The organism is Hwanghaeella sp. 1Z406, assembly GCF_048892425.1.
Taxonomy (GTDB): Bacteria; Pseudomonadota; Alphaproteobacteria; order UBA8366; family Aestuariispiraceae; genus Pacificispira.
In genome coordinates this window covers 184216-241338 of the sequence record NZ_JBLZHU010000007.1, presented here as the reverse complement: position 1 = coordinate 241338, position 57123 = coordinate 184216, and the positions used below count along the sequence as shown (strand labels likewise).

Sequence of the window (57123 nt, the reverse complement as noted above, 5' to 3'; positions counted from 1 at the left end):
TCGACGACGACACGACCACGGATTTGACCCTTCAGAATGGCTGGGCCCAAATCAGGCAGGTCGCCTAGTTTCTTATCCACGACCATTGCGTCCAGCTTATCGAAGGGCAGGTCTGTGACGATGCGGTCCCAGGCGGCAAGGCGGTCGGCGGTTGGGCGCATGACACTGTCGATGCCCAACAGGTTTACACCGCGCAGCAGGAAGGGGATCACGGTTGTGGGCAGTTTCGGGCCGCCCGCCAGACCGACGGCAGCAACGGAACCACCATAGCAGATTTGCGTTAAGACCTTTGCTAGCATGCTGCCACCAACGGCATCGATGCAGCCAGACCACAATTCCTTTTCCAGTGGTTTTCCGGACGGTTCGGCAAGTTCTTCCCGAGCCACGATCTGGCTGGCGCCCAGGTCTTTCAGATAGTCCGATGTTTCAGGTCGTCCTGTCACGGCGGCTACTTCATAGCCCAGTTTCGCCAGAATCGCGGTGGCAACAGAGCCTACGCCACCCGCAGCCCCAGTGACCAGCACAGGCGCGCCGCCCGGTTTTAGGCCATGCGCTTCCAAGGCCAGAACGGACAGCATGGCGGTGAAACCGGCTGTGCCAACCGCCATGGCGCGTTTCGTCGATAAACCCTCGGGCAGGGGGACCAGCCAATCGGCCTTGACCCGCGCCTTTTGGGCATAACCGCCCCACCAGATTTCGCCCACGCGCCAGCCAGTCAGAACAACCTTGTCGCCCGGCTTGTACCGGGGGTCGTCTGATGATTCTACGGTGCCAGCGAAATCAATACCGGGCACATGGGGAAAGGTCCGAACCAGCCCACCTGTCCCGGTAATGCACAGACCATCCTTATAATTCACGGTGGAATAGTCGACCGCAACGGTGACATCCCCGTCTTCGGGCAACCGGTCTTCAGAAATGTCCTGAATCTGGGCGGAAACCGCGCCTTCCGGGTCTTTGTCGACGATCAGTGCTTTGAACATGGACTTCCTTTCAAACGATTTCGGCTTTTACAAGGGCAGCGATACAACCTGTGCATCGCGTGGACCGGATGGCGTGTCTACAACCAGCGCTGTTCCAGGTTCCCAATAGTCTTTTTCAATCATAGCAATTGCAACGGTGGTCTCAAGCCTTGGGGACCAGGCGCTGGAGGTTACCTGTCCGGCATGGTGGCCGTCAGCGGTCAGCACAGACCATGGTTCAATAGTAAAGGGTAAGTTTCTGGCATTGATCTTCAAGCCACGGATCATGCGCTGAGGGCCTTCCATGATCGTCCGGATCAGGGCGTCGCGGCCGATACAGCCAATGGCATCCACGGTCTGACAGAATTTCCCCAAACCGCATTCATGGGGCGTGTTCAGGCGGGTCATGTCATTGCCATAGGACAACAAGCCTCCCTCAATCCGTTCGATCAGGTTTGGCCCCCCGGCGCGAATACCGTGGGGTTTGCCGGCTTCTTCAATCGCATCCCACAGCGCTTCGCCATAGGCGGAATCCTGCAGATAGATTTCAAAGCCACCCTGTTTTGAATAACCGGATCTGGCGACGATATATTCCTGTCCATTCAGCAACATCGGTTCGAAGCGGAAGAATTTGATGCCGCGCACGCGCTCCCCAAATACAGCGGCAACGACATCTTCCGCTTTCGGGCCTTGCACCGCCAGGGGGGACACATCCGGTTCCGTGACTGCAACATCCATGCGGGTTCCGGCAGACAGGCCCTTCACCCACAGCAGCAAGTCGCTGTCGGCGATTGAAATCCAATAGCGGTCGTCGGCCAGCTTAAGGGTGACCGGGTCATTGATCATACCGCCGGTTTCATCAACCATCGGGGTGTAATAGCATTGCCCGATCTGCATGTTCGATAAATCGCGCGGTGTCAGCAATTGCAGCAGGCGTGCTGCATCCGGTCCGCGCACTTCGACCTGACGTTCGCAGGCGACATCCCAGATCTGCACCGACTCTCGCAAATGGAAGTAATCATCCTCCAGCGAGTTAAACACGGTGGGCAGCAGCATGTGATTGTAAACCGTATAGGCCTTAACCCCGGCCTGGGTGACACGGCGACTAAAAGGGGTGCTGCGGGTGCGGCGAGAAATGGAAAGAAAAGGAGCGGTCATGGGCGAAACTCCAAAGAGAATAATGACGGCATTTCAATGTTTCCCCTACACCTGTCTGGGGTTCAGCGAAACATCGAAAATACTCATGGAAAATCGAATGAATTTCATCTGAATGGGGGGATCGCAGCCCGCAGCAGCATCACTCAGCCGCTTTTGAGGTTTTTATGGAAACGAAGGGCAGCGTTACCCGGAAACATGCGCCATCTCCCGGTGTCTGAGGCAGCAATTCCAGGTCACCCTGCAGGCGTTGCATGATTTGCCAACTGATGGCCAGGCCCAGGCCCGTCCCGCTGCGGCCATCTTTGGATTCGCGCCATCCTCGGGAGAATTTCTTAAAGATACGCTCCCTGTCATCGGCGCGTATTCCTTCGCCATTGTCCTGGATATAGACACAATAGCGATCATCCTCCAGCGTCGTGCGAATGGTTATAACGGGCTTATCAGATGTGTTGTACTTGATCGCATTGGTAATCAGATTCAGATAGACTTGGCGCAGGCGGTCGGCTTCCGCTTTAACCTCAATACCCGCCGCGCGCGCTCCAAACTCTATCTTAGTGTCCGCCTGCGATGCCAGGCCATGACAGGTCGCCACGGCCCGTTCCAGGGTTTCTTCTGGATCAACCCGTTGCAGAATCCAGGGTACCTGTTCGCCCTCCAACCGTGCCAGGTCCAGGATTTCATCCAGCAATCGTGTCAGGCGCATGCTCTCTTCCAGAATGATGCCGGTAAAACGCTGGGTCTCCTCAATAGTCATATCTGGCGTTTCCAGCAGGATTTGTGCGAAGGAGCGAATGGAGGTCATGGGTGTGCGCAGTTCATGGCTGACCTGACTCAGGAAGTCATCTTTCTGCATATCCAGTTGTTTCAACCGCTCATTGGCGTCGCGCAATTGACGTGCGGTTTGCTGCAACTGGTGGGATTTGACTTCCAACTGTCGACTGTAGTCGATGACCTGCTGCGTTTCATCGACGATCTTCATCAATTCATCCAGGCTGATGGTTTCCCCTTTCACCACCTGGGAAATCATCGCCCGGGCCGTCGCCGCCCCGACACTGCCCGCCAGTTCCCGTTCCAGATGACCGATAAACTCATCATCGGCGCGCGGCAGATGGCCGGATACCCCCTGTTTCTTGGCAAAATCGCTGAACAGGCGATAGGCGGTATTGGTGCCCAGAATTCGCTGGGCCAGGACAAACAGATCGCTGCTGGCGGCATAGCGGCGGATGAAACGGGATTCATTGTCAGCCGGTGCGCGGAAAACATCGATGAACAGGGCGCCCTGTAGCCGTTCCAGCGGTTTTGGGTCAAAAATCACGGAGACGATCACAAACAGAAATGTGTTGATCGACAGGCTCCAGAACAGGGCATGGACCAGTGGGTCCATGTCGGTTAATCCGAACAACGCCTGAGGCTGTAGGAAGCCAATCCCCCATGGTCCGTTTTCAATGACGCTGAGCGGCATGACAAACTGGCCTTCAAAGCTTGGGAAAAACAGGGTGTACAACCACAGCATAAAACCTGCGGCCAGACCGGCGAATGCCCCTTTTGCGGATGCCTGCCGCCAATACAGACCGCCAATCAAACTGGGCAGGAATTGGGCGACCCCCAGAAAGGCGATCAGGCCTATGGATGCTAGGGCATCTGATTTCGCGCTCAGTCTGAAATAGATGAATCCCAGCAGCAAAACCAGACAGATGCTGGCTCGACGGCTGAACAGCAGCAGTTTTCGAATATCACCACTGGCCTTCATCTCAATCCAGGGCAGCCGCAGGGCAAGGGGCATAACGATGTGGTTTGATACCATTGTCGACAGCGCGATGCAGGCAACAATCACCATGGAGGTCGCCGATGAAAATCCGCCCAGAAATGCAATCAGTGCCAAAGTATGCTGATTCATCGCCATGGGCAGGGTCAGCACGAACATGTCCGGATTGGCGGTTTCCGGCAGAAATTTCAGCCCAGCAATAGCGATTGGCAGCACAAACAGACTGATCAGCATCAGGTAAAGCGGGAACATCCAGGATGCCGTGAACAAGTGACGTTCATCCGAATTTTCGACGACGGTGACCTGAAACTGGCGGGGCAGGCAGATCACGGCGGTTGCGGCCAAGAACGTCAGACTGACCCAGCGCGGACCGAAAACATCCTCAGTGTTCAGAAAGTCAGGTGGGGCCCAGGAGAAAACTTCCCCCGGTCCATCCGCCAGAGAAAACACAACAAACAGCCCGACCGCCAATAGGGCAAACAGCTTGACCAGTGCTTCCAGCGCAATAGCGGCGACCACCCCATGGTGACGTTCGTTTGCATCAATATTGCGGGTACCAAAGACAATAGTGAAGATCGCCATGCCAAATGCGATCCAGAAGGCCGTTGTGTAATCTGGATCGCCAAACACCGGATGGGCAAGATCGCTTATAACGGTGCCGCTGATTACCTGAAAACTATTGGTCACTGCCTTTAGCTGCAGCGCGATATACGGTGTTGTACCGATTACTGCGATCAAGGTGACCAGTACGGCCAGGCTTTCGCCCTTACCATAGCGGGATGACAACAGGTCAGCGATAGAGGTAATGCGATGGACGCGCCCGATGCGGACCAGCTTGCGTAACAGATACCAGAATCCAATAAAAACGATGGTCGGGCCAATATAGATTGTCGCAAATTCCAGCCCGCTTCTAACCGCCGATCCAACTGCGCCATAGAATGTCCAGGACGTGCAGTAGACTGAAATGGATAAGGTATAAATCAGCGGTGATTGGAACAGGGCCGAAGAACCGGTACGCGCCTTCTTATCGCCCCAGAATGCGACAAGGAACAACAGGATCACATATCCCAGCGATACCGCAAAGACGAGATTGCCCGACAGCATTACGGGGGAGAATCCTGTGGATCCATGACCAGGGGGTCATTGGTTTCGGGCGTGTTCAAACGCCGTGCATTCCAGGCCGTCAAGACGACAGCCAATGTCCATAGACCAAAAACATAAACGACGATTGCGGGAATGCCTGCCAAACCAGGCTCAGGTCCGAATAAATGGATCATCGGCTTCATGATCAGCAGGGTGAAAACAACAGGGATGATCATCGCAATGTCGCGGGATTTGCGAATGGCCGTTGCGGTTGCGGCCCCGGAAATGGGGACCCGTCGCTTGCGCGTCATGTCAATTCCCCTGAAGAGCTGGTCAATTTTTGCACGGTTTCAATTATATGCTGGTTAGAAAAGGGCTTGGTAACGAAGGCATTGGCCCCGATCTCTTCAGCCATGCGGCGATCCTGGCTTTGACCTTTCGCGGTCAGGATGATGATCGGGATATCCTTCACGGAGGCGTCGGATCGCACCGCTTTCAAAACTTCGAACCCATTCATTTTTGGCAGCATGACATCCAGAATGACGACATTCGGCTTTTCGGCGCGGATACTGGTTAGGGCGGCTTCGCCATCAGAGACGGATGTTACGTTGCAGCCCGACCGGATCAGAATGAAACTGAGGGATTCAACAATATTTGGTTCATCTTCCGCGACCAATACACGTGTCGTCACAGCCTACCCTCCCCAATAGCGACTTGCCGATTGTTTCGGCTTATTCAAAGAACGGTAACGCTGGACCGCAGGTTGCGCAATGATTACGACGGGCGGGCAGGCCCGAAAGGGGTGGCGGATTTACCTGGCTCCACCATTGGCGCTTGCTCTCGATAGGCGCAGGCGCGCCTTGTACATAATCGGCAACTGGGTCCCACTGGCACTTCCAGACCATCAGCGTTCAAATCCAGCCCGTCAGCATAGATCGTGCGATCCGCATACAGAATGTCACACGCAATCATCACGCTGACAAGATGGCGGGGGGCGTTGAACCGGCTTTGCGCCTTACCCTGGGCCCGGGCGATGAACAGAAACCGCTCCCCGTTCGGGAATTCAGCAATCTGACGGCAGACCGTACCCGGCGTCTGAAATGCATTGTAAACCGCCCATAAAGGGCAGGCATTTCCGTATCGGGGCAAGGGCAGGCGTGGCAGGGGCATGCGCTTGGTGATGAAACCCGCCGGGTCCGTGCGCATGAAGGCAAAGGGCACTCCTTCAGCACCCGGGCGCTGTAGCGAGACCAGGCGATGGCAGATCTGTTCATAGCTGGCGCCATATTTACGGGCCAGATATTCAATGTCATACCGCGCGCGTTCCGCATCTTCCAAAAAGATCTGATAGGGCATCAGCAGACAGGCCGCGCCATAAGACGCCAGAGCCCCCTGCGCACGGCTGCGGGCTTCATCGCTGCGCAGCAAAGGGGATGTTTCAACCAGCGTATCAAGCACCTTGCGCAAGGCAAAGCGACAGATCAGCCGGGCGATCTGCAACCGATAGCCCGCAGCCGGTGCACTGTCCTCAATATGGAAAACCTTTGTCGATTCGTTGAATTCGACATTGTTCCAAACCCGATCCCGATCCATTTGATCGCTGGTCACGAACTGGACGGCAATACCAAAGCGCCGTGTCAGGTAATCGATCATTTTTGAATCAACCGGGATCGCAAAGGCATCGATTTCCCGGCGCAAAGATTCTGCCGCCTGTTCGACTTCCGGAAAATGGTTGTTCCGATCCAAGATAAAATCGTCCACTTCCTCCAGTGGCGTCATGGCGGCTGTTTCGGTATCAGCGGTATCAAAGAACTGTGCAATGCCTTCTGCAATTCCGGAAAGATTGGTGCTTTCCATGGCTAACATTGACTGAAATCGCTGCCTCTCCTGATTATCCAGATCTGTGATCGTATCCAGGATTTCGGCGGTCGAGCGAATGGTCGTGATCTTGGTAAGCATTTTGTGGATAGCCTCGCCCAGGTACGGATCCTGGTTCAGGCGATCTGACAAGGCGGCAACGGTTTCGTTACGATTAATATAGGCACGATAAATCGCAACCATGGCCTTCGCCCATTCCGGGCTGCGGGCAACCAGATCCGCAGCAGAGCTTTCCGCCAGTTCAAATTCCCGCAGCAACGGGTCGGTTGCCAATTCTTGTATTTCCTGAACCAGGCGGCGTTCAGCCTCACCGTCCAACCATTCAATATCGACCTTTAGGTGTTCTGCCAGACCGTTCAACAGGCGTGTGGCGATGTTGCGTTTGTTGCGCTCGATCAGATTTAAATACGAGGCGGAGATCCCCAAACGCTGTGCCAATTCCGTTTGAGAGAGCCCAAGTTTTAATCGTCGGTCTCTAATTTTTAAACCGATTGCTGATTGCGCCATCGTTAATGTCCTCGCCCATGGGCTGAAACTAGGTGGGATAAAGTTACTTAATGATCAGCTAAATCGTTAGAAAGTTTCATTTTTGTGCGCTGCGGGGTAAAGTTTTGACAGTTCATAGGCTCAATTTTGTTTATCTTTTACAATAAAATCATTTTAAGTCAATGAGTTATTGAATTTTTGACAAAACTAATTTACAGATGTGCCTGCGTCGCGGAAATTCATCACCCATAACGGGGATGCGGCCGCACGTCGGCCGCTCTTGCGTTGATAAGGGGGCGGATGCGCAAACGAGATTTGAACAACAGGAGGAAACAGAACATGGGTGGTTTCATTAAACCGGTAAACCGTCGTACCCTGCTTAAGGGCTCGGCTGCTTTGGGGGCGGCTGCATTTGCCTCTCCTTACTTCTTCACCAAGGGTGCCAGCGCCTATGTGAATGACCCAACGAACAAGAGCAGTGTTGTGCTTGGTTTCAACGTGCCGCAAACGGGCGCGTATGCAGATGAAGGTGCGGATGAATTGCGCGCCTATCAGCTGGCAGTTGAGCACCTGAATGGTGAGGGTGATGGCGGCCTGATGAACACGATGAAGCCGCTGGCCCTGAAGGGTAACGGCGTGTTGGGCAAAAAGGTCGAATTCACCACAGGTGATACACAGACGAAGTCTGATGCGGCCCGCGCTTCTGCCAAGCGTATGATTGAAAAAGATGGCGCGTTGATGATTACCGGTGGGTCGTCTTCGGGTGTTGCTATCGCGGTTCAGTCCCTGTGCCAGGAAGCTGGCGTTATCTTCATGGCTGGCCTGACCCATTCGAATGACACGACGGGTAAAGATCGTCGTCGCAACGGGTTCCGCCATTTCTTTAACACCGAAATGACGGGTTCTGGCTTGGCGCCGGTGCTGAAAGCCAATTACGGCACCGATCGTAAAGCCTATCACCTGACGGCTGACTATACCTGGGGCTGGTCTCAGGAAGGATCGATCAAGAAGTACACCGAAGCCATGGGCTGGGAAACGGTAAATGCCGTTCGCACGCCACTGGGTGCTGGTGACTTCTCTCAGTACATCACGCCTGTTCTGAATTCCGGCGCCGATGTGCTGGTATTGAACCACTATGGCAAGGACATGGTGAACAGCTTGACTCAGGCGGTTCAGTTCGGTCTGCGTGACAAGATGGTCAATGGTAAGCAGTTCGAAGTCATTGTTCCGCTGTATTCCCGTCTAATGGCACAGGGTGCGGGCGAAGCCGTTAAAGGAATCTTCGGGTCCACCAACTGGCATTGGTCGCTGCAGGATGAAGGCTCCAAGGCTTTCGTGAAATCCTTTGGTGCGAAATATGGCTTCCCGCCGTCACAGGCAGCACATACCTGTTATGTTCAGGCGCTGCTGTATGCCGATGCGGCTGAGCGTGCAGGCACGTTCAACCCATGTGGCATTGTTGATGCGCTGGAAGGCTTTGAGTTCGACGGCATGGGCAACGGCCCAACGCTGTATCGCGCCGAAGATCACCAGTGCTTCAAGAAAGTGCTGGTCGTGAAGGGTAAAGAAAACCCATCCTCACAGTTTGACTTGCTGGAAGTCGTCCAGGAAGTCCCAACTGAGCAGGTCACGTATGATTCAAGCGAAGGTGAGTTTGCAGGGGACCTTGGTGCCTGCAACGCCGGCTAAAAGGATCATCTGATCCAGTTTCGGATAAGGCAGTCGTCCCGAAGGGGCGACTGCCGACCGAATCCAAGGGCTGTTCAGGTTTATATTCATTACTTTTGAAGAGGGGAGGGCGGTCGCCATGGATGCGATTCTCCTGCAGGTTCTAAACGGACTCGACAAGGGGGCGGCCTACGCATTGATTGCGTTGGGGCTGACCTTGATTTTCGGGACCTTGGGGGTCGTGAACTTTGCTCATGGCGCCTTGTTCATGTTGGGCGCGTTCTGCGCGGTCACGATCAACAAGGTGCTGACGCTCCAGAAGGTGGTTCTGTCCCAGACGGAAACCACGGCCTGGGGCACGCCGTTGGAGATACGCACACCTTTGGCGCAGGAATGGTTTGGCGATCTTGGTCTCACGATCATCGACTTTTCTGTCCCTATTTCGATAATTGCTGCAATTCCGGTCATGTTGCTGATCGGGGTGGTGATGGAGCGCGGGCTGATCCGTTACTTCTATAAGCGCCCGCATGCAGAGCAGATTTTGGTGACCTTTGGTCTTGCCATCGTTTTGCAGGAAATCATCAAGGCCTTCTTTGGTGCCAATCCAATTCAACAGAACGCGCCGGAAATGCTGCAGGGGGCGATTGATTTTGGGGCATTGTTCGGCAATCCAGGCGCCCTGGTTTATCCTTTATGGCGAATGGTTTACCTGGCCTTTTCCGTGATTGTGATCCTGTCCGTCTTTGCCTTCCTTCAATTCACAACATTCGGGATGGTGGTCCGTGCGGGGATGGCGGATCGCGAAACCGTGGGCTTGTTGGGAATTGATATTGATCGGCGATTTACGATCGTCTTTGGCATCGCCGCGGTGGTCGCCGGAACAGCAGGGGTGATGTACACACCTATCCTGCCACCGGATTATCATATGGGGATGGATTTCCTGGTTCTGTCCTTTGTCGTCGTCGTTGTTGGTGGGATGGGCAGTCTTGGCGGGGCTGTATCCGCAGGCTTCCTTCTGGGTATCCTGCAGTCCTTTGCGTCAATGTCGGAAATTCGGGATCTCTTGGCGAAGGTTGGAATCATCGGCTTGGATCAAATCATCATTTATCTAATCGCAATCGTCATTCTGTTGGTCCGCCCGCGCGGTCTGATGGGACGCAAAGGCGTGATGGAGTAGGGCCATGTTGTCATTGTTTACAAAATCGTCCGAAAAGTCGGACCTGCTTCTTCTCGCGCTGTTTGCCGTTGTCGTTTTCGCCATGCCGATCTGGCTGGCTCCCTTCGGGGCTGCCTATCCGGATCTGATGCAGCGCTTTGCGATCTACGGCATATTTGCGACTGGGTTTAATATCCTGTTTGGTCTGACCGGTTATCTGTCTTTTGGCCATGCTGCCTTCCTGGGTGTCGGGTCCTATACTGCGGTCTGGACATTCAAATTGCTGGGCATGAACCCGATTCCGGCAATCATTGCTGCCATCATTGTTGCGGGCCTGTTTGCATTGCTGATTGGGTTCATCAGCCTGCGTCGCTCTGGGATCTACTTTTCGATCCTGACGCTTGCCTTTGCGCAAATGTGTTACAATCTGGCCTATTCGGTTCTGACGCCGATTACCAATGGGGAAACCGGCCTGCGGGTGTTGCGCGATGATCCCCGTCTGTTTGATGCGCCAACCGTTGGCGATGGGGGGCCGTTGATCTCCCATATCGCAGGGATTGAGATGACTGGCATGCCCGGATTCTATTTCGCTGCCGTACTGCTGGTCATCATGGTCGGGTTGGCGATGCGGATTTTCCGGTCTCCCTTTGGGATGATGCTGAAAGCAGTAAAAACCAACCAGACCCGGCTGAACTATACGGGCGTCAATACGCGACCCTATACACTTGCGGCCTTTGTTATCTCTGGCATGTATGCCGGTCTGGCAGGGGCTCTTTTATGTGTGATCGATCCCCTGGCCGGGGCGGAGCGTATGCAATGGACGGCCTCTGGTGAGGTTGTGCTGATGACCATTCTGGGTGGGGTCGGTACGATCATTGGACCAATCCTGGGGGCGGCGCTGATCAAGTATTTTGAGAATATCTTCTCGGCCTTCAACGATCAGACATTGAACGATATCTTCAGCTTCCTGCCGGATCAATTGCGAGAAGGTGTTGTTTCCGTGACCTCCCTTTTCGTGGGCGAGGGCTGGAATTTGAGCCTGGGTATCCTGTTCGTAATCATCGTTGTTTTCCTGCCGGGTGGCGTCACAGAGGGACTGAACCGCATCGGCAGGTTCGGATTGCGGCGACTGGGGATAGGACGCAAATCAAAAAATGAGGATGAAACCTCACCCGCACCGGGAGAATAGTCATGGGCATTCTTGAAGTAAGAGATGTGAATAAGAATTTCGGGGGCCTGAAGGCGCTGCACAATGTCAATCTGGATGTCCAGGAAGGCAGCGTTCACGCCATCATTGGGCCTAATGGTGCGGGGAAATCCACCTTACTGAACTGCTTTATCGGGCGCCTGACACCGGATACCGGGTCGGTGATGTTTAACGGATCATCGCTGTTGGGCCTGAAACCGCATGAGATAAATCAGGCCGGTGTGGTGCGGGTGTTTCAGACGCCTGAGATTTTCTCAGAATTATCTTTGCTGGAAAATGTCATGATCCCGGCATTTGCCAAACGGGACGGCGCTTTCAAATTGAATGCTTTTTCTGATGTCGCCCGTCATGGCGAAATCCGGGAAAAGGCAATGCATATGTTGGAAGAAGTCGGCCTGGCCAATGATCGGGATAAGACGTCCTCCAGCATGTCGCGCGGGGACAAGCGCCGATTGGAACTGGCAATGTGTCTGGTTCAGGATCCGGTGCTGCTGTTGTTGGATGAACCAACGGCGGGGATGTCTCGCGCCGATACGAATGCAACAATCGATCTGTTGAAAAAGATTGGTGGCCGGGGCATCACCAAGATCGTGATTGAGCACGATATGCATGTTGTATTCTCTCTGGCGGATCGGATTTCCGTTCTGGCTCAGGGGACGGTAATTGTTGAAGATGTTCCCTCCAAAATAAAAGGGAATGAAAAGGTTCAAGAAGCTTATCTCGGGGGAGCGCATCTATGAATGGGACACAAAGAGCCGCGCGCGTTCAACCGGCGGCGACCTCTGGCGGTGATACCGCCTATTTCGCAGTTCATAATCTGCATGCTTATTATGGTGAAAGCTATATCGTTCAGGGCGTTAGCTTTTCCATCAAGGAAGGCGAAATTCTTGCCCTTTTAGGGCGCAATGGGGCGGGTAAGACCTCAACATTACGGGCGTTGGCGCGCGTGGCTTCTCCAGAGTTACGACAGGGGGAGGTCTGGCTGGATCATGAACCCCTGCACACGATGGAGGCACATCAGGCCGCCCGAACCGGTATTGGTCTGGTGCCGGAAGATCGACGCATCATTCAGGGCCTGACCGTGCACGAAAATCTGCAATTGGCACAAATCGCCCCACCGGTCGGCTGGCCAATTGAACGTTTGTATGAATTGTTTCCGCGTCTGGGAGAGCGCCGCAGTCAGGAGGGGACAACCCTGTCGGGCGGAGAACAGCAAATGCTGGCTGTTGCCCGCGCCCTGGCGCGCGATGTGAAACTGTTGCTGTTGGACGAGCCCTATGAAGGTCTGGCCCCCGTGATCGTGCAAGAGATTGAACGGACGCTGGAAGAAATCAAGAAATTGGGCATGACGACCATCATCGTAGAACAGAACGCCATTGCGGCCCTGCATCTCGCAGACCGCGCCCTGATCCTGGATATGGGCCAGGTGGTGTTCGACGGCACCGCAAAGGAAGTGCTGGATAACGCGGAACTGCGCCAGGAATATCTGGCGATTTAATCAAGGGAGTCTCTGTGAGGAATTGACTTTTGGCGCGAAAACGCCTATCTGTCATGTGTGTCATAAAGAGCATTTTGAGTTGGCGTCACCTGTAAATCGGCCTGCTCATGTGGATGGTAAACTCTGCAGGGAGTTTATTCGCAGGACACTTCGGGTGGTTTCCGAACCCATTGAGCTAAGGAAACGCTGCTACTGCGACACCTAAATTAGCGCACGGATCCCACACGGGTTCCGTGCGTATTTGTTCCTGAAAAAGCTGTGACAATTGACCAAATTGTGCCGTCGTTTCGTTGAATGCATTCCAGAATTGCAGTGCCGGAGACATGACGGACAGCCATCAGTCGAATTTTACGCGAGTATCTGTCACCGAAGTATAGTGGTGTTCCAATTTGGACAATGTTTGAGACAAAGTTTGGGACTTCATCAAAAGATGTCAGTCCGATTTGCGCCATTTCTTTGGCGTGTTCTCTCCAAATATGTATGGCTCCGAAGCCCCTGTTCGGGCCCACATGCTTTCCTTGAAAGAGAAAAATGTCTCCTGTCGGAATGATGTCATTTTTGGATTTAATTTGGGGTACATTTCCAAATATGTATGACCCTGATCTTGGGTTTATCAGCAGTTTTTTTGACATTCTTAATACTTTGCTTCTTAATTTTCTTCTAATTCTATAGGCCTCTGGTATGAAGTGCTATCAGCTTGTTGAAGCTGTTATAGTGCGAAGAAGAGGGTTTCAAGCGATCCATGATTGGATGGCTTGTAGTAACCTATCGATTTTATTTACTCCTAACATCGAATAGAAGAACTGACGGTAAATCTGCCTGTCTTTCCGATTCTCAAAGATCGTTCAGATTGAGGTGTCGGGGGATCAGCGCTAAAGTGATCAAAATAGTTAGATGTCGAAGAATAATGTTAGGGAGGGTACATCAATGACAACATCATCGGGTCCAAAAGATCGCTACACAAAAGGCATGACTGTCCGTCGCAGTGTTCTGGGCGACAAGCATGTCGACCGTGCTGAAGCCAATAAGACTGATTTTGATATTCCCTTTCAGAATTTCATCACGGAAGGGGCCTGGGGCACCGTCTGGGCGGGAGATCATTTTACCAAGCGGGAACGCAGTCTGGTGACGATTGCCTTATTGGCGGGTCTTGGTCATTACGATGAGGTTGCGATGCATGTTCGCGCCAGCCGTAATACAGGCGCCACGGCGGAGGATATTCGCGAAGTGATGATGCATGTCGCAGTCTATGCAGGGGTGCCCGCCGCGAACAATGCCATCAAATATGTGAAGCGTGAATTGGCCGCCATGGCCGAAGAAGAAAAAGCAGGAGAATGACGCCATGACGGATTCCTTATCGCCGCGCGATTGGGCCAGCCACCCCGCCTATATCGATCCGGGATACAAATCGACCGGTCTGCGGGGCCCCAAGCAGCCCCTGATCAAACTGCCAACCGGATTGGGAGAGGGGTTGGGGCCGCGCTTTGGGAAGGACCATGTCTTTGAGCATGATGCCGACCTGACCCGCAACGGGCGCGTGAATGGCGAACCCCAGGGCGAGCGTATTATCGTCACCGGCCGCGTGTTGGATGAGGATGGTCGCGCGATCCCCAATACCCTGGTGGAAATCTGGCAGGCCAATGCGGCCGGGCGGTATGTTCACAGCAAGGACCAGCATGATGCGCCCCTGGACCCGAATTTCTTTGGCGCCGGCCGGTGCGCCACCGATGATCAGGGTGTCTATCAGTTCATGACCATTAAGCCAGGCGCTTATCCCTGGCCGAACCATTTCAATGCCTGGCGCCCCAATCACATCCATCTGTCGCTGTTCGGACCCAGCTTTGGCACAAGGCTGGTGACTCAGATGTATTTTCCGGGAGACCCGCTCTTGGCGCTGGACCCGATTTTTCTGGCAACGCCGGAGGGTGCACGGGATCGCCTTGTCGCGGATTTCGCAATTGATGTGACACAAGAGGCCTATGCGTTGGGATATCGCTTCGATATCGTTCTGCGTGGCCGCAACGCTACCCCGATGGAGGAGTGAACCAATGTCAAAGCTGGGTCAAACCCCGTCACAAACCGTCGGGCCCTATTTCGCCTATGGCCTGACGCCCACACAATATGGCTATCCGTTGAAAAGCGCTGCCGGGCCGGAAGTGGAAGGGTTGGCAGAAGCAGGTGGCCCGCGTATTCGCCTGGAAGGGCGCGTATTGGATGGCCAGGGGGCAGTGATCGAAGACGCCATGCTGGAAATCTGGCAGGCGGATGCACAGGGACGCTATCCTGGTGCGCCCGGCGGCGCAAACAGCGGGTTCACGGGATTTGCGCGCTGTGGAACGGGCACGGCACCGGACAAATCCTATCGTTTCGAGACTGTGAAGCCTGGCTGTGCGGAGCCTGGCTGTGCGCCCCATATCAATATGATCGTGTTTTCCAGGGGGCTGTTGTCCCACGCCTATACGCGGGTTTACTTCCAGGATGAAGCCACCGCCAATGACAGCGATCCCGTTCTGGCCCTGGTGCCGGAAGACCGACGCAATACGCTGATCGCCAAACGTCTGGAGACGGATCAGGGAATTGTTTATCGCTTTGACATTCGCATGCAGGGGGATGGGGAGACTGTGTTCTTCGACCTGTGACTTTATGCTCAGGGGGGAGGCCTCGACCGTCTCTTCCAGTTGGGATAGAGTCAGAGAAACAAAACATTTGAGGAGACGATATCATGACCGCAGCAATCGTTGGCTGGGCCCATACGAAATTTGGGAAGTTAGAAGATGAGGATGTTGAAAGCCTGATCGGGCGTGTTGCCGAACAGGCGTTAGCCGATGCTGGTGTTGCGGCGGAAGATGTCGATGCGATCTATCTGGGCTGGTACAATGGCGGCTTCTCCAAGCAGGATTTCGGGTCGTCTCTGGTCATGAACTCTGTCGATGGATTGCGCTTTAAACCATCAACACGGTTGGAAAATGCCTGTGCGACCGGATCGGCTGCGGTGCATCAGGGCGTGAACTTCCTGGAGGCGAAACAGGGGCGCATCGTATTGGTCATCGGTGTGGAGAAGATGACGTCAACGCCCGGACCTGAGATTGGTGGTATCCTGTTGCAGGCGTCCTACCTTAAGGAAGAAAGCGGTGTCGAAGGGGGCTTTGCAGGCGTCTTTGGGCAGATCTGCAATGGCTATTTCCAGAAGCATGGCGATCAGTCCGACGCGCTGGCGACCATCGCGGCCAAAAATCACAAAAATGGCTGTGACAATCCCTATGCTCAGATTCGCAAAGATCTGGGATTTGAGTTCTGCCGCACCGTTTCGGACAAGAACCCGATTGTCGCGGGACCTTTGAAACGCACGGATTGTTCGCTGGTATCGGATGGCGCTGCGGCGCTGGTCATGGCCGATATGGATACCGCCTTGGGCATGAAGAAGGCGGTCGCTTTCCGGGCACGGGCACAGGTGAATGATTACCTGCCGCTGTCCCGGCGGGACATGACCTATCTGGATGGCTGTGCGCGCGCCTGGGATCAGGCGTTTACCAAGTCCGGCCTGAAACTGGATGATCTGGATTTCGTCGAAACCCATGACTGCTTCACCATCGCGGAATTGATGCAATATGAAGCTATGGGCCTTGCCAAGCGTGGTGAGGGGGCGAAAGCAGCTCTGGACGGTGTTACTCAGAAAGACGGCAAGTTGCCGGTCAATGCGTCCGGTGGCTTGAAGGCAAAAGGCCACCCCATTGGGGCGACGGGCGTTTCCATGCATGTCTTAACCGCCATGCAAACCCGGGGCGATGCCGAGGATATACAGGTGAAGGATGCCAAGCTGGGCGGTATCTTCAACATGGGCGGTGCGGCGGTTGCCAACTACGTCTCCATTCTGGAGGCAGTGAAATAACCAGGAAAGGCCATGGCGGGTCATCACCACCACCATCACGTTGATCCCGAAGCAGGGGATGCGAAAGTGTTCTGGGCTGTGTTCGTGAACATGGCCCTGACGGTGGTGCAGATTGTCGGTGGTGTCCTGTCGGGCAGTCTGGCCCTGATCGCCGATGCCCTGCATAATTTTTCGGACGCGATTTCGCTGATCATTGCCTTCGTTGCCCGCAAGATCGCCAGGCGACCGGCGAATGAGGATATGACCTTTGGCTATGGTCGCGCAGAAGTCGTTGCCGCATTGGTCAATTATACGACCCTGATCGTGATCGGCCTGTATCTGGTCTATGAGGCCGTGATGCGGTTCTTTCAACCTGAACCAGTGGCGGGGTGGATGGTGGTCATCATTGCCGCTGTTGCGCTGGTGGTGGATCTGGTCACCGCCCTGCTGACCTATTCGATGTCCAAGGACAGCATGAATATCCGTGCGGCCTTCCTGCATAATCTGGCCGATGCGATGGGGTCGGTTGCGGTTATTCTGGCAGGCAGTCTGGTGATCCTGTTTGACTGGTGGCTGGTCGACCCCTTGGTGACGCTGCTGATTGCGGGCTATATTCTGTATATGGCTTTTAGTGAGATTGGCCCCGCCATCCGCATCCTAATGCTGGGCAATGCGCCCGGACTGGATACGCAAAAGGTGTTGAGTGATATTCGCGCCGTGCCTGGGGTGGACAGCATCCACCATGTCCATCTGTGGCAGATGCAGGAACACGAAAACGCCCTGGACGCCCATGTCGTGATTACAGAAGGCAAATGGTCGCAGGCCGATGCGATCAAACATGCGATCAAAGACCGCTTAGCCTCCCACTTCCACATCCACCACGCCACATTGGAATTGGAATGCACCCATCATGCCTGCCCAGAACCCCAGACGATCGGGCACGCGGCAGAAGACAGTCCTGCGCTCAAACATACCCATCACCATTAAGGCAATGCTCTAAACCCGATATGCCTCCAGTGCGTCCAGGTCGAAGGTGAAGCCGGTGCCGGGGCGGGTGGGGATGTCCAGGGTGCCGTCTGGGTTGATTGTCACCTTCTCGCGGAACAGTGGGGCGAACCAGGGCATATATTCGATGAATAGGCAGTCGCTGGTGACCAGGGACAGGCTGTGTTCGGTAAACAGGTGAGGGGAGAAGGGGATGCTGGCCGCCGCCATTTGGCCGATGACCCGCCGAAATTCCGTATAGCCGCCCATGCGCTGAAGATCGGGCATCAGGATATCGGCTGATTTCTGCTCAATCATATCCCGGATGCCATAGCGCAGATATTCCGTCTCCCCAGATGCCAGGGCCATGGGGATGGCGGTGCGGATTTCTGCGTGACCGGCGCGGTCCCAGGTGGGGACGGGCTCTTCAAACCAGAACAGGTTGTATGGTTCCAAGGCGCGCCCCAGTTGGATGGCTTCAGGCACAGACAGGCCCTGATTGGCATCGGCCATCAGTTTGATATCCGGACCAATGGTGTCGCGTACGGCTTCAACCCGTTCGATATTCTGTGCCAGGGGGATCTTACCCAGCCGGACCTTCATTGCCTTAAAGCCCTGTTTCAGGAAATCCTGTGCTTCCTGGACAAGATCAGTCGGGCTTGCGGCCAGCCACATCCCGCCGCTGGCATAGGTCGCGACACGCTGGCGGCTGCCGCCAAAGACCCGGTGTAGGTTCTGGCCGCTGGCCTTGCCCACAATATCCCAGCAGGCGATGTCGATTGGGGTCATGGCCATGACCGATATGCCCGCCTGGCCCAGGAAATTGCTGTTCTGGAACATGTCGGCCCATAGGGCTTCTGTCATAAAGGGGTCGCGGTTCAGGACCATCGGGACAAATGCCTGAACCATGGCTTCCAGAACCCGCAATTTCTCAATACCGAATGCGAAGATATGCCCTTCACCCTCAAGGCCAGTGTCCGTTGTCAGGGTCACCAGCAGGCAGGAGACGGAGTCTATGCGGTGAATGGAGGTCCGAAGCGGTTGCTCCAGAGGCAGGTCCACCCGCCGCAGGGTAATGTCTGTAATCAGCATGGCATGTCGCACTTTCGGCAAAGGTCAAAAATCATCCTGCCCCTACAATGAGCGGAATGGACCGATGCTGCAATCTGACTCAGTGCGGTTTCGCTTCTGTCGTTATGCTGAACGATTCAGATTTTGGTTTCTCTGACAGGGTCCCTGTCTCAGACAGGGCGGGGTTGATCTGATTGATCGCGCCCGCTGGCGTCTTTGGCGGTTTTTCACCACTGTCGGTCTTATGCGAAGATTTCAGAGTGGGTTTGGGTAAGGCCTTTTCTGAGATGTGGCTGTAATTGCCTTCGATCTTGGCACCGGCAGCGACCTCGATCACTTCATGGCGGACATCCCCGATCATCGTGGCGGTCACGTTCAACTTCACGATCTTGGCTTCGATGCTGCCAAAAACAGAGCCGTTGATAATGGCTTCCTGCGATTTGATCTGGCCGGACACTTCACCGGTTTTTCCGACCGTTACGGAACGACAGCGAAGATTTCCCTCCAGCTTTCCATCCAGCAAAAGATCGATGTCGCCATCAATATCGCCTATCACAGACATGCCCTCAGCGATGTGAGACCGTTGCGCGGGGCGCGTCTCTGTGACTGGCCGTGGTTGCTCCCGATCCTTTGAACCGAACATATGGTACTCCTCCTCCCCATAAGAACCAGATGTAGAAATCCTTAACTAATTGTTAATCAATGTAGATTAGCCTGCGACAAGGTTCAACCGTCGCATTGTTAAGATTTCAAAAAGGCTTCGTGAATGGGAAGAGAGAACCTATTCCGCAGCTTCAGAGTCGGCGGACGATTCCAATTCAGCGATGAATTTCTCGGCCTCCAGGGCAGCCATACAGCCCATGCCTGCGGCGGTGACGGCCTGTCTGTAAATCTTATCCTTCACATCGCCCGCAGCGAAGACACCGGGTCGATTGGTGGCCGTCGAATCCGGCGCGGTAATCAGATATCCTTCCTCATCCATCTCCAGGTGGCCCTTGAAGACAGCGGTCGCGGGATCATGCCCGATGGCAACGAATATGCCATCGACGGCAAGTTCGGACACGGCGTCTGTGTTTCGATTGCGCAGTTTCAGGGATTCAACACTGGGGGGATTTTGAGAGCCACAGATTTCTTCAACCACCGTATCCCAGATTACCGAAACTTTTGGATGTTTGATCAGGCGGTCCTGCAGGATCTTTTCCGCACGCAAACTGTCGCGGCGGTGGATCAGGGTCACTGATTTTGCATGATTGGTCAGATACAGCGCCTCTTCGACGGCGGTGTTGCCGCCCCCGACGACGGCGACATCTTTACCCCGGAAGAAAAATCCATCACAGGTCGCGCAGGCAGAAACGCCCCCGCCCATGAAGGTCTGTTCACTGGGCAGGCCCAACCAGCGGGCCTGGGCCCCAGTTGCGATGATGATGCTGTCGGCCAGATAGACTGTGCCACCATCACCGATAGCCTTCATCGGGCGGCTGGTAAAATCAACATCCATGATCAGGTCATAATGGATCTTGGTGCCGACTTTTTCAGCCTGTTTTTGCATCTGGTCCATCAACCAAGGGCCCTGGATCACATCCTCATAGCCGGGATAATTCTCAACATCCGTGGTAATCATCAATTGCCCGCCGGGCTGCAAGCCTGCAACCAGCATGGGTTCCAGATTGGCACGCGCGGCATAGATAGCGGCCGTGTATCCTGCCGGTCCGGCACCGATGATCAGGACTTTGGTGTGATGCTGCTGGGCCATGAGATGTCCTCTGCTGGATTGTTGGTGGCGCGGGGGCGGTGATCTTTCGTCAAGATAATCACCCGGCCCGCATCCGCAACCGCTTCCTTGCGATTATTTCCGTGTCAGCAGAATAAATGAATAATCCGGGGCGGAAATGGCTGGGTCCGTTGGTGGCGGCCCGGGTTCTCGCCATGCTTCCTGCCATTGGCTGCGATCAAAGTCTGGGAAGAATGTATCAGCCTCGGGCTCTGCATCGACCTCTGTAATATACAGGCGTGTCGCAACAGGCAGGGTCTGGCGATAGATTTCTGCGCCGCCGATAACACTGATTTCATCGACTCCCATTTCTCGTGCCAGATTGCGCCCTCGGGCCAGGGCATCATCGATATGGGAAAACACCTCGGCCCCATCCGCTTTATAGCCCGCGTCGCGAGTAACAATCAGATTCGGGCGACCGGGCAGGGGCTTGCGGGGCAAAGATTCCCAGGTCTTGCGCCCCATCAGGATCGGCTTTCCCATCGTCATGCGTTTAAAGAAAGCCAGGTCACCGGGCAAACGCCAGGGAAGTCCCCCTTCAATACCAATGGCCCCATTGCGGGCAATGGCGACAACAAAGGCGATGTGAATTTCTGTCATGGTTTTGTTTTTACCTTTTTCGCCCGACTGGCCTTAGCCGAAGGCTTCTTGGTTCTGGCCTTACGTGCAGCCTTCTTCAACGCTGCGCGACGCCCTGCCTCCAGGCCTAACCGTGCCCAGTCTAACAGCAGGTCATCCTCGTCAAAGGCCTCATCGGGGCATTTGCGCAGAGCGGCGACGATGGTGGTGCCGGTTTTCTTCTGGTAGCTGAAGGGCGCGCAGTCTGCGGCATCGAATTGTGCCGCGGTCAGGGCATCGCTCTTCCAATACAGCGTGTCATTCAACACAATGCCAAACATCGCCCCGTCGATGAACAGGCCCGCGCCGCTGAACATCCGGCGCGGCGTGATGGGCCCCAGCGGCTCCAGTCGTTCACACAGCCAGTCCAGATAATCTTTGCTGACCGCCATGCCCTGCCGCCTAAACCGCGATCGGGGCTTTTATGGTGGGGTGCGGATTATATTCAGTAAGCGTAAAATCGTCGTACTGGAAACCAAAAAGATCGTGAACGCGCGGGTTCAAGGTCATTTTCGGCAACGGGCTGGGACTGCGCGTAAGCTGCAGGTCGGCTTGTTCCAGATGGTTCAAATATAGATGCGCATCGCCCAGCGTGTGGACGAAATCGCCAGGTTCCAATCGACAGGCTTGCGCCACCATCATCGTCAACAAAGCGTAGGAGGCGATGTTGAATGGCACACCCAGAAAAATGTCGGCGCTGCGCTGATAGAGTTGGCAACTCAGGCGTCCTTCGGCGACATAGAATTGAAACAGGCAGTGACAGGGGGGCAGCGCCATGGAGTCGATATCCGCCGGATTCCAGGCGCTGAGCATATGCCGGCGGCTGTCTGGATTGGTCTTGATGCTCTCCAAAAGGGTGCTCATCTGGTCGATGATGCGTCCGTCCGGTGCCGCCCAGGACCGCCATTGCTTGCCATAGACCGGGCCCAGATCGCCATTTTCATCGGCCCATTCATCCCAGATCGAAACACCATGTTCTTTCAGATAGGCGATGTTCGTGTCGCCTTTCAGGAACCACAGCAATTCATGGATAATAGAGCGCAGATGCAGCTTTTTTGTGGTCAACAGGGGGAAGCCCTCTGACAAGTCAAAACGCATCTGTCGCCCGAAAACAGACAGCGTTCCTGTCCCGGTTCGGTCGGTCTTTTCGATGCCGTTGTTCCGGACATCCTGCAGTAGATCTAGGTATTGCTTCATGGCGACACTATTAAAGAGGATTCTGAGGCAATCTGAAAACCCCTTTCATTCATTCGGGGAACTCCCTATATATATTTCGTCGAGCAATCGACTATGGCGCTAGAGGGCGCTGCGGAATAAGCGTAGTGGACCCGGGGGCAGTACCCGGCGCCTCCACCAATTTCGCCGATGGAGCCAGCGTAAAGATGGTCCCTCGGCACCTCCCTTGAAAGACAGGGAGGGACTATGGGGGCGAAATAGGATCGACACGCGTGGTAAAGGCAGATGTCTGCGTCCGGCATGGTACCGCCGTATCGGGCCAAATCGCTAAATGCGAACGATAACGACGAGATGGTTGCTGTCGCTGCGTAAGCAGTCTCGGTAACAAAGTCGTAATTCCTAGTGGACTCATCCTCTGCTAGGTGGGGCCTGGGGGGGCCTAGCAACAGAACCCCCCGTTTTCTGAAAAGCTGCCGATTGTGCAATATTTTTGATATTCCTCCGATTTAAGGAGGGAAGGTCGGTTCGATTAATCTGATAGTCACCTGCCTATGGCATTGATAGCGGGTGGTAAATATGAAACAATTAATAGCATAGGCTTATTTTAAGCCTGATTCTAGAGGATATGATGTCCCAGAAACGCAAAAACCGCTCTGAAATCGATGTGCCGTTGGATCGTGACAGCTTTATGCAAAGTATGTTGCGTGATTTGGCGGGGGTTTTGCAGGATTCCATTGGAATGCAAGAAGCCCGCGGGTTCGTGTCCATTGTCGGCGCGCGTATGGGGGATACTTTAAATACACTGTATCGGAAATCATTTGGCCAGAGCCGACTGACTGCAAACCAGGCGGTTGAAGCTATGGTTGATCTTAAGCAGCGCATTGACGGTGATTTCTATGTGATATCACAAGACGAAACGGAAATTGTGCTGGGCAATCGGAAATGCCCATTTGGGGAAAATGTGCGCGGTAGACCCGCCCTGTGTATGATGACATCAAATGTTTTCGGTCGCATCACAGCAGAAAATCTGGGATATGCCCGTGTCGAAGTCGAAGAATCATTTGCGCTTGGAAATGATCGATGTCTGGTTCGTATTGGGCTGAACCCGCAGGAGTCGGACAAGGAAAAAGCAAGCGGGCGAGAATATTTTCGCATTGATGAGGATCCCTAATGGCGGCCCCTCACCCAGAGGATAGCGATGAGGATGCAGCCCTTGCTATTTGGGGCTCTATTCCAGAGCCAATCCTTTTAATTGCAGCCGACGGGTTTGTTTTAAGAGGGAATGATCGCTTCGCCTCTGCTTTTGGCCATGTGATACGTCCGAAATCAGAGAAAAAGCTGACAGATATCTTCTCCAACTCGACGGAATTTTTTCAGCAGGCTTTAAGGGATTGGCTGGGAACCAGGGAGCCTTTGCCAAAAATTTTCCAACAAAGCGGGCAAAATGGCGTTTCGACGTCATTGCGTGTTGAAGGCTGGCGAACGCAGTATGGGGATCGCGCGGCCGTTATCTTAAGGTTTTTCCAGGGCAATCCCAGCATTGACCGTTTCATTGAATTGACGACGCTTGTCGATACCCTGAACAACGAATGCGCCAGACGGGCACGGATTGAGGATGAACTGCGCAGCCTATTGGGTCAGTTGAATGCCGTAAACAATATGCGTGATCTTATTATGGCGCAATTGAGCCATGATCTCAGGACCCCGTTGAATGCGGTGCTCGGGATGTCTGAATTCATCCTGTCTGAACCTTTTGGAAAGATGAATCCACGCTACAATGACTATGTTAATGACATTAAGCTCAGTGGCGAAATTCTGCTGGAACAGGTGAATTCTGCTCTGTCGATGACCGAAGACACGGATATTCTGGACCGGACGAAGGACCTTCTGGCGGATTTGTCAGACTGTCTGGATAGCTGTCATCGCGTCGCATCCCCAATTGCCCAGCGGCGCGGTATCGATTTGTTGGTGCCCACGAACATTCGCGCCCCCCGAATTCGGGCGGAAAAGACATTGGTTAAGCAAATTCTAATGAACCTGATTGGCAATGCCACGAAGCATATCGAAGAAGGCGGGCATATTAAGGTCGATGTGGATTGGCAAATGGGCTCTGACCTGAATGTCAGTGTGATTGATGATGGGCCCGGAATTGATCCTGAAAAGCTTGAAGCTCTTTTGCGGTCTAATTCACGAGACGCCTATGCGACCAACAAGACCGGTTTTGGAATGGGATTATATCTTACAAGTCGATCTGCTGAGGCGATTGGCGCGCGAATCTCTATCGACAGCGCACCGGGGAAAGGGACAATTGCAACAATGACAATTCCCGCTGCGATGTTAGATATGTCCACGCTATAGCATTTCAAGGCGACGGTTTTTCGTAACCACAGGCGGGTATCAGCCACTGATCTGTGATGGGCGCTGCAGCCCACCCAGTTGCTGTCGCTGCGTAAGCAGTCTCGGTAACAAAGTCGTAATTCCTAATGGACTTATCCTCTGCTAGGTGGGGCCTGGGGGGCCTAGCAACAGAACCCCCCGTTTTTCTGATCTCAATCGAGACTATGTCCATGCGCCTGGACTGTTATGCTGTGTTATTCGTTGCAGGCGGCTTTATCTTGAACCAGGCGATGTAGAGTGCTGGCAGGAAGAGCAGCGTCAGAACCGTCCCGACAATGATCCCCCCCATCATGGCATAGGCCATAGGCCCCCAGAAAATTTCCCGCGCGATTGGAATAAGAGCCAGGCTGGCGGCGGCGGCTGTCAGCATGATGGGTCGCATACGATGTTCTGTGGCCTCGATCACGGCGTTCCAGGGATCCATTCCAGACTTCCGCAAATCTTCAATTTGCACCACAAGGATCAGGGAATTTCGTATCAGGATGCCAATCAAGGCCAGAATCCCCAGAATCGCAACGAAACCAAGCGGAGCACCGCTTGAAACCAAAGCAGTGACAACTCCGATAAGACCCAACGGCGCGACAAGTACGACCAGAAATGCCCGTTGGAAGCTCTGCATCTGGATCATGATAATCGTTGCGATGGCCATCAGCATCATTGGGACAACCGCGATAATCGGGCCCTGGCCTTTCGCACTTTCCTCAACGGCTCCTCCGGTTTCTATATGGAATCCAGAGGGCAGGGAGTCGTTCAACTTTGTAATCTCTGGGGCTAAGCGGGAAACAATGGTGGCTGGTTGTGTTGAGCCAATGATGCTTGCTTTCACGGTTATTGTTGGCAGGCGGTTACGCCGCCAGATGGTGGGCGCTTCGGATTCGTAACTGATGTCTGCCACCGCCGACAAAGGAATTGGTGCACCGTTGCTGTTGGATAATTGAAGATTCTGGAGCGTTTCGATAGAGGCGCGATCCGCATCATCGGCGCGCCATACGACATTAATCAGGTAGATGTCGTCTCGCACCTGTGTTGCGACGGCACCGCCAACAACACTGTTCAGAGCAACTGCAATTGATTCCGATGTTACCCCTAGCTTTGCCGCCTTATCTTGGCGCACATTAACCCTCAGAACTCGGCTTGGCTCGTTCCAGTCGTAGACGGGTTCGCCGGTTTCAGGGTCCGATCCAATGATACCAGCGACTTTCTGCGCCAGTCGTCTTACGGCCTGGATATCAGGACCACTGATCCGGTACAATACGGGGCGCCCGATCGGTGGTCCAATTTCCAGTAAGTGAACATAGGCATCGGTGCCAACAAAATCTTTCGTGACGATGGCTGTTAATTTCGTGCGAAGGCGATTTCGGGCCTCAATGTCCTTGGCGACAATTATGATCTGACCGAAATTCGCGGAGGCGGGTTGCACATCAACCGATAAGAGGAAGCGTTCGGTGCCACGCCCGATATAGGTAGACCAATGATCGATGTCATCGTCCCCTTTCAGGGCCGTCTCCTCAAATCGCTTGATCTGCTCCAGCGTTTCGTAAATTGACGCATTCTGTCGAACGGTCCAATCAACCAGCAATTCATCGCGATCTGACGCCGGAAAGAATTGCTGTTCCACAAATCGCATGCCGCCAACGGCGGATACAAACAGAATCAGGGTGACAATGATTGTGACCCATTTCCATTGCATGCAGAAAAGCAGGATGGTGCCGAACATCCGTCCAAAGCGGCCGGGCCCTTCATGATGGGATTTTATTGTCTTGGGCAGCAATGCCACACCAAGCAAGGGGGCAAAAAGAACCGCCACAACCCAAGAAATGATCAGGGCGGCGGCGATTACAACGAACAGAGTGAAGGTAAACTCGCCGGCGCTGCTGGAGTTGAAGGCCACGGGCATAAAGCTGGCGATCGTGACAAGCGTCCCAGACAGCATCGGCCAGGCTGTCGAGGTATAAACATACGTGGCCGCTTTATGCAGAGAGTCGCCGAGTTCGAGTCTGGAAACCATCATCTCTATGGCGATCATCGCATCATCAACCAGCAAACCCAGAGCAATGATCAGGGCCCCGAGTGAGATTCTCTGTAATCCGACGCCATAGACGTCCATCACAACAAAGGTTAGGGCTAAGACAAGCGGTATTGTGATGGCAACGACAAGGCCGGGACGCACACCCAGGCTGATAAAACTGACAATCAGTACAATGACGACGGCTTCGATCAGGGCTTTGATAAAGCCCCCTACGGCATCGACAACCAGATCGGCCTGATTGGACACCATATGAACACCAACACCAATGGGCAGTTCGGCGACCACCTTGTCCATCTCTGCTTCCAGGGCGGTGCCAAATTCTGTGATATTGCCCCCTTTTGCCATACCAACGGACAGACCGATTGCAGGCTGTCCATTGAAACGGAACAGGGTTGTCGGTGGATCCACATATCCGCGGGTGATTGTCGCGACATCATCCAGGCGGAAGAAGCGGTTGTTGATGTTCAGATTGATCGCGCGAAGACTGTCTTCAGAGGTGAATGAACCGCTGACGCGAATGCTGACCCGCTCCCCATCCCCTTCAATCGTGCCGGAGGGAGTTATTTCATTCTGGGCCTGAAGACGTTCCACGACCTGTTGTTCCGTCAGGCCAAGGGCGGCGAGCCTGCGGGTTGAGAATTCCAGATAGATCACCTCATCCTGCGCGCTGACAATATTGATTTTTCCGGCGCCCGGAACGGCCAGTAATCGGGTGCGCGCATATTCGACATAATCGCGCAACTTTCTTTTGCTCAACCCATCAGATGTGAAGGCGTAGATCATGCCAAAGACATCGCCAAAATCGTCATTGAATGTGGGCCCTACAACACCGGCAGGAAGGTCACTTTTTATGTCGGAGATCAGGTTGCGAACGCGCTTCCATTTGGCCGTCAAAGTTTTTGGATCCGTCGTGGCCTTCAGATTCAAATAGACAGTGGTATGTCCTGGCGTCGTGATGCTTTTCGTGTAATCGAAATCCTCTATATCTTCGAGCTTCTTTTCTATCCGATCGGTAACCTCATTGATGGTTTCCTCAGTGGTGGCCCCCGGCCAACTCGCCGATATCAGCATTGTCTTGATCGTGAAATCTGGATCCTCAGCGCGCCCCAGATTGTAGAAAGACAATGCGCCAGCGACCATACCCACAATCATGAAGTACCAGATCATGGAACGGTGGCGCAGTGCCCATTCCGAAAGATTGAACTTTGACGTCATTACTCTACGCTTTCTTCCAGACGAATGGTCTGGTTTTCCGAGAGGCTATGAACACCGGCAATGACAACACGATCTCCAATCGATAACCCTGCGGTTACGACGACGGAGTCAGGATCATTCGATGGGGCAAGTGATACGATCATGGATGTCACGGTTTGTGTGGTTTCATTCACGATCCAGACAAAGGTCTTTTCTCCGCGCCGTAGGATCGCCGTGGCAGGGATTCGCAACGCGCCATCTTTGACCTCTGTGTGCGGCGTGGCAAAAATTGTGGCGCCGATTCGGAAGGCGTAGTTAGCGTCATTCAGGGTCATCCGGACGCGTCTTGTCCGGGTCTTGGCATCCGCTTCCGGTGCGATTTCGCGCGTGTGGGCCTGGGCGCTAACGGTGTTGTCAGCATCCAGCGTAACCGTGAAGGGCATGCCTGGCTTCAGGGCCCTGGCCGTCTCTTCCGGTACATCAATTATCGCTTCAAGCGGGTCTGTTTGGGCAATTTCAATCACCGTCTCTCCGGCGTTGACGGTTTGTCCTAACTCTGCGGTCTTTTTTGTGACGACGCCGTTGATATCCGAAACCAGATTGGCGTAGCTGCGATCTTCATGGGCTGACGCGAGGCGGGCCTTTGCCTGGTCTACAGCGGCTTGGGCGACTTTTCTTTCGACAATTGCAGAATCCAGCACCGCCTGGGACGACACACCTTTAGAAACAAGCCCCTGGGTACGCGCTTCGCTGTTCTGTGCGTTGCGTAACGCGGATTGCGCCTTGTCCAGCTCTGCTTCGCTTGACCGAATCGCAAGATCAAAAGTTGTTGGGTCCAATTGCGCCAGCATTTCGCCAATCGTGACGATGTCACCAATAGTGACGTTGAACTGAGTGATGCGCCCCAGAAGCTGAAATGCTCGAACGGACTTGTAGCGCGCATCAATTGTGCCTGCGAACGTGGTGGATCGCATGATTTCGGGGCGCACTTCTAATGTCAGGACCGGACGTATAATCGGCTTTTCTTCCGATTGATCTGTGGTGTCATCACACGCCGTGAGTGCAAGAAGACCTGTCAGTATCAGAAAGAGAATGAGATTCCGTCTCATTTCTGTGTTGCTCCCCCCGTTGATTGATTCATGAGGATAGGCGCCACGACTTGGCCGGGTCGCAAAAGCTGGGCACCCGCCACAACAACCAGGTCACCGGGGTTGATGCCTTCCTTTATGAGGATATCCTTGGTCTGATAGCTATCGATAACAATTGGCGTTAGGGATGCGACATTCGTGTCGGGATTGATGGTCCAGACTGCTGGTTCGCCCCTTTTTGTAAAAAAGGCTGTCCACCGAACCCGGATCAGGGCGTGTTGGTTGAATTGTCCCAGACCAGCTACGGCTGCGCCCAAAGTCATTTCTGGTGGGGTGTTTTCAATGCCGATCTTTACCTGAATGGATCCTGTTGCGGGATCAACGACCTGCGATAGCTCGCGTGGTACGCCAATGGCGCTTATATTTGGCTGTGACAAAAGGTGGATTGTGATGGTGCCGTTTGGGGGGCCTGCTGCTATCAGCGCTTCTGGCACATCGAAAACAGCGTCGCGGTCGCCATCATTTGCGAAGGTAATGACCGGCATAGCTGCAGCCATGACTTGACCGACTTCCGCATTTCGTGCGGTCACGACGCCCGCTCGGGGTGCCCGCAAAACAGCATTGTCGATGTCATTCTGGACTGAAGACAGATCGGCTCTGGCATTTGACATATCCGCTTTCGCCGCCAGATATTCCTGTTTGGCGTCGTCATACAATTCACGCGTTGTGAAGCCCCGATCCAGTAGCGATTTTTTGCGGTCCAATTCGATCGTTGATTGGTTCAATGTCGCTTGGGCAGAGTGCAGGCTGGCCTTTGCAACCTTCAAATTTGATTCCAGTTGCGTCGTATCCAAGGTCGCAAGGACGCCGCCAGCTTCCACATGATCTCCCACATCGGCGGAAATTGATGCGACACGTCCACTTATCCGAAAGGAAAGGTCGCTTTGGATTCGTGCTTTGATTTCCCCGGTCAGGGTGGCGGTGCCAATGATCGGTAGTTTTTCCGCTTTTACGACACCAACGCGCAATGGTTCCTTTGGGGCGTAAGCGACAGGATCGTCACATCCAGATAGCATCGCCAATGTAATAAGCACCGTCGCGATACAGCGCATGACCCCGCCCTCAACAATAAGGCATTTATGCAGGATAAGCAGATTTCTCATTCCGTGGGACCCTGTTTTACAGATAGCCGCATCTGGCGTGGGATCAGGCAAGGCGAGATGTCGTTTGGCAAAATTATATGGACCTGAGATTATGGTGTTATATCTGGAATTTCGTTGATATAATCAACTAAATCCAATTATGCGCACAATGTGGACTATGTCAACAATCATGCATTCCGCCCTCAGTACCGATATTGTTCATCAGGTCGATCGCTTTATGCGGCGGCTCCACGCGTCTGTGCATTCCCAGTCTCATGAATTCGATACGGAAATGATCGGTCAGATCGGTTGCTTGTTATTATTGACTTTGGCTGACATACAGCCGGCGCGGATTCACGAGGTTGTGCAGCAGATGCAGCGCGACAAGTCGCAGATTACGCGGTCCATCAAGGTGCTGGAGGCTAATGGGTTGATAAAGCGTCAACAATGTCCGGAAGATGCCCGGGTTCGCATGATTGCTTTAACAGAAAAGGGGCAAGGGGTAGTCCGGGCTTTTCGCCGTTCATTATCAGAGATCCTGGAGGAAATTCTTTCTCCCCTTAATCAAGAAGAGCAAAGAGTATTTCAGTGCCTTTTACAAAAACTGTAAGGCGAGAGAACGCTTTCTGCGGCTATGCTGGACAAGTCGGTCTTATCGCATTCCGAAACACCGGCCCATTTTTCACCATTCCCTGCGCTGGTATCATTCAATTCCAGTTAGGTATCAGCCACTAATCTGTGATGGGCGCTGCAGTGAACCCAATTGCTGGCTTTGTTGGAAAGCCTGTGCCGCGAAAAGGCTGCGTGATGCCCTGTCATCTTCGGTAGCCGTTGGGTCCGGCCGTGCGGTTGGATCTGGGGCCTGGCCTTGTTCGTTATCGATAGAAGCCAAGGGGTCTTCCCGTTCCTGGCGGGCCAATTCAGCGCGGGCCTGATTGATCTGTTGCTGTGCCAGGGCGGCGACCTGCTGATCCTGGGCAGAGGGGCTTTCCGGTGCCAATGCGGCGCGGCGGACTTGTTTTGCCTTCTCTATTGTCGCTTCAGGGTCACCAGGGATCGGGCTTGCGGCGATGCTGACCTCTCCGTCCACAACATACTGAACACCATCTGGACCGGTCTCGTACTGATATCGGGGGGAGCCCGCATATTGCCCCCCGACGGCAGCGTGGGCCTGTTCATGGCGGCGCACTTCTGCATCGCGTCGCTTCAGGTCTGCAACTTCCTCTTCCTCTTGCGGTGTCAGACCGTCAGAGCCTTCCTCATCCTGGGCGGCGGCATCTTCGGCTTCATCCTGTGCTGGCGTGGCCTCTTCCGTCTGTTCTGGGGCGGAAGGCGGGGGTGGCGCAAAGAGGGGTGGCAGCGCGTTGGCATTGGCCAGAGCCGTTGGGTCATTGGCGGTGTTTTGGGGCGCATTTGCGGCATTTGCCTGCAAAACACTGACGGCTTCCTGACTCAAAGGTGTTTGACCAGAGACAAAGCCAGTTGCGCGCTGATCCTCGCGAATGGGTTGGGTCTGGGCCGATAGGGGCGCAACGGAACCCTGAGCCTGTACCGAGGTTACGGCAGGGCTTTGTTGTGTGGCGACAATCGCGGCGCTGACGGACTGTATCTGCATAACCAGTATCGACAGACGTTAGAAGGCAGCCTTTCTGCGCGTGAGCATTGTGTGCTGATCGTCGCTTTGAAAGGCGGTCCCTGTTGGGTCCGATGTCGTCCAATTTACGCATTTCTTGCTGAAAATTGGCGGGTTCCTGGAAGCTTCTGCCCCGTTCCAAATTAAGGATATCGGTATTTTTGAAAAAATGCCATAGCCATGAATTTCCTAAAAAATCATACTTCAGTGTTAAATATATTGAATCACATAAATTACATGTATATATTTATAATTAACATGGAGAAACCGTATGAAAATGAACCATAGTTCGCCAACCCATTCGCATCAATCTGCGATAGATACCTTAATCGGCCTTTCAGACTTACCCTTGTTGAGCAAGGCGTTGGAGGAAGTGTTTGTTGGCCGCGCCTGTGTGGTTTCTGCGTTCGGGGCGGAGTCTGCGCTGGTCTTGGATCTTGTCGCGCGGGTAAATCGCCACACGCCGATCCTGTTCATAGATACGGGAAAGCATTTTCAGGAAACACTGGATTACCGGGATTTGTTGATTGATCGCTTTCGATTGACCGATGTCCGATCCATTGGCCCGGCGACGGATCGGACGATCGGGGATCCAACCGGCGATCTGCACAAATCAGATGCGGATGCGTGCTGTGATATCCGGAAAGTGCGCCCTTTGGATCAGGCTCTAAGCCAGTTTGACTGCTGGGTCACGGGACGCAAAAGGTTCCAGGGCGGATCGCGCGCCGTGTTGCCAACAGCGGAACCGGATGGACCGGGCCGGGTGAAGCTGAACCCATTGGCCGATTGGACACCTGACCAGATCGATGCCTATTTTGACAATTATGCCCTGCCGCGCCATCCCCTGTGGTTGAACGGCTATCGATCCATCGGATGCGGTCCCTGCACATCGACCCCTAAACCCGGGGAAGATGCGCGGGCTGGACGCTGGGCCGGAATGGGTAAGACGGAATGCGGCATTCACCGGTATGGGGGGCAGGCGGCCTGAATAAACGCAGCCTGAGTAAAGCGACCGGTTCAGGGATGCGCTAAATCTGAAAACTCCGCCAGCACCCGCTCATAGATCGGGCGTTTGAAGGGTACGATCAGGTCTGGAAGGGTTTGGATATCCACCCAGCGCCACTCCCCGAATTCCGGCTTGTGACAGGTCAGATCGATATCGTCATCCGTGCCCAGAAACCGCAGCGCAAACCATCGTTGGGTTTGACCGCGATATTTTCCCTTCCAAATCCGGCGCGACAGGCCCGCAGGCAAATCATAGGGGTACCAGGTCGCGCTTTCTGCCAGGACCTTGGCCTTATTGGTTCCAATCTCTTCCTGTAATTCCCGCAAGGCAGCATCCAAAGGCGTTTCTCCGTCATCAATGCCGCCCTGAGGCATCTGCCAGTGATCGCCGGGCACATCGATCCGATTGCCGACAAACACTTCTCCTTTGCTGTTGAACAGCATCAGCCCGACGCAGGGCCGATAGGGGCGTGGATCATCCCTGAACGGATCAACGGAATCCGTAATGGCCACTGGCCCCGTGCGGGTTGGCACATCCCCATCATCTGTGTCAGTCATTTCCACTCCCAACTGGTCGACCCCTTTTCTGGGGTCGTTATTATATGTTTGGCAAGGTCTGGCTGGCCCCAGCCATCCCGATTCCGACGAAAACGTGTCAGCCTTCGCGAAGGCGGGCGGTAATGATACCGGAAAGTGGCGTTAGTACCATGCCCTTGCCACTTAATTCTCTGCTCCAGCGCTTAACCCGTTGTAAAATCATTGGAAAAGGCTTGATGCTGACAATTGCTGTCTTCTGAGTTTTAGCCAACAATTCCAATTGGGTCAGATGTTCCAGAACGCTGCCCCGCGATTGGGTGGCGTCGATCATCATATCGGCGGTAGCATGCGGCATTCCAACGGACTGGGCGACTTCCGGTGCGATGCTGGTGGCATTGTCCAGCGTATCGAAATAGACCAGCCCCCGTTTGGAGAGGTCTTCCATCACAGGCTCCAGTGCCGCCCGGTTGGCGGTAAATCCAGATCCCTGATAGTTCACCAGTCCGATATATCCGCTTCCCTCGCTCATGACGCGTTGCAGGTTCAGAATGTTCTGGGCTGGTTCAACGCCTGTCATAAGAGATAATAGGCCGGCATCGCTGCGGGGGAAATCGCGGGGCTCCATCGGAAGGCCTACCATGACTTCATGTCCGGCATTGCGTGCCTGGGCGATCCAGTCCTTCAAATTCGGCGCATAGGGCGAAAAGGATAAGGTGACCGCGCCGGGCAGATCGATTGCAGCCTCCGTCGCTTGTACGGAAAGCCCCAGATTAATCACGACGATGGCGATCCGGGGACGGGTCTCCAGGCTGCTGGACGGGCGGGCGTATACTTTCCACGGCACCCGTCCATCTGCTCCCGCGGTTGGGACTTCGCCAACCGATGCAATGTCTTCAATCAGTCCTGGATCGGGATAGGCGGCAAGATTGCCAGCATAGGGGTCTGGGCCGTCATTTGCCAGGGGCGGCTCATCTGCATCGGATGCGGCTTGGGTCATTGCCGTATCTGTGGGCTGTTCCATTTGATCGGGTATTGCAGGTTCGCTGTGTGCCTCGATCGGGGCATTGGATGGGGACGCATCGGCAGTATCTTCGCCTGGTGCATCAACCGGTTCAGCGGTAGTCGCCGTGCCGCTATCCTGTCCCATCTCGCCTCTTTCATCGACGAATTGGAACTCCGAAATCTCCGCACGGGGGATACTCGCTTCCATTTCCGCCTCGATCGCGGGACCTTTGATCAGCAGATAGGCGGCAATTCCGATACCAGTCATCAGGAAAAGGCCATAGGCGGCGAAAACGGGCAGGACATGCGCCTTGCGCTGAAAAAAGGTTGGGCGCAGATGTTCGGGAATATCATCGTAATCGGGTTCTGGCGCGGCAGTTGCGGTGCCGCCCTTGCTGCCCCCCAGCTTGCCAGGAAGCATCGACTTCACCGCCGGGCCAAGGCCTTTGACCTTGCCCATCAGGCCGGAAAAATTGAGCTTTGGCATCGCAAGCTTCATAGCGCCTTTGGCAGGTTCGTGCGCGAGGCTGTTTATCGCCGCGCAGCAGGCACCCGCATCACTCCCCCGTCAGAGTTAATTCTAACTTTCTGATTTCGCGACCTTACCGACTAAATCAGCCTTTTGAATGTGCCTTGATTTGCACCGTGATTCAAGCGGCCCCGGTATCTGGGCGATTTGGCGTGGGATCACAAAAAAACCGAGGCCAAATTCGGAATTTGGCCTCGGTTCCATACGCATAAACAGAATCAGTGCCGACGTTAATTTGCCGCCTGACTGCGATACAGGCCAATCCCACGGATCAAATCCAGTGCGCGGGCCAATTGATAGTCTTCTATTGCGGTATCGGTGGCGACATTTTCCGTGGCGACAGCCCCTTCGACTTCATTTTTCAGGGATCCGGCCAGGTCCTTTTCGCTGCGTTGCGGTGTCGCCTCGATCACTTCGACACGGGCGCGTTCTACGGTGATGTCCGGCGTGATCCCCAATTGCTGGATCGATTTGCCGCTGGGTGTATAGAACCGTTGGGTTGTCAGCTTGATAGCGGAGCCATTTCGGCTTAACGGCGTAATGGTCTGGACCGAGCCTTTGCCAAAGGTCTGTGTGCCCAACAGAATGGCACGATGCTGGTCTTGCAGGGCCCCCGCAACGATTTCAGCCGCACTGGCCGATCCCCCGTTAATCAGCACGACAATGGGCATGCCATTGGTCAGATCCCCGGGCGTCGCCTGAAAGCGCTGAATATTTTCAGGCGTGCGGCCACGGGTGGAGACGATTTCCCCCTTTTCCAGGAAGCTGTCAGAAACGGAGACACCCTGGTTGAGCAATCCGCCTGGATTGTTGCGCAGATCCAGAACATAGCCTAGCAAGGCGTCGCCCGCCTCGTCCTGAATGGACTCAATAGCTTTTTCCAGGCCGGATTGTGTCTGACCGGAAAAGCTGGTGATCCGAATATAGCCGATATTGTTTTCCACCCGGCTGCGGACAGATTGAACCTGAATTTTGTCGCGAATGAGGGTTACTTCGAACGGTTCGGCGACACCTTCACGAATGATCGTCAGCACAATTTCCGCACCAACAGGACCGCGCATTATCTCCACGGCCTCGTTCAGCGTCTTGCCTTTGACATTCTCGCCATCCAGCTTGGATATCAGGTCGCCTGCTTCAATGCCGGCGCGGGCCGCAGGCGTATCATCAATCGGACTGACCACTTTGACCAGCCCGCTTTCATCCATATTGACCTCAATCCCCAGGCCGCCGAATTCCCCTTTTGTATGGGTCTGCAGGGCTTCGAAGGATTCTGAATTCATGTAGGTCGAATGGGGGTCCAGGCTGCTCATCATGCCTTCAATGGCCGCTTCGATCAGCTCTTTGTCACTGACTTCTTCGACATAATCTTCACGGGCGCGATTGAAGACTTCTCCAAACAGGTCCAGCAGTTCGAACGTGTCTGGCGCATCAGCATTCGTGGTCTCTTGCGCTTGGGCAATGCTCGGCGGGCTTGCCATAAAGGCCATGCACAAGCCGCCCAGCATGGCACCTGTTAACACAAGATGCCGCAGGGACCGTGCCCCGGAGCCAGCCTCGCCCTGTTTGGAGGAGAGGGGAGATTTTTGTTCGCGCACGATCATCCGTTCATCCTAATACTGCCAGCTGTGATCCAACGGAGCGGATTGACCGGGTGGCCGCCGCGCCGTAATTCCATATAGAGTTGCGGACGGTTTCCGCCACTAGTTTTTGTGCCCACGGCGCTCTCAGAGACCGTACTGTATTCCTGTGGCATGATGCCAATCGGTTCACCTGCTAGAACCCAATTACCTGTTGCGACATCAATTCGCTGAAAGCCTGCAAGTACTGTATGGTATCCGCCGTCATGTTCAATGATCAAGACTTGCCCAAGGTCCCGAAATGGACCCGCAAAGGCAATTTTTCCATCAAAGGGTGATAGAACGCTTGCTCCTGGTCGGGTTGCTACCACGATTCCCTTGGATATCTGGCCAAATGTTGTTTCCTGCCCATACTGAACGATCAGGGAACCAACGGCAGGCGCGGTCACCACGCCCTCGTCCGGGAAGGGACGAATGCCGTCGGGTTTGCGCGTCGGCAGGCGCGCCAGGGCCGCCAATTGGGCGGCTTCCCCGTTTTTTGCAATTGGTTCCGGGGGGGGCGCATTGGGCGTCGGCAATGTCACAGACGGTTGGTTTTGGGCCTGTTTTCGGGCGTCTTCTTCCGCCTGTATCTGGGCGGCTTCCTGTGCTTCGCGGGCCTTGCGTTCCGATTCAAGAGCGGCCATCAGTTCTTTCAGCGATGCCGATTTTTCTGTTAGCGTCCGCAGGCGCTCATTGGTTTTGCGCGATGCCTGGGATGTTTCATCATACAGCGCGCGCTTTTTTTCCAGCAGGGATTCGATTTTGGCACGGTCCTGCATCAGGGACTGATCTTCCTGGTTCAGGCGTTGAAGTTTGCCGTTCAAATCCTTCTGCACGGCGCTCAGGGCCGCCAGATCCTCTCTCAACACTGAGGCTCTTTCCCCGATGACGGGTATCGCTGCGCGCAACAGAATGGATCCCCGAACCGCCTCCAAAGGATCGCCTGGATACAGAAAGAAGGCACGGGGCGCATCTTCGGATAATCCTGTCAGGGCGCTTAATGTGCCGGTCAATTGCCGATGCCGCTCCGCCAGGACAGATCGCCGCTGATCGGTTTCGGCGCGCAGTTCTTCGATTTGCAGTTCCAGATTGGAAATCAGCGCCTCGCGAGACTGAGTGTCTTTGGCCACTGTGACCAGTTGCACCCGCAACGCTTCCAACTCTTGCGAAAGCTGTCTGGCCTTGGTTTCCAGGGCACGGCTGCGTTCCTGTTCGGCCTTTAACTCCGTCTCAACCCGCTGGGCCTCATCGGACGGGGTTGTTGTCTGGGCCAGAACATGATGACCGGGAAGACCAATGCCGATAAGGATCGCCAGGGCAAGCCCGACGGGGCGGAAAAGAGGCAGGGTGAGGCGCCTATTCGGCTGCATGGCGGGCTGCGCGCTGCAGCAGGGTATGTCCAGTCATCGCCTTTGGCTGTGGCAGGCGCAACAAGTCCAATACGGTCGGGGCGACATCGGCCAGCCGACCGTTATTCAGCCCCGACACTTCTTCCGCCGGGGCCCCGACCAGAATTAAGGGTACTTGGCTGAGCGTGTGGGACGTATGGGCGATGCCGGTATCGGGGTTCACCATCATATCCGCGTTTCCGTGGTCTGCGGTGATCAACATCCGCCCGCCCTGTTTCAGAATTGCGGCCTCCAGGCGACCAAGGCATCGATCAACGGTTTCAACAGCCTGGACCGCAGCGTCAAAGACCCCGGTATGGCCAACCATATCCGTATTGGCATAGTTCACGACGATCAGATCGTAGCGACCGCTTTCAATCGCTTCCACCAAATTGTCGGTCACTTCCGCAGCAGACATTTCGGGTTTCAGGTCATAAGTGGCAACATCGGGGGAGGGGATCAGGATTCGATCTTCGCCTTCAAACACCGTTTCACGCCCACCATTCAAAAAGAATGTAACATGGGCATATTTTTCCGTTTCGGCGATGCGCAGTTGTTTTCCGCCTGCCTGGGCTATGACATCGCCCAGGACATCGCTCAGCGCCTCTGCCGGGAACAGGGTTTCCATAAAGGCATTATGGGCGTCCGAATATTCCACCATCCCCAGAGCGGCGGCAAAGTTTGGTTGCGCCAATCCTGGAATAGCATTGAATTCAGGATCCAGAAGCGCAGTCAGAATTTCCCGCGCGCGGTCGGCCCGGAAGGCGGTCATCAAAAGACCATCGCCATCCTTAACACCTTGATATCCATTCAGTGCGACCGGTTCCAGGAATTCATCTGAAACGTCATTGTTGTACGAGGCTTCGATGGCTGCAATCGGATCTGGGGCAGCGCTGCCTTTACCCTGAACGATAACGTCAAATGCCTTGCGGATACGATCCCACCGATTGTCGCGATCCATTGCCCAATATCGGCCGCATAAAGTTGAAATCGGAACATTCGGGGCGGCGGCTTGGAATTTTTTCACATAATCAAGTGCGCTGCGCGGGGGCGTATCGCGTCCGTCCAGAAAGCCATGAATGGCGACAGGTACACCTTCGGCGCGCAGATGTTCTGCCAGGGTAACCATGTGATCCTGATGGCTGTGCACGCCGCCCGGTGAAATCAGGCCCAGCAGATGTGCTGTGCCGCCGGTCTTCTTCAAGCGCTGTGTAAAATCCTTCAGTTTGGGCGATTGTCCCAGGGTGCCATCGGCGATTGCCTGATCAATTCGGGGCAAATCCTGCAAGACGACACGCCCCGCCCCCAAATTCATATGACCCACCTCAGAATTGCCCATTTGCCCGCTGGGAAGGCCAACAAAAGTTTCAGAAGCTTCTAAAACCGCGAATGGATTCGATTTTTTTAATCGGTCCATGACCGGGGTCTGAGCCGCGACGATAGCGTTGTCATCGCTTGAGGCGCGCTCGCCCCACCCGTCCAGAATGCAAAGTATTACTGGTTTCGTCATTGAAGTGTTGGTAGTCATTGACCTAACAGGTTATGTTGTATCTGAGGAATGCTTTGTTTGTCAGAATGGGATATACTGATTCTGATGGGAGGGTTTTATCGCAGTCTGGGCTCAGTTAAAAGCCCAAGGATGCGTTGGTTTAATTGGTGGGAAAAGGAACCTATATGCCTAAAGAAAAAACAGTAGTTCCAATCGACCCGACCCTGCGTGCGCCAGCCTTAGCTTTGCGTGTGTTTGAGAAGGAAGTTGAGAAACTGCTAAACGGGATAGGAACGCCGCTTGCAAGACAGGATGCGGTTCAGCTTTCCAGCATTCAGAGCTATACGATCCTCTTGTTTCTGGAGGATTATGCGTCATCTGATTTAACTGAAAAGCAGTTCGCCGCACTACTGGCCCGACATGAAGTTGACACGCTAGGAAACATCCGGATTTTTCCGAATCTAAGCCAGTCTGCCCTGTTTGAAATCTTCGGAAACATTGGCGTTTCCAGAGAAACGATCCGTCGCCTGCTGATCCTGATGGCCCAATATGGTCTGGTGGATCGGGTAAGCAAGGGGCCACCCTTTCCGGATCAATTGGCAATTTCAAAGGTGGGCACAAAGTTATTGGCGCGCGTTGCCAAGAAGCTGTCGAAGGACATGTCAAAAGAAAAGGCGTTTGCCTATCTATAATTCGAGCTTCATGAACGGGCCAACATGGCGAAAGCCCTGCCGTTCATAGAAGGCTCGGGTTCGGGTCCATTCTTCACCATCGGGGCTGTTGACCTCCAACAGCTTCCACCCGCGGCTTTTTCCAATCTGCCGGGCTTCCTGAATCAGGCGGTCGCCGATCCCGGCTGACCGCGCATCGGGGACAACATACAATTCCATGATGATTCCCAAACGCCCTTCCGCATAAATCGCGACGGCTTCGGTCAGCGTCATGACGCCAACCGGGCGTCGCTCCATATCAAAGGCTAACAGGGCGCTGAACTGATTGTCTTCTTCCAGCAGTTGGCGGCAGACGGCGTGAATACGCTCATCATCCGGCGCACCGTGCCAGGCACCGATTTCATGTAACAGGCGATGGACCATGATTGCGACCAGATCGGCATCATTCTCTCCGGCCCGCACGATTTCCAGGGGTCCTGTTTCCATTCGCTCCACCTCGTCCACTACCATTTTGATGCTGCTTTTTCATCGCCCTCGCGGGCCTCGACCCATCGGGTTTCGCCACTGTCCAATTGTTCCGCTTTCCAGAAGGGGGCTTTTGTCTTCAGCCAATCGATCAGGAAATTGCAGGCCTGAAACGCTGCGTCGCGATGGGGGCTGGCGGCTGCGACCAGAACAATCCGATCGCCCGGCTGCAAGGGACCATAGCGGTGTATAATCAGGCTGGCCTGCAATGGCCAGCGTTCATGGGCCTGTGCTTCAATTTCTTCCAGCATCTTTTCGGTCATGCCGGGATAATGTTCCAGGACCATGCCGCCAACACCCGCCCCGTCATTCATATCCCGAACCAATCCGACAAAGCTGCATAACCCACCAATGCCGGTATTGCCCCTGGTCATGGCATCCAGTTCATGTCCCAAATCGAAATCTTCCGATTGCACCCGAACCGTCATGTCTCAGCCGCCCGTCACAGGGGGGAAGAAGGCAACCTCATCATTCGCGGCAATCGGTGTTTCGCGATCCCCGAATGTCTGGTTCACAGCAATCTTAACCGCACGGGCATCCTTGAACGCTGTCGCATAGCCAGGGCCACGGGTCGCTAACCAATCAATTAATTGGCCGGCGGTTGCCACCGTTTCCGGGGGATCAATCTGTTCCTCTCCGGTGCCGATCTTCTGGCGCAGCCAGGCGAAATATAGGATTCTCATTCAAAACACCTCCGCGAAGGACAGGAAATCAACGGCCGTCCCAGACTCTAGATAGGTATCATCTTCGGGCAATTCCACAAATCCATCTGCCCCGACCAGGGACGATAGAACGCCAGCCCCGCTGCGACCATGTTTAATGGCCCGGGGAAGGCCAGTGTTCGGGTCAATCCCGTCCAGACGTACCCGGACGAATTCCCGCCGTCCGGCTTTTTTCTTATAGTCAAAATCCGCACAGACCCGGAACCGGGGAAGGGCGGTGACGTGCAAGCCCGCCAGGGTCATCAGGACAGGCCGGGCCAATGCGGCAAATGTCGTCAACGCCGCGACCGGATTTCCCGGCAGGCCGATCACCGCGCAAGGGGGGGCGTCTTCCTGGCGGATCAGGCCCATCCCGATCGGGCGCCCGGGCTTGATTGCGACACGCCAGAAATTCAGACTGCCCAAGGCTTCGACGGCGGCGCGGACGTGATCTTCCTCCCCCATCGACATGCCGCCCGTGGTGACAATGGCGGCATGGCGCGTTGCGGCCTGGGACAATGTGCGGCGGATCACGGCCGCATCGTCTGGTAAGATGCCCAGATCTTCGACCGCACAACCCAAGGCTTGCAAGGCGGCCCCAATTGTATAGCGATTGGAATCGTACAGCGTTCCATTGGGGATGGGATTTCCCGGTTGCCGGACTTCATCGCCCGTCGAAAACAAGGCGACGGACAGGGGGGCAAATACTTGAACCTCCGCCAGGCCACAGGCGGCGATCATCCCCACTTCCTGCGGGCGCAGACGGGTTCCTTTGGTCAGTATCCTGGTGCCTGCTGCGACGTCATCCCCTGCCGGGCGGCAATTTGCACCCTGTTTGATTCCGGGTTTAAGGGTCACCTGTTGGCGATCTTCTGAAATGATACAGTCTTCAACCATCATGACGGTATCTGGACCTTTCACCCCGTCTCCCAGTGGCATCGGGGCGCCGGTGAATATTTGCACAGCTTCGGCGCGTTTCTGGGGGCGTGGCAGGGGTCTGCCTGCGGCAACGCGCCCGCCAATAGGCAGGATCGTGTCACTGTCGGAGGATAAATCGGCATGGTAAACAGCAAATCCATCAACGGCGGAATTGGCATAGGGCGGAATCGGCATTGGAGCGATGACATCTTGCGCCAAAATCCGGCCCAAAGCCTTGGATACCGGGCAGGGTTCCGGTTCTGCCACACAAACCAGCTTTGTCAGGATATGGTCCAGTGCGGCGGCAGCTGTGATAAGCGGGCCGTCAAAGGCAAAACAATCATCGGTCAGTTGCGCCATTCGGCGTATCCCTCCTTTTCCACCACATCGTTGGGCTGTTGGTAAGCCGTCGTGGGGGGATATTTCCAGGTTACTTGCTTAGCATATCAAAAACGCCATCCCAGTCACTGGGGGGCGGTGAGTTTTTGAGATGATCCAGCCGATTGAGAAAGACTTTGGACGGGCCGTCCTGTGGCTCGATTTCCAGGCATTTCTGAAATGCGCTGACAGCTTCGTCAATACTGCCCCTGCGATAGGCAGACAGACCGGTGTCAAAGCATCGCGCCAGGCGTTGTTTGGGCTCTGGTGCGGGGTCGAATACCATGGCTTCGAAGACCTTCACAGGTTCGCTGCGCCCCTTTACCCGCAAGGCGTCAATTTCCCGGAACAAAATGCCTTTTGTGTCTTTCCGTGTCGCTTCGTCCACCAACAGGCGCACGCCATAAATCTTGCAGGCCCCTTCGATCCGGGCAGCCAAATTCACCGTGTCGCCCATGATCGTATAATTACGATGGTGGGCGGATCCGACGGTTCCAACCAGGGCGGGCCCGCTGGCAATGCCTGAGTGGATGTCGATGGGATCACCATCAATTCTGACCCCCAGAATTTCCGGCACTTTCTTTTGGAAGGCTGCGATCAGGTTCAACTGGCGCAGGGCCGCTGTACAGGCATTTTGGGCCTGATGGGTGGCATCCACAAAGGGAGGGCCCCAATACGCCATGATCGCGTCACCGATGAATTTGTCGATGACGCCGTCTGTTTCCTGGATCGGGACGGACATATCCTCCAGATATACATTCAACAAAGTGACCAGCGCATCCGGCGACAGGCGCTCAGACAGGCTGGTAAAGCCCCGCATATCGGCAAACAGGACCGTCATATAGCGCCGGTCGCCACCGGGCTTGGTCATAGCCGGATTGCTGATCAGGGCGTCCACAACGCGGGAGTCGACATATTTACCGAATGTGTCGGTGATACGTTCCTTGGCGCGCAGGCCTTCAACCATTTCATTAAAGCCAATGGCCAGGGTTGCTGTTTCATCCCGCGTTGTGACGGCCAGGGTGGTTTCCAGATCACCTGCGCCAACCCGCTTCAATCCTTCGACCAGACTCTTCATCGGGGTGACAATCCGGCTTGTGACCATGGCAGCGAAGATCAAGCCCAACAAGGCGGCGATTGCGGTCAGAACCGCCATCAGAACATCCAGAATATCGTCCAGCCTGACGACTTGATCGACAGCCTCAACAACATGATCTCCCATCTCGCGGCGCAACGCATCCAACTGTTCGTAGATCCGGGCCTCAGATTGCGTCAGCATCTGATCCAGCAGGGGCATGCTGGCGAAATTGCCTGCGTCATGGGCTTCCAACAGGCGGTTCACATCCGCTTCATAATCACGGTATTGCTGCTCAACTGATTTCAGGGCTGCAGAGACTTTTGTGGTGGATACGGCGGTGGCCTTCGTCAGGTCATCCATATTGATCGCGTCCAGAATGGACCAGGCCCCTTTGAACTGATCATGGACACCAATACCCGCATCACGAATTGTCTTATGAACATCTTTCGAGATCAGATGAACACGCTCATCCTCCAGGGCTGTGCGCAGACGTTCAATCAGAACCTCCCCCTCCAGCACCTGGGATTCGATGTCTGCGATATGGTTGCTCAATGGCAGGAAGATCGTTGATTGCAGTTCCAATTCGGTTCGGACTCGGCTGACCATATATACTGAGGCGGATGACACGATGATCATCAACAGCACGAGGCCAAGGGCGATTGAGTATATTTTAGTCCCGATTGAATTGGCTTTCAGCACACCAAATCTCCTCCCTAATTTCAGCATCTTGGCCTGTTTCCTGATAATCAGGAAGAGGGATTCACTTATGTTGTGCCGGTGCGCATAAACCCGATCACAAAATCAGTAATCGCGGGGATGTCATCAATAGGCAGGATCGGCTGTTTCACGCCCATTAAAGTGTCGGTATCCGTCGCAATTGCGATGACATTGTCATCACTGTTCGCCAACAGCGGCTTTTCCGTGGCGGTGCGGTGGACTTCCAGTTTTGGATGGGTGCCAAATTTCCACCCTTCCACCAGGACCAGATCGACATCGCTCAATTTGCCAACCAGATCGTCCAGGCTGGGCTCTACGTCGCCGCGGTGTTCATGCATCAACGCCCAGCGATTGGCAGAGGAGATCAGGACCTCCGTCGCACCAGCATGGCGGTGCTGATAGGAATCTTTGCCCGGCGTATCGACATCAAAATTGTGGTGCGCGTGTTTGATGGTTGAAACGCGCAATCCCCGTGCGGTCAGCGCCGGAATCAATTTGGTCACCAGGGTTGTCTTGCCAGAGCCGCTATAGCCCGCGATGCCCAGAAGGCGCATGTTTGTGCATCCCCCTGCTGGTCAGTCTGTCATGTGTTTCAGACCGGCCCGAAGATAGTCAAAGCCGGTGACAACCGTCAGCCCGGCTGCGAGCCAGATCAGAATTTCACCAATCAGGACGCTTGGGATTATCGCCGGGCTGGCAGTGCCGACAATCAGGAATCCCAGGGCGAAAATTTGAATGGTTGTCTTCCATTTCGCCAGGCTTGAGACCGGCATGCCGACCCGCAGCTCCGCCAGAAATTCCCGCAGGCCTGATACCGTGATTTCGCGGATAAGAATGATCAGCCCCGGCAGGATCGCCCAGCCGGACAAGCCACCCGATGCGACCAGCATGAAGATCACGGCGGCGATCAGCAATTTGTCGGCAATCGGGTCCAGAAACCGCCCCAGCTTGGACACCTGACCCGTAGAGCGTGCAAGATATCCATCAAAGAAATCCGTGATGCCCGCTGCGGAAAACAGACCAAAGGCCGTCCAATGCGCCCAATAGGCATCGACATAAATAAATGCTGCAATCGGAACGATGGCGACGATGCGAAACAGGGTCAATAAATTGGGCAGGTTGAACAGCATGGAACCGGCGGGTCCTTCCCGGAAATAGCAAGTAAGACTTACTACCCTTCCGGGGACTGTCGCGCAATCATAAGCATCCAGCATTCAACCACTTACATAAAACTGTATGGATCTATGTCGACCTGGATGCGCACACTGGTGGGGGGCTTTACCCGGCCCAACCAATCACTGACGGCCTTCTGGATGCTGATTTTGCGGTCGGTTTTCATCAGCAGGCGACGGCGATAGCGACCCCGCAACAGGGCCAAAGGTGGCGCGGCAGGACCCAGGACGCGCAGGCCTTCTGCCTGTGGTGCGGTGCGTGCCAGATCGGCGGCGACCCGCTCCACCTGGCCCTCATCCTCTCCTGACACGATTAACGCGGCCAGCCTGCCATAGGGGGGCCAGGTCTGTTGGCGACGCATGTCTGCCTCTGCGGCATAGAATCCATTCCGGTCATTATGCGCAATCGCTTGCAATACGGAGGCTGTGGGATTGGCGGTCTGCAGCAGGACCCGTCCGGCATGACCGGCACGGCCCGCCCGTCCGGCGACCTGACTTAGCATCTGAAAGGTGCGCTCAGCCGCACGCAGATCACCGCCTGCCAGCCCCAGATCCGCATCCACCACACCAACCAGGGTCAGCAGGGGAAAGTGATAGCCCTTGGCAACGATCTGGGTTCCGATGATCAGGTTGATCTCGCCACTGGTGATGCGATCCACAAAGGCAGCGGCGGCCAAGGGGCCTTGCAGCGTGTCGGACGTGACAATCTCAATTCGGGCCTCTGGCAGCAGGGCGCTGGCCTCTTCAAACAAGCGTTCGACACCGGGGCCGCAAGCAACCAGGCTGCCGGTATCTTCACAGGAGGGGCAGATTTCCGGGGTCTTCATCATATAGCCGCAATGATGACATTCCAGCCGACGGCCAAAGCGATGTTCGACCAGCCAGGCATCGCACATCGGGCATTCTATCCTGTGCCCGCAGGTGCGACACAAAGTCAGCGGTGCATAGCCCCGACGGTTCAGGAACAGCAAGGCCTGCTCCCCCCGCGCCAGGGTTTCTTCCAGCGCATCCTGCAGCGGGGGCGATATCCATCTCTGGCGCGGCGGCGGTGTCTTGCGCAGGTCGATGATTTCTATGTCGGGCAGGCTGGCAGTGCCATGGCGGTCCGTCAGATGCAGGCTTTGATATCGGCCTGCCTCCACATTCGCCAAAGTCTCCAGGCTGGGTGTTGCAGAGGCAAGTACGATGGGACATTCAAAGATCTGCGCCCGCAGGACGGCCATATCCCGGGCGTGATAGATCACGCCTTCTTCCTGCTTGAAGGACCCGTCATGCTCCTCATCGACGACGATCAGGCCCAGATCGCGAAAGGGCAGATGCAGGGCGGATCGGGCCCCGACCATGATCCGGACGCGATCTTCTGCCACGGCGCGCCAGGTGCGGCGGCGGGTGCCGGGCGACAGGTCTGAATGCCATTCGGCTGGGCGGACGCCGAACCGCTCTTGAAATCGCTCAAGCCATTGTGCGGACAGGGCGATTTCGGGCAGCAGAACCAGTACGGTCTGATCTGCTGCGAGGGCGGTCGCGATGGCTTCAAAATAAACTTCCGTCTTGCCGGACCCGGTAATGCCGTCCAGCAAGGTCACAGAGAATGTATCGGCCTTTACCGCCTGACACAGGGCAACGGCGGCCTTCGCCTGATCAGGTGATAAGTCCGGCCCCTGCTTTGCAGGATCTGGGACATCGAAGGCTTCCCGATCCGGCAGGCGCAAGGGCAGCAGGCCGCCGGCATCGGCCAGGCCGCGAATGACACCGGGGGTGACGCCGGCTTCCCGCGCCAGGTCGCTGGCAGACAAAGCCGGGCTGTTCTGGGCAACCTGCATGACGCGGCGCCTGGCACCGGTCAGGCGCAAATCCCCCGGCACGGGGTCTGCGGCGGTATAGACCGTGCGCACGGGGGGTGGCTCCAGAGATTTTGGGGAACTCATCGCCATGCGCAGCACGCTGCCGGGCGGGGCCAGGGTATAGGCTGCGATGCGTTCCACAAACTGGCGCGACGCATCGGGCAGGGGCGGGACGGGCAGCACGGCCTCAATCTGGCGCAGCTTCGATTCGGGCACACCGTCTGGATCGGGCGGGTCATCCCAGACAATCCCGATGATGCGACGCCCCCCCAAGGGGACCTCGACAAAATCGCCAAAGTCCACGGACATCCCGTCTGGAACGCCATAGTCATAGCCCCCCGCCAGCGGCAGCGGCAATAGGACCTTGACCCGACGGGCGGGAGGGAACAAAGACTGGGTTTCAGGCAGCGTGTTTCGGCTCATACTCCCCTGTCCTCTAATCGACGGGTGTTTGATCCAAGACGCTTAGGAAAGCGGTTTACATCCGCGAATCGGGGCATCATCCCCACAGATATAGGGCTCCATCGCCGCCCCGACAGAGCGGGCAGCAGGCGGTGGGGTCGGAGCGAGGCGAACATGAAATTTTTCATCGATACGGCAGACATTGAAGAGATTCGCGATTTGGCCTCAACAGGCTTGGTGGATGGGGTGACAACCAACCCGTCCCTGATCGCCAAAAGTGGGCGCAATTTCCTGGAAGTGGTAGCGGAAATCTGTGACGTCGTCGATGGTCCCGTTTCTGCGGAATGTGTCGCGCTGGATTTCGAAACCATGCTGAAGGAAGGCCGCAAGCTGTCCAAGATCGCCGATAACATCGCGGTCAAGGTGCCCTTAACGGAAGCTGGATTGAAGACCTGCAAGGCGCTCAGTGATGATGGTATCATGGTCAATGTCACGCTGTGTTTCTCCGCTGCTCAGGCGCTGCTGGCGGCAAAGGCCGGGGCGACATTCATCTCCCCCTTCGTTGGCCGGTTGGATGATATCGGTCAGGACGGTATGGACCTGATCGCCGATGTCGTCACGATTTATGAAAATTACGATTTCGCCACCGAAGTCCTGGTCGCCTCCATTCGCCATCCCGTGCATGTGGTTCAGGCCGCAAAGATGGGGGCTGGCGTTGCAACCTTGCCACCGAAAGTACTGCGTCAATTGTTTGGCCACCCGCTGACCGATAAAGGTCTGGATGGCTTTATGAAAGACTGGGCAGCCACCGGCCAGAGCATTCTGTAGGTTTCATCCTGGCCCTGATCGTTTGGGGCCGTTTGTCGAAGGAGGTCTAAGACTATGAAAGCGTCTCCCGGCAGTCAGCCCGTCCCGGCGTCGATTGAAGCAAAGGATGTCGTCTCCTTCCTGCGCGACAATCCGGGTTTTTTGAACGAACATCCTGATCTGATGTCCGAACTGGACCCGCCCACACGCTCAGTGGGGAAGGGGGTTTCAGATTTTCAGAATGCCATGATCCGTCGCTTGCGGGACCGGATTGAAGAAACCACGGATGTCGCACGGGAATTGATCGATACCAGCCGTGAAAATCTGAACAGCCAGGCGCGGGTCCATGAATGTGTCCTGCGTCTGCTGGCGGCGAATTCCTTCGAACAATTGATCAATCTGATCCAAACCGATGTTGCGGTCGTGCTGGATATGGATGTCGTTGCGCTGGCCGTGGAATCCGAAAATGCGGAAGATTTCCCGGTGCGCAGTGTCACGCTGGTGCCGCCGGGCTTCGTCAATCGCCTGATGGGCCCGGATAAGGAAATGTTGTTGCGGGCGCATATTTCCGGCGACCCGGATCTGTTTGATGGGGCTGCAACGCTGGTGCAAAGCGATGCTTTGGTGCGGCTGCACATTTCATCGGCCTCCCCAGCGGCGCTGTTGGCGTTCGGGCATCGGGATCCAGAGAAATTCCATCCCGGTCAGGCGACGGAGCTGATTTGCTTCCTGTCTGCGGTTCTGGCGCAGTTGGTTCGAATCTGGCTAGACTTACCGGAATAGGTGGGACCAGACTGGTCCGACCGATATATTTGGTGGGGTCATGCCAGAAGATCGATTTGACCTGTCTAACCATCCCATTGCTGGCGATGGTGCGGTGGCAAGTGCTTTCCGCGCGTTTCTGGGCTGGTTGGCGGATGAAAAGCGCTATAGCCCGAAAACGGTTATCGCCTATCAGCGGGATTTATCTGATTTTCTGATGTTCCTGTCGGATCATTTGGGCGAACCGCCGACGCTGGACGATCTGTCAAATCTGCAATTGCTGGATTTCCGCGCCTGGCTGACATCTTTGGCGCGGGCAGATATTAAGGACGTGTCGCGGGCGCGCAAGCTGTCGGCCCTGCGCAGCTTCTTTCACTATCTGCGTAAGCGCAAGCTGGCTGAAAATGACCGCATCAGCCTGATCAAGTCGCCGAAACTGCCCCATTCCATTCCAAAACCGCTGACTGTGCCAGATGCGCAATTATTGCTGGAATCGGCGGGGGATCACGAAAGCCAGCCCTGGTTGGCGAAACGGAACATCGCCTTGCTGACCCTGCTGTATGGCTGTGGCTTGCGGATTGCAGAAGCCCTGTCCCTGCGGGAACGGGATGCCCCCACAACCGAATCCATGAAAGTGTTGGGAAAAGGGAACAAGGAACGCTTCGTCCCGGTACTTCCCGTAGTTCGGGAGGCGATTGCGGATTATCTGGCAATCAGCCCCTATGCGGGTGATCCGGATGGGCCCTTGTTCAGGGGTGTTCGGGGTGGTGTGTTAAATCAGGATTCCGCGCGAAAGCCTATTCGGTTGCTGCGTGTTGCGCTGGGCCTGCCGGATACGGCCACACCGCATGCCTTGCGGCACAGTTTCGCCACCCATCTTTTGTCCGCAGGGGGCGATTTGCGGGCCATACAGGAACTTCTGGGCCATGCATCGTTGAGCACCACACAGCGCTATACACAGGTTGATACCGCCCGATTAATGGCCGAATACGCAAAGGCGCATCCCAGGGCGCGCTAAACTGTGTCGAGGTCATTTACAGGTCCGGTACCCCTTGGTATACCCATCTCGCGTAACCGAATGTGACGTCCGATAATGTCTTTCGATATGGGGTGACTTTTAAGAGAGACAGGGGAATTCGCGTTCGGTAATTCATTTTTGAGAGTGGGGGAAGGCCTAGTCCAGCGAGACAAAGCCCCTCTTAGCGCGCCAGGGAAATGCTATCTCATGAAGATTCTCGCCGGCAATTCAAACAAGCCGCTTGCCGAGGCGATCACAGCCTATCTGAACGTCCCCTTAACCAAAGCTTCTATCCGACGGTTTTCCGATATGGAAATCTTCGTGGAGATTTTGGAGAATGTTCGGGGGGAAGACGTTTTCGTCATTCAGTCGACGAATTATCCCACCAATGACAACCTGATGGAATTATTGGTGATGATCGACGCGCTAAGGCGTGGTTCGGCGCGGCGGGTGACAGCGGTCATTCCTTACTATGGATATGCCAGACAGGATCGAAAGACCGGCCCTCGCACGCCGATTTCGGCGAAGCTGGTCGCCAACCTGATTGAAACGGCGGGTGCCAACCGGGTCTTAACGCTTGATTTGCACGCCGGTCAGATCCAGGGTTTCTTTGAAGTGCCCACCGATAATCTCTTCGCGCTGCCGGTCCTGCATAAGGATTTGACGGAAACCCTGAAGGGTAAGGGCGAATTGATGGTCGTATCGCCCGATGTTGGCGGTGTGGTTCGGGCGCGCGCGCTGGCAAAGCGTCTGGAATGCGATCTGGCGATCATTGATAAGCGCCGCGAAAAGGCCGGTGTTTCCGAAGTGATGAATATCATCGGGGAACCACGCGGGCGGACCTGTATCCTGATCGATGATATCGTCGATTCCGCAGGCACCCTGTGCAATGCGGCCCAGGCGCTGATGGATGCCGGGGCGACGTCTGTTCATGGCGTTGTGACCCATGGTGTTCTGTCTGGTGGGGCAGTGGCGCGGGTTGCGGCCTCTCCCATGGAACAGTTGGTGATTACCGATTCGATCCAGGCAACAGAAGCGGTCCGGGTCAGCCATAATGTGCGCCAGGTTACCATTGCGCCCCTGTTGGCGGAGGCGATTAAGCGGATTTACGAAGAAAAATCGGTTTCCAGTCTGTTCGATTAAGTGTACAAGACGCCGCTTTTCGAGGTCGACCCCGCAATTTTGGGTGTCGGCGTCGAAATCTTTGGTCCTGCTGGGACCCCAGCCGACACCCCTGGAGGTCGGTCGCCGGGACGAGGGCGTTTCGGTGGAGAGTACCAATTGTAAGGAGAAACAAGATGGCTGAAGAAGCGATCTTCCCCGCGAAAATGCGGGATCGGGCAGGTAAGGGGGCAGCCCGCGCAGTCCGTCGTGAAGGACTGGTGCCCGGCGTCATTTATGGCGACGGCAAAGACCCTCAAACAATCAGCATCGACCCACGCTTGATCATGAAGCAGCTTCAGATCGGCGCGCTGTTCAACACGATTTATACGATCGATGTTGAAGGTGGGAAAAAGGAAAAGGCGCTGCCCCGTGATGTGCAGTTCCATCCGGTTTCTGATGCGCCATTGCACATTGACTTCATGCGCCTGAAGAAGGGCTCGAAGATCAACGTCAACATTCCGGTCCACTTCATCAATGAAGACAAATGCCCGGGTATCGACGAGGGTGGTGTTCTGACAGTTCAGCGCGACGAAGTCGAATTGCTGTGCCCGGTGGAAGACATTCCGCACGAAGTGATCTGCGATCTGACCGGTTATGAAATCGGTGCGACGATCCGCATTTCCATGGTTCAACTGCCGGAAGGCACCGAACCTGTTATCCAGGACCGTGACTTCGTTGTCGCGTCCATCGCTGATCCGGTGATCTCTGAAGCCGTGGACGAGGACGAAGAAGACGAAGACGCAGTTGACGGCGAAGAGGAAGAGGGTGAAGGCGATTCTGAAGAAGAATCGGAAGAGTAATCCTCCTGCCCTTTAAGCAGAAAGGTGGCGTCCCATGCGTCTCGTTGTAGGGCTCGGCAATCCCGGACCGAAATACGAGGGGAACCGCCACAATGTTGGATTTATGGCGGTGGACGAGATTGTCCGCCGCCATTCCTTTAGCGCCTGGCGCAGTCGGTTTCAGGGTCTTGTCTCTGAAGGTGACTGCGCGGGCGAAAAGGTACTGATCCTCAAGCCCGCCACTTTTATGAATGAAAGCGGTCGTGCAGTGGGCGAAGCGATGCGGTTCTTTAAACTGCAGCCTGCGGATGTCACCGTTATCTACGACGAATTGGATCTGGCCCCGACCAAGGTCAAAATGAAACAGGGCGGCGGTAATGGCGGCCATAACGGGCTGAAATCCATTGATGCCCATATTGGTGTGGACTATTGGCGGCTGCGCATCGGCATTGGTCATCCAGGCGACAAGTCCAGGGTGATCGGTCATGTTCTGTCTGATTTTGCCAAGGTGGAACAGCCAGAATTTCAGCGCCTGTTGGAAGGAATTTCGGATCGATTTGATCTGCTGGCGGCTGGCAAGGCGTCGGACTTTATGTCCAAACTGGCAATGGACCTTAAGCCTGCCGCAGCAGAAAAGAAGCCGGTCAAGACTGACCCGCCTGTCGTAACCCCTCCCGCAGTGAAGGCGGAACCGACGTCGGAACAACAGGGCGGTCTTGCGGCCCAAATGAAGCGCTGGTTATCCGGCGATGCGAAGAAAAACTGACTGTTTTTATTTTCTGAAGGAGCGTCCCTGTCATGGGTTTTAATTGCGGTATCGTCGGGCTTCCGAATGTTGGGAAATCCACCTTGTTCAACGCCTTGACCCAGACTCAGGCGGCGCAGGCGGCAAACTTCCCCTTTTGCACGATTGAACCCAATGTGGGCCGTGTTGCGGTGCCTGATCCGCGCCTGGAGAAGCTGGCCGTGATCGCCAAGTCTGCCAAAATCATCCCGACTCAGTTGGAATTCGTTGATATTGCAGGCCTTGTTAAGGGGGCGTCCAAAGGCGAAGGGCTGGGGAACAAATTCCTGGGCACGATCCGCGAAGTGGACGCGATTTGTCACGTTCTGCGCTGTTTCGACAGCGGCGATATCACCCATGTGGAAGGCTCTGTCGATCCGATCCGTGATGCGGAAATCGTGGAGACGGAACTGATGCTGTCGGATATGGAAAGCCTGGAACGCCGCATTGTCCCGCTGGAAAAAAAGGCAAAATCCGGTGACAAGGATGCCAAGGCAGATGTTGACCTGATGTCCAAAGCCCTGGACCTGCTGCGCGATGGCAAGCCCGCGCGACTGGTGGAATTAAGCAAGGATGAGGTTACCCCGTTCAAACGTCTGAACCTGATCACGTCCAAGCCTGTCGTCTATATCTGCAATGTTGAAGAAGACAATGCCGCGACGGGTAACGCCCATTCCGCAAAGGTCTTTGAGAAGGCAGCCGCGGAAAAGGCCCAGGCTGTGGTGATTTCTGCCGCCATTGAAGCAGAGGTCGCGCAGCTGGAAACCGATGAAGAACGCAAGGAATTCCTGGATTCTCTGGGCCTGGAAGAAACCGGTCTGACCCAGGTCATTCGTGCCGGATATGCGCTGTTGGATCAGATCACATTCTTCACCATTGGCCCGAAAGAGGCGCGCGCCTGGACGGTGTTCCGGGGCGCTAAAGGACCCCAGGCCGCCGGTGCCATCCATACGGATTTTGAGCGGGGATTCATTGCGGCCGAAACCATCGCTTATGACGATTACATCGCTGTGGGTGGCGAACAGGGCGCAAAAGAAACCGGCAAATTGCGCCTGGAAGGCCGCGACTATCTGGTCCAGGACGGCGACGTCTTCCACTTCCGCTTCAATGTCTAATTGCCTGTGTCTATTGGTGCCAACAATGCGGGGCGGGATTGAAACCAGTCCCGAATGAAGTCGATCAGCAGCCGGTTCTTTAGGGGCAGATGACCCTGATAGGGATAGACGATATAGATCGGGCTGGTGGGCGTTCTATAGCTCGTCAGGGCCAGTTCCAGCCGTCCCTTTTGCAATTCAGGCTCCAGAATATAACGGGGCAGCAAGGCGACGCCCAAACCAGATATCGCCGCATCGCGGATCAGGGGATAATGGTTCAGGCGGATCGGACCGGTGACCTTCACCGCGATGGGGTCCGCATCGGCATAAAAAATCCATTCCCCCAGTTTGTGCAGATGAAAATTCACGATACAGGGATGGTCTGCCAGATCTAATGGTGTGCGGGGTTTAGAGCAGGTTTCCCAATAGTGTGGCGCCGCGCAGATATGTTCCGAGAACTGGCCAATTGGCAGTGCGACTTGATCTGGGTCTTCTGTCAGGCCCTTCCGGATTGCGATATCCAGTTTGGCAGACTTCATGTCCTGAAACTTGTTTTCCATCTCCAATTCAATGGTGATGCCAGGATGGATGGTCTGGAACTGGGTTAATATTTCATGCAGGAAGACCTCCCCGAAAGAGATGGGAACGGTCATGCGCACCAGACCTTCAGGCCGCGTGTAAAGGGCGGAGACATCTTCAAATGCCGTTTGCACCGTACCAATGATGCGTTGGCAATAGGGCAGGAATTGTGCCCCTGCCTCAGTCAATTCAATACGCCGGGTAGAGCGAAACAGCAATTGCGCCCCCAAAGCTTCCTCCAGCCGTTTCACATGCTGGCTGATCAGGCCTTTCGACAGAGTCAGCTTTCGGGCGGCTGCCGTAAATCCGCCCTGTTCTGCAACAGCGGCAAAACTTAACATTTCCATGACATATTGCGTCATTGTTTACACCATTAAACAATAAGTTCTGAATATACCATCTTATCAGTCCAAGCATTGCATGCCCATATATTCCTCATCAAACACGCATTGTAAGGATACAGACATTATGAAGATCTTAATCGTTGGTGCCTCTGGCACTTTGGGTAAGGCTGCTGCTGAGGAGTTGGGAGCCCGTCACGATATCATTCGTGCGTCGCGCAGCGGGTTGGATATCGCCATCGACATTGGGGATGCGGCCAGTATTCAGGCTGCCTATAAAAAACTGGGCACAGTCGATGCTGTTGTCTCTGCTGTGGGTAATGTCCATTTCGGTGATTTGGCTGACATGGATGAGGAGAAATATCGCATCGGCATCGACAACAAGCTGATAGGCCAGGTCAATCTGGTGCTGATCGGCAGGCATTATGTCAGCGACACAGCCTCCTTCACCTTGACCACAGGGATATTAAGCAAAGACCCAATCCGCTATGGCAGTTCCGCGTCTATGGTGAATGGGGCGGTGGATGCCTTTGTTCGGGCAGCCGCCATTGAAATGCCAGCCAAACAGCGGATCAACTCTGTCAGTCCCGGCGTGATCGTGGAATCGATGGAAGGTTATGGACCGTACTTCCGGGGACACAATCCAGTCCCGGCAGCCCGCGCTGCCTTGGGCTATGCCAAAAGTGTTGAAGGACTGCAGACTGGACAGGTTTTTGAGATCTTTTAGTGTGGTGCGCGGTTATTTGGGATCGACCAGGACGCTGTTTGCGGTGCTCCGGTTAGGAGCGTTTCGCGAAGCGATGCGGGGCATCGCAAGCGGAAGGCGACGCGGCCCGGAGCGCCGCAAACAGCGCCTTTGGTCCCTTTATCGGCCCGTCGGACGGCGTCGAGAGCGTTTGACGATGAACCACATCGCCTGCACGCTCTCTTCTAGCCGACAGGCCGATAAAGAGATCCTGGTGATTCCAAATAACCGCGCACCACACTAGCGCTTGGTTTCGCGCTGAAGCGCCCATTTCACCGACGCCCCTTCAGGGCCTGTGACGCCTGTCAACAGGATCTGCTGGGTGCGTTTGGTGTCTTGCGGGCCGCCCAGATAAATGCTGTCGGCCAGCGACATTTCCGCACCGCTGACCCGCAATCGCCAACCGCTGCCCGATGGGGTTTTCAGCAGAGCGGCAGAATGATTCGACAATAGCGAGACCTGGACCTTCGGGTGCAGGTGGAAGCGCAGGGTGAATGTCCGCCCCTCCGTTCCTTCCAGCCGGTCCTCTCCGCGCAGATCGGTGCCTTCTGGTGCCAGATACAGGCGGCGGCGATGGGTGACGCCAAAGGGCTTCAGATAGCCATCATGGGACATGTCGATCCAGACAGCCCCGTCAGTCTCGTTCCGCTCTACCACTGTGCTGGCGCGGCGTCTGCCGATGCGCCCATCATTGCTGATTTCATCGGCATTGGTATCTTCAACGCCAACGGTAGAATGCGCCGCCGTGCTGCGTTGCGCTTTGGCCCAGTCCCCATCAATGACCTTGGACGCGCCGCAATTGACGATTAAGCGTTCCGCCCCATAACTGACTTCCATTGCCAGGGGGGCGGCGTGGGCGTGGCTGTCATAGGGGGCACCAGGCGGCGCACCCGCATCGACAATGACGTTCAGTTTACCGGAAACCAACCGTTCAAACCCGCCATGAGGACAGCGCGTGGGGGCGCGCCCCTTTGCATCGGCGCGGCCCAGAACGCCATCAATATCCGCGGATATCCCTTCGCGCGTATCATGGAACAGGGCCAGCCCGCCATCGCCATGTCGGAAAAACCGCAAGACCGGGGCCATTCGGTCAATGGCGGTCACCAGACAGATGGGCACTTCGGCCTGTAGCTCGCTGAACAACTCGCGTAGGCCCACCAGGTCGCGCATAACCTCGAACTGAAGGCGGGGGCTGCGGGTCGCATGACAGCCATCGGGCAGGATGGAATAGGTCAATTCCCGCTCC

55 protein-coding genes and 1 other RNA gene (2 of these 56 cut by a window edge) are annotated in these 57123 nt (G+C 55.2%); 24 read left to right on the top strand and 32 right to left on the bottom strand.

Annotation, left to right across the window (positions count from 1 at the left end; genetic code table 11):
• The 6 genes from ACOSDR_RS15120 to ACOSDR_RS15095 form a co-directional block, all read right to left on the bottom strand.
• A protein-coding gene (locus ACOSDR_RS15120; protein WP_420725482.1) for an MDR family oxidoreductase crosses the window boundary here: on the bottom strand, positions 1-980 show its 5' portion. 13 nt of this gene lie to the left of the window's left edge; only the first 980 of its 993 coding nucleotides appear in the window; the start codon lies at positions 978-980; the stop codon falls past the left edge of the window.
• 27 nt (positions 981-1007) lie between these two features.
• On the bottom strand, positions 1008-2117 hold the full coding sequence (locus tag ACOSDR_RS15115; RefSeq protein ID WP_420725483.1) for a dimethylsulfoniopropionate demethylase: 1110 nt from the start codon (positions 2115-2117) through the stop codon (positions 1008-1010).
• 139 nt (positions 2118-2256) lie between these two features.
• On the bottom strand, positions 2257-4986 hold the full coding sequence (locus ACOSDR_RS15110; protein WP_420731785.1) for an ATP-binding protein: 2730 nt from the start codon (positions 4984-4986) through the stop codon (positions 2257-2259).
• A complete protein-coding gene (locus tag ACOSDR_RS15105) occupies positions 4986-5276 on the bottom strand; it encodes a hypothetical protein (protein WP_420731784.1) in 291 nt (96 codons plus the stop codon). The genes ACOSDR_RS15110 and ACOSDR_RS15105 overlap by 1 nt, the downstream gene beginning before the upstream one ends.
• Positions 5273-5656, bottom strand: coding sequence for a response regulator transcription factor (locus ACOSDR_RS15100; protein WP_420731783.1), 384 nt, complete (start codon positions 5654-5656; stop codon positions 5273-5275). The genes ACOSDR_RS15105 and ACOSDR_RS15100 overlap by 4 nt, the downstream gene beginning before the upstream one ends.
• Positions 5657-5739: 83 nt before the next feature.
• A complete protein-coding gene (locus ACOSDR_RS15095) occupies positions 5740-7350 on the bottom strand; it encodes a helix-turn-helix domain-containing protein (protein ID WP_420731782.1) in 1611 nt (536 codons plus the stop codon).
• A gap of 318 nt (positions 7351-7668) precedes the next feature.
• Here ACOSDR_RS15095 and ACOSDR_RS15090 point away from each other — a divergent pair, with 318 nt between their 5' ends.
• The 5 genes from ACOSDR_RS15090 (at position 7669) to ACOSDR_RS15070 (ending at position 12858) form a co-directional block, all read left to right on the top strand.
• Positions 7669-9018, top strand: a complete 1350-nt coding sequence (locus ACOSDR_RS15090; RefSeq protein WP_420731781.1) for a substrate-binding protein — start codon at positions 7669-7671, stop codon at positions 9016-9018.
• A gap of 118 nt (positions 9019-9136) precedes the next feature.
• Positions 9137-10174, top strand: a complete 1038-nt coding sequence (locus ACOSDR_RS15085; protein ID WP_420725489.1) for a branched-chain amino acid ABC transporter permease — start codon at positions 9137-9139, stop codon at positions 10172-10174.
• Between the two features lie 4 nt (positions 10175-10178).
• Positions 10179-11342 (top strand): branched-chain amino acid ABC transporter permease, encoded by a 1164-nt coding sequence (locus tag ACOSDR_RS15080; RefSeq protein WP_420725490.1) that lies wholly within the window; start codon positions 10179-10181, stop codon positions 11340-11342.
• A gap of 2 nt (positions 11343-11344) precedes the next feature.
• Positions 11345-12100, top strand: a complete 756-nt coding sequence (locus ACOSDR_RS15075) for an ABC transporter ATP-binding protein (RefSeq protein WP_420725491.1) — start codon at positions 11345-11347, stop codon at positions 12098-12100.
• Positions 12097-12858: an ABC transporter ATP-binding protein gene (locus ACOSDR_RS15070; RefSeq protein ID WP_420725492.1), complete on the top strand. Its 762-nt coding sequence runs from the start codon at positions 12097-12099 to the stop codon at positions 12856-12858. The genes ACOSDR_RS15075 and ACOSDR_RS15070 overlap by 4 nt, the downstream gene beginning before the upstream one ends.
• 206 nt (positions 12859-13064) lie before the next feature.
• Here ACOSDR_RS15070 and ACOSDR_RS15065 read toward each other — a convergent pair whose 3' ends face one another.
• Positions 13065-13490, bottom strand: coding sequence for a hypothetical protein (locus ACOSDR_RS15065; protein WP_420731780.1), 426 nt, complete (start codon positions 13488-13490; stop codon positions 13065-13067).
• A 295-nt stretch (positions 13491-13785) separates the two neighbouring features.
• Between ACOSDR_RS15065 and pcaC the strand changes: the two genes are divergently transcribed.
• From pcaC to ACOSDR_RS15040, 5 genes are all read left to right on the top strand, one after another.
• Positions 13786-14196 carry a 4-carboxymuconolactone decarboxylase gene (gene pcaC, locus ACOSDR_RS15060; protein ID WP_420725493.1) on the top strand — a complete coding sequence of 137 codons (411 nt, stop codon included), beginning with the start codon at positions 13786-13788 and terminating at the stop codon, positions 14194-14196.
• 4 nt (positions 14197-14200) lie between these two features.
• Entirely contained in the window at positions 14201-14902 is a 702-nt protein-coding gene (gene pcaH / locus ACOSDR_RS15055; protein ID WP_420725494.1) for a protocatechuate 3,4-dioxygenase subunit beta, read from the top strand.
• A gap of 4 nt (positions 14903-14906) precedes the next feature.
• Complete coding sequence (gene pcaG / locus ACOSDR_RS15050) at positions 14907-15497, top strand: protocatechuate 3,4-dioxygenase subunit alpha (protein ID WP_420725495.1); 591 nt, start codon at positions 14907-14909, stop codon at positions 15495-15497.
• Between the two features lie 83 nt (positions 15498-15580).
• A complete protein-coding gene (locus tag ACOSDR_RS15045) occupies positions 15581-16747 on the top strand; it encodes an acetyl-CoA acetyltransferase (RefSeq protein ID WP_420725496.1) in 1167 nt (388 codons plus the stop codon).
• A 12-nt stretch (positions 16748-16759) separates the two neighbouring features.
• Complete coding sequence (locus ACOSDR_RS15040; RefSeq protein ID WP_420725497.1) at positions 16760-17713, top strand: cation diffusion facilitator family transporter; 954 nt, start codon at positions 16760-16762, stop codon at positions 17711-17713.
• Between the two features lie 9 nt (positions 17714-17722).
• On the opposite strand, the gene ACOSDR_RS15035 is transcribed toward ACOSDR_RS15040, so the two are convergent.
• The 6 genes from ACOSDR_RS15035 to ACOSDR_RS15010 form a co-directional block, all read right to left on the bottom strand.
• Entirely contained in the window at positions 17723-18802 is a 1080-nt protein-coding gene (locus ACOSDR_RS15035; protein ID WP_420725498.1) for a mandelate racemase/muconate lactonizing enzyme family protein, read from the bottom strand.
• A 79-nt stretch (positions 18803-18881) separates the two neighbouring features.
• Positions 18882-19424, bottom strand: coding sequence for a bactofilin family protein (locus ACOSDR_RS15030; RefSeq protein ID WP_420725499.1), 543 nt, complete (start codon positions 19422-19424; stop codon positions 18882-18884).
• Positions 19425-19562: 138 nt separating this feature from the next.
• Positions 19563-20534, bottom strand: a complete 972-nt coding sequence (trxB, locus tag ACOSDR_RS15025) for a thioredoxin-disulfide reductase (protein WP_420725500.1) — start codon at positions 20532-20534, stop codon at positions 19563-19565.
• A 93-nt stretch (positions 20535-20627) separates the two neighbouring features.
• Positions 20628-21152 (bottom strand): dihydrofolate reductase, encoded by a 525-nt coding sequence (locus ACOSDR_RS15020; RefSeq protein WP_420725501.1) that lies wholly within the window; start codon positions 21150-21152, stop codon positions 20628-20630.
• Positions 21149-21562: a TfoX/Sxy family protein gene (locus tag ACOSDR_RS15015; RefSeq protein ID WP_420725502.1), complete on the bottom strand. Its 414-nt coding sequence runs from the start codon at positions 21560-21562 to the stop codon at positions 21149-21151. Before ACOSDR_RS15015 ends, ACOSDR_RS15020 begins: the two co-directional genes overlap by 4 nt.
• 10 nt (positions 21563-21572) lie before the next feature.
• Entirely contained in the window at positions 21573-22367 is a 795-nt protein-coding gene (locus tag ACOSDR_RS15010) for a thymidylate synthase (protein ID WP_420725503.1), read from the bottom strand.
• Between the two features lie 39 nt (positions 22368-22406).
• Here ACOSDR_RS15010 and ssrA point away from each other — a divergent pair.
• From ssrA to ACOSDR_RS14995, 3 genes are all read left to right on the top strand, one after another.
• Positions 22407-22806, top strand: a transfer-messenger RNA (tmRNA) gene (ssrA, locus tag ACOSDR_RS15005).
• A 165-nt stretch (positions 22807-22971) separates the two neighbouring features.
• Positions 22972-23517 carry a methanogen output domain 1-containing protein gene (locus tag ACOSDR_RS15000; protein WP_420725504.1) on the top strand — a complete coding sequence of 182 codons (546 nt, stop codon included), beginning with the start codon at positions 22972-22974 and terminating at the stop codon, positions 23515-23517.
• Entirely contained in the window at positions 23517-24704 is a 1188-nt protein-coding gene (locus ACOSDR_RS14995) for a sensor histidine kinase (protein ID WP_420731779.1), read from the top strand. Before ACOSDR_RS15000 ends, ACOSDR_RS14995 begins: the two co-directional genes overlap by 1 nt.
• Positions 24705-24927: 223 nt before the next feature.
• Here the strand turns inward: ACOSDR_RS14995 and ACOSDR_RS14990 are convergent, their stop codons facing one another.
• The 3 genes from ACOSDR_RS14990 to ACOSDR_RS14980 are packed head-to-tail and all read right to left on the bottom strand — an operon-like array spanning position 24928 to position 30217.
• A complete protein-coding gene (locus ACOSDR_RS14990; RefSeq protein ID WP_420731778.1) occupies positions 24928-27987 on the bottom strand; it encodes an efflux RND transporter permease subunit in 3060 nt (1019 codons plus the stop codon).
• Complete coding sequence (locus ACOSDR_RS14985; protein WP_420731777.1) at positions 27987-29075, bottom strand: efflux RND transporter periplasmic adaptor subunit; 1089 nt, start codon at positions 29073-29075, stop codon at positions 27987-27989. Before ACOSDR_RS14985 ends, ACOSDR_RS14990 begins: the two co-directional genes overlap by 1 nt.
• A complete protein-coding gene (locus ACOSDR_RS14980) occupies positions 29072-30217 on the bottom strand; it encodes an efflux RND transporter periplasmic adaptor subunit (protein WP_420731776.1) in 1146 nt (381 codons plus the stop codon). The genes ACOSDR_RS14985 and ACOSDR_RS14980 overlap by 4 nt, the downstream gene beginning before the upstream one ends.
• Before the next feature lie 157 nt (positions 30218-30374).
• On the opposite strand from ACOSDR_RS14980, the gene ACOSDR_RS14975 reads away from it, so the two are divergent.
• Positions 30375-30806 carry a MarR family winged helix-turn-helix transcriptional regulator gene (locus ACOSDR_RS14975; protein ID WP_420725509.1) on the top strand — a complete coding sequence of 144 codons (432 nt, stop codon included), beginning with the start codon at positions 30375-30377 and terminating at the stop codon, positions 30804-30806.
• 114 nt (positions 30807-30920) lie between these two features.
• Here ACOSDR_RS14975 and ACOSDR_RS14970 read toward each other — a convergent pair whose 3' ends face one another.
• Positions 30921-31811, bottom strand: a complete 891-nt coding sequence (locus ACOSDR_RS14970; protein ID WP_420731775.1) for a putative metalloprotease CJM1_0395 family protein — start codon at positions 31809-31811, stop codon at positions 30921-30923.
• Positions 31812-32100: 289 nt separating this feature from the next.
• On the opposite strand from ACOSDR_RS14970, the gene ACOSDR_RS14965 reads away from it, so the two are divergent.
• Complete coding sequence (locus ACOSDR_RS14965; protein WP_420731774.1) at positions 32101-32817, top strand: phosphoadenylyl-sulfate reductase; 717 nt, start codon at positions 32101-32103, stop codon at positions 32815-32817.
• 29 nt (positions 32818-32846) lie between these two features.
• On the opposite strand, the gene ACOSDR_RS14960 is transcribed toward ACOSDR_RS14965, so the two are convergent.
• The 5 genes from ACOSDR_RS14960 to gpmI form a co-directional block, all read right to left on the bottom strand.
• Positions 32847-33392 carry an RNA pyrophosphohydrolase gene (locus tag ACOSDR_RS14960; protein WP_420725512.1) on the bottom strand — a complete coding sequence of 182 codons (546 nt, stop codon included), beginning with the start codon at positions 33390-33392 and terminating at the stop codon, positions 32847-32849.
• 97 nt (positions 33393-33489) lie between these two features.
• Entirely contained in the window at positions 33490-34860 is a 1371-nt protein-coding gene (locus tag ACOSDR_RS14955; protein ID WP_420731773.1) for a divergent polysaccharide deacetylase family protein, read from the bottom strand.
• Positions 34861-35132: 272 nt separating this feature from the next.
• A complete protein-coding gene (locus ACOSDR_RS14950) occupies positions 35133-36407 on the bottom strand; it encodes a S41 family peptidase (protein ID WP_420731816.1) in 1275 nt (424 codons plus the stop codon).
• A 92-nt stretch (positions 36408-36499) separates the two neighbouring features.
• Positions 36500-37891: a murein hydrolase activator EnvC family protein gene (locus ACOSDR_RS14945; RefSeq protein ID WP_420731772.1), complete on the bottom strand. Its 1392-nt coding sequence runs from the start codon at positions 37889-37891 to the stop codon at positions 36500-36502.
• The gene (gene gpmI, locus ACOSDR_RS14940) at positions 37878-39437 is read right to left on the bottom strand and encodes a 2,3-bisphosphoglycerate-independent phosphoglycerate mutase (protein ID WP_420731771.1); all 1560 of its coding nucleotides are present in this window, start codon (positions 39435-39437) and stop codon (positions 37878-37880) included. The genes ACOSDR_RS14945 and gpmI overlap by 14 nt, the downstream gene beginning before the upstream one ends.
• A gap of 146 nt (positions 39438-39583) precedes the next feature.
• Here gpmI and ACOSDR_RS14935 point away from each other — a divergent pair, with 146 nt between their 5' ends.
• Positions 39584-40090, top strand: coding sequence for a hypothetical protein (locus ACOSDR_RS14935; protein WP_420731770.1), 507 nt, complete (start codon positions 39584-39586; stop codon positions 40088-40090).
• Here ACOSDR_RS14935 and ACOSDR_RS14930 read toward each other — a convergent pair.
• The 8 genes from ACOSDR_RS14930 to ACOSDR_RS14895 form a co-directional block, all read right to left on the bottom strand.
• On the bottom strand, positions 40085-40555 hold the full coding sequence (locus ACOSDR_RS14930) for a GNAT family N-acetyltransferase (RefSeq protein WP_420731769.1): 471 nt from the start codon (positions 40553-40555) through the stop codon (positions 40085-40087). The genes ACOSDR_RS14935 and ACOSDR_RS14930 overlap by 6 nt on opposite strands.
• A 17-nt stretch (positions 40556-40572) precedes the next feature.
• Positions 40573-41022, bottom strand: coding sequence for a molybdenum cofactor biosynthesis protein MoaE (locus tag ACOSDR_RS14925; protein ID WP_420725518.1), 450 nt, complete (start codon positions 41020-41022; stop codon positions 40573-40575).
• A 3-nt stretch (positions 41023-41025) separates the two neighbouring features.
• On the bottom strand, positions 41026-41277 hold the full coding sequence (gene moaD, locus ACOSDR_RS14920) for a molybdopterin converting factor subunit 1 (RefSeq protein WP_420725519.1): 252 nt from the start codon (positions 41275-41277) through the stop codon (positions 41026-41028).
• Positions 41278-42573: a gephyrin-like molybdotransferase Glp gene (gene glp, locus ACOSDR_RS14915; protein ID WP_420725520.1), complete on the bottom strand. Its 1296-nt coding sequence runs from the start codon at positions 42571-42573 to the stop codon at positions 41278-41280. It abuts the gene before it with no gap.
• Between the two features lie 70 nt (positions 42574-42643).
• Complete coding sequence (locus ACOSDR_RS14910; RefSeq protein WP_420725521.1) at positions 42644-44368, bottom strand: adenylate/guanylate cyclase domain-containing protein; 1725 nt, start codon at positions 44366-44368, stop codon at positions 42644-42646.
• 65 nt (positions 44369-44433) lie between these two features.
• Positions 44434-44940: a molybdopterin-guanine dinucleotide biosynthesis protein B gene (gene mobB / locus ACOSDR_RS14905; protein ID WP_420725522.1), complete on the bottom strand. Its 507-nt coding sequence runs from the start codon at positions 44938-44940 to the stop codon at positions 44434-44436.
• Between the two features lie 21 nt (positions 44941-44961).
• A complete protein-coding gene (gene pgsA, locus ACOSDR_RS14900; protein ID WP_420725523.1) occupies positions 44962-45516 on the bottom strand; it encodes a CDP-diacylglycerol--glycerol-3-phosphate 3-phosphatidyltransferase in 555 nt (184 codons plus the stop codon).
• 92 nt (positions 45517-45608) lie between these two features.
• Positions 45609-47825, bottom strand: coding sequence for a primosomal protein N' (locus ACOSDR_RS14895; RefSeq protein WP_420725524.1), 2217 nt, complete (start codon positions 47823-47825; stop codon positions 45609-45611).
• Positions 47826-47978: 153 nt separating this feature from the next.
• Between ACOSDR_RS14895 and fsa the strand changes: the two genes are divergently transcribed.
• The 7 genes from fsa (at position 47979) to ychF (ending at position 54233) form a co-directional block, all read left to right on the top strand.
• The gene (fsa, locus tag ACOSDR_RS14890; RefSeq protein ID WP_420725525.1) at positions 47979-48632 is read left to right on the top strand and encodes a fructose-6-phosphate aldolase; all 654 of its coding nucleotides are present in this window, start codon (positions 47979-47981) and stop codon (positions 48630-48632) included.
• Positions 48633-48686: 54 nt separating this feature from the next.
• On the top strand, positions 48687-49394 hold the full coding sequence (locus tag ACOSDR_RS14885; RefSeq protein WP_420731768.1) for a DUF484 family protein: 708 nt from the start codon (positions 48687-48689) through the stop codon (positions 49392-49394).
• A 40-nt stretch (positions 49395-49434) separates the two neighbouring features.
• Complete coding sequence (locus tag ACOSDR_RS14880) at positions 49435-50391, top strand: tyrosine recombinase XerC (RefSeq protein ID WP_420731767.1); 957 nt, start codon at positions 49435-49437, stop codon at positions 50389-50391.
• A 207-nt stretch (positions 50392-50598) separates the two neighbouring features.
• A complete protein-coding gene (locus ACOSDR_RS14875; RefSeq protein ID WP_420725528.1) occupies positions 50599-51534 on the top strand; it encodes a ribose-phosphate pyrophosphokinase in 936 nt (311 codons plus the stop codon).
• Between the two features lie 155 nt (positions 51535-51689).
• The gene (locus ACOSDR_RS14870; protein WP_420725529.1) at positions 51690-52355 is read left to right on the top strand and encodes a 50S ribosomal protein L25/general stress protein Ctc; all 666 of its coding nucleotides are present in this window, start codon (positions 51690-51692) and stop codon (positions 52353-52355) included.
• A 34-nt stretch (positions 52356-52389) separates the two neighbouring features.
• A complete protein-coding gene (pth, locus tag ACOSDR_RS14865) occupies positions 52390-53100 on the top strand; it encodes an aminoacyl-tRNA hydrolase (protein WP_420731766.1) in 711 nt (236 codons plus the stop codon).
• A 32-nt stretch (positions 53101-53132) separates the two neighbouring features.
• Positions 53133-54233 (top strand): redox-regulated ATPase YchF, encoded by a 1101-nt coding sequence (gene ychF, locus ACOSDR_RS14860; RefSeq protein WP_420731765.1) that lies wholly within the window; start codon positions 53133-53135, stop codon positions 54231-54233.
• On the opposite strand, the gene ACOSDR_RS14855 is transcribed toward ychF, so the two are convergent.
• Complete coding sequence (locus tag ACOSDR_RS14855; protein ID WP_420725532.1) at positions 54230-55153, bottom strand: LysR family transcriptional regulator; 924 nt, start codon at positions 55151-55153, stop codon at positions 54230-54232. The genes ychF and ACOSDR_RS14855 overlap by 4 nt on opposite strands.
• A 106-nt stretch (positions 55154-55259) precedes the next feature.
• Between ACOSDR_RS14855 and ACOSDR_RS14850 the strand changes: the two genes are divergently transcribed.
• The gene (locus tag ACOSDR_RS14850) at positions 55260-55859 is read left to right on the top strand and encodes a short chain dehydrogenase (RefSeq protein ID WP_420731764.1); all 600 of its coding nucleotides are present in this window, start codon (positions 55260-55262) and stop codon (positions 55857-55859) included.
• Between the two features lie 258 nt (positions 55860-56117).
• Here ACOSDR_RS14850 and ACOSDR_RS14845 read toward each other — a convergent pair whose 3' ends face one another.
• Positions 56118-57123, bottom strand: partial view of a heparinase II/III family protein gene (locus ACOSDR_RS14845; protein ID WP_420731763.1) — the 3' portion only. The gene runs 659 nt beyond the window's last position; the window shows 1006 of its 1665 coding nt (coding positions 660-1665); its start codon lies off the right edge, out of view; the stop codon is at positions 56118-56120.

Bases quoted from the DNA above. Each gene is read 5' to 3' on its own strand.
- ACOSDR_RS15115 (WP_420725483.1), bottom strand. From the start codon at position 2,117: ATGACCGCTCCTTTTCTTTCCATTTCTCGCCGCACCCGCAGCACCCCT.
- ACOSDR_RS15110 (WP_420731785.1), bottom strand. From the start codon at position 4,986: ATGCTGTCGGGCAATCTCGTCTTTGCGGTATCGCTGGGATATGTGATC.
- ACOSDR_RS15105 (WP_420731784.1), bottom strand. From the start codon at position 5,276: ATGACGCGCAAGCGACGGGTCCCCATTTCCGGGGCCGCAACCGCAACG.
- ACOSDR_RS15095 (WP_420731782.1), bottom strand. From the start codon at position 7,350: ATGGCGCAATCAGCAATCGGTTTAAAAATTAGAGACCGACGATTAAAA.
- ACOSDR_RS15090 (WP_420731781.1), top strand. From the start codon at position 7,669: ATGGGTGGTTTCATTAAACCGGTAAACCGTCGTACCCTGCTTAAGGGC.
- ACOSDR_RS15085 (WP_420725489.1), top strand. From the start codon at position 9,137: ATGGATGCGATTCTCCTGCAGGTTCTAAACGGACTCGACAAGGGGGCG.
- ACOSDR_RS15080 (WP_420725490.1), top strand. From the start codon at position 10,179: ATGTTGTCATTGTTTACAAAATCGTCCGAAAAGTCGGACCTGCTTCTT.
- ACOSDR_RS15075 (WP_420725491.1), top strand. From the start codon at position 11,345: ATGGGCATTCTTGAAGTAAGAGATGTGAATAAGAATTTCGGGGGCCTG.
- ACOSDR_RS15070 (WP_420725492.1), top strand. From the start codon at position 12,097: ATGAATGGGACACAAAGAGCCGCGCGCGTTCAACCGGCGGCGACCTCT.
- ACOSDR_RS15065 (WP_420731780.1), bottom strand. From the start codon at position 13,490: ATGTCAAAAAAACTGCTGATAAACCCAAGATCAGGGTCATACATATTT.
- pcaC (WP_420725493.1), top strand. From the start codon at position 13,786: ATGACAACATCATCGGGTCCAAAAGATCGCTACACAAAAGGCATGACT.
- pcaH (WP_420725494.1), top strand. From the start codon at position 14,201: ATGACGGATTCCTTATCGCCGCGCGATTGGGCCAGCCACCCCGCCTAT.
- pcaG (WP_420725495.1), top strand. From the start codon at position 14,907: ATGTCAAAGCTGGGTCAAACCCCGTCACAAACCGTCGGGCCCTATTTC.
- ACOSDR_RS15045 (WP_420725496.1), top strand. From the start codon at position 15,581: ATGACCGCAGCAATCGTTGGCTGGGCCCATACGAAATTTGGGAAGTTA.
- ACOSDR_RS15040 (WP_420725497.1), top strand. From the start codon at position 16,760: ATGGCGGGTCATCACCACCACCATCACGTTGATCCCGAAGCAGGGGAT.
- ACOSDR_RS15035 (WP_420725498.1), bottom strand. From the start codon at position 18,802: ATGCTGATTACAGACATTACCCTGCGGCGGGTGGACCTGCCTCTGGAG.
- ACOSDR_RS15030 (WP_420725499.1), bottom strand. From the start codon at position 19,424: ATGTTCGGTTCAAAGGATCGGGAGCAACCACGGCCAGTCACAGAGACG.
- trxB (WP_420725500.1), bottom strand. From the start codon at position 20,534: ATGGCCCAGCAGCATCACACCAAAGTCCTGATCATCGGTGCCGGACCG.
- ACOSDR_RS15020 (WP_420725501.1), bottom strand. From the start codon at position 21,152: ATGACAGAAATTCACATCGCCTTTGTTGTCGCCATTGCCCGCAATGGG.
- ACOSDR_RS15015 (WP_420725502.1), bottom strand. From the start codon at position 21,562: ATGGCGGTCAGCAAAGATTATCTGGACTGGCTGTGTGAACGACTGGAG.
- ACOSDR_RS15010 (WP_420725503.1), bottom strand. From the start codon at position 22,367: ATGAAGCAATACCTAGATCTACTGCAGGATGTCCGGAACAACGGCATC.
- ACOSDR_RS15000 (WP_420725504.1), top strand. From the start codon at position 22,972: ATGATGTCCCAGAAACGCAAAAACCGCTCTGAAATCGATGTGCCGTTG.
- ACOSDR_RS14995 (WP_420731779.1), top strand. From the start codon at position 23,517: ATGGCGGCCCCTCACCCAGAGGATAGCGATGAGGATGCAGCCCTTGCT.
- ACOSDR_RS14990 (WP_420731778.1), bottom strand. From the start codon at position 27,987: ATGACGTCAAAGTTCAATCTTTCGGAATGGGCACTGCGCCACCGTTCC.
- ACOSDR_RS14985 (WP_420731777.1), bottom strand. From the start codon at position 29,075: ATGAGACGGAATCTCATTCTCTTTCTGATACTGACAGGTCTTCTTGCA.
- ACOSDR_RS14980 (WP_420731776.1), bottom strand. From the start codon at position 30,217: ATGAGAAATCTGCTTATCCTGCATAAATGCCTTATTGTTGAGGGCGGG.
- ACOSDR_RS14975 (WP_420725509.1), top strand. From the start codon at position 30,375: ATGTCAACAATCATGCATTCCGCCCTCAGTACCGATATTGTTCATCAG.
- ACOSDR_RS14970 (WP_420731775.1), bottom strand. From the start codon at position 31,811: ATGCAGATACAGTCCGTCAGCGCCGCGATTGTCGCCACACAACAAAGC.
- ACOSDR_RS14965 (WP_420731774.1), top strand. From the start codon at position 32,101: ATGAAAATGAACCATAGTTCGCCAACCCATTCGCATCAATCTGCGATA.
- ACOSDR_RS14960 (WP_420725512.1), bottom strand. From the start codon at position 33,392: ATGACTGACACAGATGATGGGGATGTGCCAACCCGCACGGGGCCAGTG.
- ACOSDR_RS14955 (WP_420731773.1), bottom strand. From the start codon at position 34,860: ATGCCAAAGCTCAATTTTTCCGGCCTGATGGGCAAGGTCAAAGGCCTT.
- ACOSDR_RS14950 (WP_420731816.1), bottom strand. From the start codon at position 36,407: ATGCTGGGCGGCTTGTGCATGGCCTTTATGGCAAGCCCGCCGAGCATT.
- ACOSDR_RS14945 (WP_420731772.1), bottom strand. From the start codon at position 37,891: ATGCAGCCGAATAGGCGCCTCACCCTGCCTCTTTTCCGCCCCGTCGGG.
- gpmI (WP_420731771.1), bottom strand. From the start codon at position 39,437: ATGACTACCAACACTTCAATGACGAAACCAGTAATACTTTGCATTCTG.
- ACOSDR_RS14935 (WP_420731770.1), top strand. From the start codon at position 39,584: ATGCCTAAAGAAAAAACAGTAGTTCCAATCGACCCGACCCTGCGTGCG.
- ACOSDR_RS14930 (WP_420731769.1), bottom strand. From the start codon at position 40,555: ATGGAAACAGGACCCCTGGAAATCGTGCGGGCCGGAGAGAATGATGCC.
- ACOSDR_RS14925 (WP_420725518.1), bottom strand. From the start codon at position 41,022: ATGACGGTTCGGGTGCAATCGGAAGATTTCGATTTGGGACATGAACTG.
- moaD (WP_420725519.1), bottom strand. From the start codon at position 41,277: ATGAGAATCCTATATTTCGCCTGGCTGCGCCAGAAGATCGGCACCGGA.
- glp (WP_420725520.1), bottom strand. From the start codon at position 42,573: ATGGCGCAACTGACCGATGATTGTTTTGCCTTTGACGGCCCGCTTATC.
- mobB (WP_420725522.1), bottom strand. From the start codon at position 44,940: ATGCGCCTTCTGGGCATCGCGGGCTATAGCGGCTCTGGCAAGACAACC.
- pgsA (WP_420725523.1), bottom strand. From the start codon at position 45,516: ATGCTGTTCAACCTGCCCAATTTATTGACCCTGTTTCGCATCGTCGCC.
- ACOSDR_RS14895 (WP_420725524.1), bottom strand. From the start codon at position 47,825: ATGAGCCGAAACACGCTGCCTGAAACCCAGTCTTTGTTCCCTCCCGCC.
- fsa (WP_420725525.1), top strand. From the start codon at position 47,979: ATGAAATTTTTCATCGATACGGCAGACATTGAAGAGATTCGCGATTTG.
- ACOSDR_RS14885 (WP_420731768.1), top strand. From the start codon at position 48,687: ATGAAAGCGTCTCCCGGCAGTCAGCCCGTCCCGGCGTCGATTGAAGCA.
- ACOSDR_RS14880 (WP_420731767.1), top strand. From the start codon at position 49,435: ATGCCAGAAGATCGATTTGACCTGTCTAACCATCCCATTGCTGGCGAT.
- ACOSDR_RS14875 (WP_420725528.1), top strand. From the start codon at position 50,599: ATGAAGATTCTCGCCGGCAATTCAAACAAGCCGCTTGCCGAGGCGATC.
- ACOSDR_RS14870 (WP_420725529.1), top strand. From the start codon at position 51,690: ATGGCTGAAGAAGCGATCTTCCCCGCGAAAATGCGGGATCGGGCAGGT.
- pth (WP_420731766.1), top strand. From the start codon at position 52,390: ATGCGTCTCGTTGTAGGGCTCGGCAATCCCGGACCGAAATACGAGGGG.
- ychF (WP_420731765.1), top strand. From the start codon at position 53,133: ATGGGTTTTAATTGCGGTATCGTCGGGCTTCCGAATGTTGGGAAATCC.
- ACOSDR_RS14855 (WP_420725532.1), bottom strand. From the start codon at position 55,153: ATGACGCAATATGTCATGGAAATGTTAAGTTTTGCCGCTGTTGCAGAA.
- ACOSDR_RS14850 (WP_420731764.1), top strand. From the start codon at position 55,260: ATGAAGATCTTAATCGTTGGTGCCTCTGGCACTTTGGGTAAGGCTGCT.